55 protein-coding genes (1 of these 55 only partly in view) are annotated in these 55,692 nt (G+C 70.7%); 22 read left to right on the forward strand and 33 right to left on the reverse strand.

The window, feature by feature from the left end:
• Positions 1–39 precede the first annotated feature (39 nt).
• The 3 genes from ABZS97_RS17635 to ABZS97_RS17645 all read right to left on the reverse strand — a co-directional run bounded on the left by ABZS97_RS17635 (position 40) and on the right by ABZS97_RS17645 (position 5,104).
• Positions 40–1,617, reverse strand: coding sequence for a carboxylesterase family protein (locus ABZS97_RS17635; RefSeq protein WP_356138705.1), 1,578 nt, complete (start codon positions 1,615–1,617; stop codon positions 40–42).
• Positions 1,614–4,091: a glycoside hydrolase family 3 C-terminal domain-containing protein gene (locus ABZS97_RS17640; RefSeq protein ID WP_356138707.1), complete on the reverse strand. Its 2,478-nt coding sequence runs from the start codon at positions 4,089–4,091 to the stop codon at positions 1,614–1,616. Before ABZS97_RS17640 ends, ABZS97_RS17635 begins: the two co-directional genes overlap by 4 nt.
• Before the next feature lie 575 nt (positions 4,092–4,666).
• Positions 4,667–5,104: a DUF4442 domain-containing protein gene (locus tag ABZS97_RS17645; protein ID WP_356138827.1), complete on the reverse strand. Its 438-nt coding sequence runs from the start codon at positions 5,102–5,104 to the stop codon at positions 4,667–4,669.
• A gap of 86 nt (positions 5,105–5,190) precedes the next feature.
• On the opposite strand from ABZS97_RS17645, the gene ABZS97_RS17650 reads away from it, so the two are divergent.
• The 3 genes from ABZS97_RS17650 to ABZS97_RS17660 all read left to right on the forward strand — a co-directional run bounded on the left by ABZS97_RS17650 (position 5,191) and on the right by ABZS97_RS17660 (position 8,755).
• On the forward strand, positions 5,191–6,171 hold the full coding sequence (locus tag ABZS97_RS17650) for a hypothetical protein (protein WP_356138709.1): 981 nt from the start codon (positions 5,191–5,193) through the stop codon (positions 6,169–6,171).
• Positions 6,172–6,236: 65 nt separating this feature from the next.
• Complete coding sequence (locus ABZS97_RS17655) at positions 6,237–7,277, forward strand: hypothetical protein (RefSeq protein ID WP_356138711.1); 1,041 nt, start codon at positions 6,237–6,239, stop codon at positions 7,275–7,277.
• Positions 7,278–7,417: 140 nt separating this feature from the next.
• Entirely contained in the window at positions 7,418–8,755 is a 1,338-nt protein-coding gene (locus ABZS97_RS17660) for an MFS transporter (RefSeq protein ID WP_356138713.1), read from the forward strand.
• On the opposite strand, the gene ABZS97_RS17665 is transcribed toward ABZS97_RS17660, so the two are convergent.
• The 3 genes from ABZS97_RS17665 to ABZS97_RS17675 all read right to left on the reverse strand — a co-directional run bounded on the left by ABZS97_RS17665 (position 8,717) and on the right by ABZS97_RS17675 (position 11,977).
• On the reverse strand, positions 8,717–9,562 hold the full coding sequence (locus ABZS97_RS17665) for a fused MFS/spermidine synthase (protein WP_356138715.1): 846 nt from the start codon (positions 9,560–9,562) through the stop codon (positions 8,717–8,719). The genes ABZS97_RS17660 and ABZS97_RS17665 overlap by 39 nt on opposite strands.
• A 121-nt stretch (positions 9,563–9,683) precedes the next feature.
• Positions 9,684–10,862 carry an elongation factor Tu gene (gene tuf, locus ABZS97_RS17670; protein WP_356138717.1) on the reverse strand — a complete coding sequence of 393 codons (1,179 nt, stop codon included), beginning with the start codon at positions 10,860–10,862 and terminating at the stop codon, positions 9,684–9,686.
• Positions 10,863–11,242: 380 nt separating this feature from the next.
• Positions 11,243–11,977 carry a DNA alkylation repair protein gene (locus tag ABZS97_RS17675; RefSeq protein ID WP_356138719.1) on the reverse strand — a complete coding sequence of 245 codons (735 nt, stop codon included), beginning with the start codon at positions 11,975–11,977 and terminating at the stop codon, positions 11,243–11,245.
• A gap of 49 nt (positions 11,978–12,026) precedes the next feature.
• On the opposite strand from ABZS97_RS17675, the gene ABZS97_RS17680 reads away from it, so the two are divergent.
• On the forward strand, positions 12,027–12,824 hold the full coding sequence (locus ABZS97_RS17680; RefSeq protein WP_356138721.1) for a VTT domain-containing protein: 798 nt from the start codon (positions 12,027–12,029) through the stop codon (positions 12,822–12,824).
• A 3-nt stretch (positions 12,825–12,827) separates the two neighbouring features.
• On the opposite strand, the gene ABZS97_RS17685 is transcribed toward ABZS97_RS17680, so the two are convergent.
• Positions 12,828–13,997 carry a thiolase family protein gene (locus ABZS97_RS17685; RefSeq protein ID WP_356138724.1) on the reverse strand — a complete coding sequence of 390 codons (1,170 nt, stop codon included), beginning with the start codon at positions 13,995–13,997 and terminating at the stop codon, positions 12,828–12,830.
• A gap of 122 nt (positions 13,998–14,119) precedes the next feature.
• Between ABZS97_RS17685 and ABZS97_RS17690 the strand changes: the two genes are divergently transcribed.
• Positions 14,120–14,581, forward strand: coding sequence for a helix-turn-helix domain-containing protein (locus ABZS97_RS17690; RefSeq protein ID WP_356138726.1), 462 nt, complete (start codon positions 14,120–14,122; stop codon positions 14,579–14,581).
• A 46-nt stretch (positions 14,582–14,627) separates the two neighbouring features.
• On the opposite strand, the gene ABZS97_RS17695 is transcribed toward ABZS97_RS17690, so the two are convergent.
• The 3 genes from ABZS97_RS17695 to ABZS97_RS17705 are packed head-to-tail and all read right to left on the reverse strand — an operon-like array spanning position 14,628 to position 17,610.
• A complete protein-coding gene (locus tag ABZS97_RS17695; RefSeq protein WP_356138728.1) occupies positions 14,628–15,392 on the reverse strand; it encodes a cupin in 765 nt (254 codons plus the stop codon).
• On the reverse strand, positions 15,389–16,324 hold the full coding sequence (locus tag ABZS97_RS17700) for a PmoA family protein (RefSeq protein WP_356138730.1): 936 nt from the start codon (positions 16,322–16,324) through the stop codon (positions 15,389–15,391). Before ABZS97_RS17700 ends, ABZS97_RS17695 begins: the two co-directional genes overlap by 4 nt.
• A complete protein-coding gene (locus ABZS97_RS17705; protein WP_356138732.1) occupies positions 16,321–17,610 on the reverse strand; it encodes a Gfo/Idh/MocA family oxidoreductase in 1,290 nt (429 codons plus the stop codon). Before ABZS97_RS17705 ends, ABZS97_RS17700 begins: the two co-directional genes overlap by 4 nt.
• Before the next feature lie 375 nt (positions 17,611–17,985).
• On the opposite strand from ABZS97_RS17705, the gene ABZS97_RS17710 reads away from it, so the two are divergent.
• Positions 17,986–18,861, forward strand: coding sequence for an undecaprenyl-diphosphate phosphatase (locus ABZS97_RS17710; RefSeq protein ID WP_356138735.1), 876 nt, complete (start codon positions 17,986–17,988; stop codon positions 18,859–18,861).
• Here the strand turns inward: ABZS97_RS17710 and ABZS97_RS17715 are convergent.
• Entirely contained in the window at positions 18,858–19,484 is a 627-nt protein-coding gene (locus ABZS97_RS17715) for a carboxymuconolactone decarboxylase family protein (protein ID WP_356138737.1), read from the reverse strand. The two genes, ABZS97_RS17710 and ABZS97_RS17715, sit on opposite strands and share 4 nt — an antisense overlap.
• A 454-nt stretch (positions 19,485–19,938) precedes the next feature.
• Here ABZS97_RS17715 and ABZS97_RS17720 point away from each other — a divergent pair, with 454 nt between their 5' ends.
• Complete coding sequence (locus ABZS97_RS17720) at positions 19,939–20,118, forward strand: hypothetical protein (protein WP_356138740.1); 180 nt, start codon at positions 19,939–19,941, stop codon at positions 20,116–20,118.
• A 133-nt stretch (positions 20,119–20,251) separates the two neighbouring features.
• Here ABZS97_RS17720 and ABZS97_RS17725 read toward each other — a convergent pair whose 3' ends face one another.
• Positions 20,252–21,385 carry a hypothetical protein gene (locus tag ABZS97_RS17725; protein ID WP_356138742.1) on the reverse strand — a complete coding sequence of 378 codons (1,134 nt, stop codon included), beginning with the start codon at positions 21,383–21,385 and terminating at the stop codon, positions 20,252–20,254.
• Positions 21,386–21,569: 184 nt separating this feature from the next.
• Between ABZS97_RS17725 and ABZS97_RS17730 the strand changes: the two genes are divergently transcribed.
• Both ABZS97_RS17730 and lnt read left to right on the forward strand, forming a co-directional pair.
• Positions 21,570–22,055: a nuclear transport factor 2 family protein gene (locus ABZS97_RS17730; RefSeq protein ID WP_356138744.1), complete on the forward strand. Its 486-nt coding sequence runs from the start codon at positions 21,570–21,572 to the stop codon at positions 22,053–22,055.
• A gap of 70 nt (positions 22,056–22,125) precedes the next feature.
• Positions 22,126–23,715 carry an apolipoprotein N-acyltransferase gene (gene lnt, locus ABZS97_RS17735; RefSeq protein WP_356138746.1) on the forward strand — a complete coding sequence of 530 codons (1,590 nt, stop codon included), beginning with the start codon at positions 22,126–22,128 and terminating at the stop codon, positions 23,713–23,715.
• Here the strand turns inward: lnt and ABZS97_RS17740 are convergent.
• A complete protein-coding gene (locus ABZS97_RS17740) occupies positions 23,633–24,544 on the reverse strand; it encodes a Gfo/Idh/MocA family oxidoreductase (protein WP_356138749.1) in 912 nt (303 codons plus the stop codon). The two genes, lnt and ABZS97_RS17740, sit on opposite strands and share 83 nt — an antisense overlap.
• A gap of 212 nt (positions 24,545–24,756) precedes the next feature.
• Between ABZS97_RS17740 and ABZS97_RS17745 the strand changes: the two genes are divergently transcribed.
• Positions 24,757–25,269 (forward strand): DinB family protein, encoded by a 513-nt coding sequence (locus ABZS97_RS17745; protein ID WP_356138751.1) that lies wholly within the window; start codon positions 24,757–24,759, stop codon positions 25,267–25,269.
• 762 nt (positions 25,270–26,031) lie between these two features.
• Here ABZS97_RS17745 and ABZS97_RS17750 read toward each other — a convergent pair.
• From ABZS97_RS17750 to ABZS97_RS17805, 12 genes are all read right to left on the reverse strand, one after another.
• Positions 26,032–26,583, reverse strand: a complete 552-nt coding sequence (locus ABZS97_RS17750) for a hypothetical protein (protein WP_356138829.1) — start codon at positions 26,581–26,583, stop codon at positions 26,032–26,034.
• 122 nt (positions 26,584–26,705) lie between these two features.
• On the reverse strand, positions 26,706–27,389 hold the full coding sequence (gene ung / locus ABZS97_RS17755; protein WP_356138753.1) for a uracil-DNA glycosylase: 684 nt from the start codon (positions 27,387–27,389) through the stop codon (positions 26,706–26,708).
• A gap of 89 nt (positions 27,390–27,478) precedes the next feature.
• Positions 27,479–29,059, reverse strand: coding sequence for an ABC transporter substrate-binding protein (locus tag ABZS97_RS17760; RefSeq protein ID WP_356138755.1), 1,581 nt, complete (start codon positions 29,057–29,059; stop codon positions 27,479–27,481).
• 247 nt (positions 29,060–29,306) lie between these two features.
• On the reverse strand, positions 29,307–30,068 hold the full coding sequence (locus tag ABZS97_RS17765; protein ID WP_356138757.1) for an SDR family oxidoreductase: 762 nt from the start codon (positions 30,066–30,068) through the stop codon (positions 29,307–29,309).
• A 17-nt stretch (positions 30,069–30,085) separates the two neighbouring features.
• A complete protein-coding gene (gene fabG / locus ABZS97_RS17770; RefSeq protein ID WP_356138759.1) occupies positions 30,086–30,847 on the reverse strand; it encodes a 3-oxoacyl-ACP reductase FabG in 762 nt (253 codons plus the stop codon).
• Positions 30,848–30,995: 148 nt separating this feature from the next.
• Entirely contained in the window at positions 30,996–31,379 is a 384-nt protein-coding gene (locus tag ABZS97_RS17775; RefSeq protein ID WP_356138761.1) for a DUF3037 domain-containing protein, read from the reverse strand.
• The gene (locus ABZS97_RS17780; RefSeq protein ID WP_356138764.1) at positions 31,376–32,149 is read right to left on the reverse strand and encodes a HipA family kinase; all 774 of its coding nucleotides are present in this window, start codon (positions 32,147–32,149) and stop codon (positions 31,376–31,378) included. Before ABZS97_RS17780 ends, ABZS97_RS17775 begins: the two co-directional genes overlap by 4 nt.
• 309 nt (positions 32,150–32,458) lie before the next feature.
• Positions 32,459–32,941: a hypothetical protein gene (locus ABZS97_RS17785; RefSeq protein WP_356138766.1), complete on the reverse strand. Its 483-nt coding sequence runs from the start codon at positions 32,939–32,941 to the stop codon at positions 32,459–32,461.
• A gap of 199 nt (positions 32,942–33,140) precedes the next feature.
• Complete coding sequence (locus ABZS97_RS17790) at positions 33,141–33,782, reverse strand: class I SAM-dependent methyltransferase (RefSeq protein WP_356138768.1); 642 nt, start codon at positions 33,780–33,782, stop codon at positions 33,141–33,143.
• A 105-nt stretch (positions 33,783–33,887) separates the two neighbouring features.
• Entirely contained in the window at positions 33,888–35,045 is a 1,158-nt protein-coding gene (locus ABZS97_RS17795) for a hypothetical protein (protein ID WP_356138770.1), read from the reverse strand.
• Between the two features lie 95 nt (positions 35,046–35,140).
• Positions 35,141–35,308: a hypothetical protein gene (locus tag ABZS97_RS17800; protein ID WP_356138772.1), complete on the reverse strand. Its 168-nt coding sequence runs from the start codon at positions 35,306–35,308 to the stop codon at positions 35,141–35,143.
• 224 nt (positions 35,309–35,532) lie between these two features.
• The gene (locus ABZS97_RS17805) at positions 35,533–36,783 is read right to left on the reverse strand and encodes an MFS transporter (RefSeq protein ID WP_356138775.1); all 1,251 of its coding nucleotides are present in this window, start codon (positions 36,781–36,783) and stop codon (positions 35,533–35,535) included.
• A gap of 59 nt (positions 36,784–36,842) precedes the next feature.
• On the opposite strand from ABZS97_RS17805, the gene ABZS97_RS17810 reads away from it, so the two are divergent.
• Entirely contained in the window at positions 36,843–37,880 is a 1,038-nt protein-coding gene (locus ABZS97_RS17810) for a DUF5937 family protein (protein WP_356138777.1), read from the forward strand.
• 164 nt (positions 37,881–38,044) lie between these two features.
• Positions 38,045–38,470 (forward strand): Rieske (2Fe-2S) protein, encoded by a 426-nt coding sequence (locus ABZS97_RS17815; RefSeq protein ID WP_356138779.1) that lies wholly within the window; start codon positions 38,045–38,047, stop codon positions 38,468–38,470.
• A gap of 12 nt (positions 38,471–38,482) precedes the next feature.
• Here the strand turns inward: ABZS97_RS17815 and ABZS97_RS17820 are convergent, their stop codons facing one another.
• Positions 38,483–39,136 carry a cysteine hydrolase gene (locus ABZS97_RS17820; protein WP_356138782.1) on the reverse strand — a complete coding sequence of 218 codons (654 nt, stop codon included), beginning with the start codon at positions 39,134–39,136 and terminating at the stop codon, positions 38,483–38,485.
• Between the two features lie 204 nt (positions 39,137–39,340).
• Here ABZS97_RS17820 and ABZS97_RS17825 point away from each other — a divergent pair, with 204 nt between their 5' ends.
• Positions 39,341–39,808: a pyridoxamine 5'-phosphate oxidase family protein gene (locus ABZS97_RS17825; protein WP_356138784.1), complete on the forward strand. Its 468-nt coding sequence runs from the start codon at positions 39,341–39,343 to the stop codon at positions 39,806–39,808.
• 133 nt (positions 39,809–39,941) lie between these two features.
• Here the strand turns inward: ABZS97_RS17825 and ABZS97_RS17830 are convergent, their stop codons facing one another.
• Positions 39,942–40,844 (reverse strand): LysR family transcriptional regulator, encoded by a 903-nt coding sequence (locus ABZS97_RS17830; RefSeq protein ID WP_356138786.1) that lies wholly within the window; start codon positions 40,842–40,844, stop codon positions 39,942–39,944.
• A gap of 75 nt (positions 40,845–40,919) precedes the next feature.
• Between ABZS97_RS17830 and ABZS97_RS17835 the strand changes: the two genes are divergently transcribed.
• A complete protein-coding gene (locus ABZS97_RS17835; protein WP_356138788.1) occupies positions 40,920–41,948 on the forward strand; it encodes a DMT family transporter in 1,029 nt (342 codons plus the stop codon).
• A gap of 1 nt (position 41,949) precedes the next feature.
• Here the strand turns inward: ABZS97_RS17835 and ABZS97_RS17840 are convergent, their stop codons facing one another.
• Positions 41,950–43,281 (reverse strand): aminotransferase class I/II-fold pyridoxal phosphate-dependent enzyme, encoded by a 1,332-nt coding sequence (locus ABZS97_RS17840; protein WP_356138790.1) that lies wholly within the window; start codon positions 43,279–43,281, stop codon positions 41,950–41,952.
• A gap of 35 nt (positions 43,282–43,316) precedes the next feature.
• On the opposite strand from ABZS97_RS17840, the gene ABZS97_RS17845 reads away from it, so the two are divergent.
• A complete protein-coding gene (locus ABZS97_RS17845) occupies positions 43,317–44,006 on the forward strand; it encodes a pyridoxamine 5'-phosphate oxidase family protein (RefSeq protein ID WP_356138792.1) in 690 nt (229 codons plus the stop codon).
• Positions 44,006–44,653 (forward strand): FMN-binding negative transcriptional regulator, encoded by a 648-nt coding sequence (locus ABZS97_RS17850; protein ID WP_356138794.1) that lies wholly within the window; start codon positions 44,006–44,008, stop codon positions 44,651–44,653. The genes ABZS97_RS17845 and ABZS97_RS17850 overlap by 1 nt, the downstream gene beginning before the upstream one ends.
• A 39-nt stretch (positions 44,654–44,692) precedes the next feature.
• Here the strand turns inward: ABZS97_RS17850 and ABZS97_RS17855 are convergent, their stop codons facing one another.
• From ABZS97_RS17855 to ABZS97_RS17865, 3 genes are all read right to left on the reverse strand, one after another.
• The gene (locus tag ABZS97_RS17855; RefSeq protein WP_356138796.1) at positions 44,693–45,751 is read right to left on the reverse strand and encodes an EamA family transporter; all 1,059 of its coding nucleotides are present in this window, start codon (positions 45,749–45,751) and stop codon (positions 44,693–44,695) included.
• Positions 45,752–45,956: 205 nt separating this feature from the next.
• Complete coding sequence (locus ABZS97_RS17860; protein WP_356138798.1) at positions 45,957–46,982, reverse strand: EamA family transporter; 1,026 nt, start codon at positions 46,980–46,982, stop codon at positions 45,957–45,959.
• Between the two features lie 151 nt (positions 46,983–47,133).
• Positions 47,134–47,703 carry a Clp protease N-terminal domain-containing protein gene (locus ABZS97_RS17865; protein ID WP_356138800.1) on the reverse strand — a complete coding sequence of 190 codons (570 nt, stop codon included), beginning with the start codon at positions 47,701–47,703 and terminating at the stop codon, positions 47,134–47,136.
• 196 nt (positions 47,704–47,899) lie between these two features.
• Between ABZS97_RS17865 and ABZS97_RS17870 the strand changes: the two genes are divergently transcribed.
• A complete protein-coding gene (locus ABZS97_RS17870) occupies positions 47,900–48,088 on the forward strand; it encodes a hypothetical protein (protein WP_356138802.1) in 189 nt (62 codons plus the stop codon).
• A 140-nt stretch (positions 48,089–48,228) separates the two neighbouring features.
• Positions 48,229–48,657: an SRPBCC family protein gene (locus ABZS97_RS17875; protein WP_356138804.1), complete on the forward strand. Its 429-nt coding sequence runs from the start codon at positions 48,229–48,231 to the stop codon at positions 48,655–48,657.
• Positions 48,658–48,744: 87 nt separating this feature from the next.
• Here the strand turns inward: ABZS97_RS17875 and ABZS97_RS17880 are convergent, their stop codons facing one another.
• Entirely contained in the window at positions 48,745–49,392 is a 648-nt protein-coding gene (locus tag ABZS97_RS17880; RefSeq protein WP_356138806.1) for a PadR family transcriptional regulator, read from the reverse strand.
• A 318-nt stretch (positions 49,393–49,710) separates the two neighbouring features.
• On the opposite strand from ABZS97_RS17880, the gene ABZS97_RS17885 reads away from it, so the two are divergent.
• The 3 genes from ABZS97_RS17885 (at position 49,711) to ABZS97_RS17895 (ending at position 53,664) form a co-directional block, all read left to right on the forward strand.
• On the forward strand, positions 49,711–50,607 hold the full coding sequence (locus ABZS97_RS17885) for an aminoglycoside phosphotransferase family protein (protein ID WP_356138808.1): 897 nt from the start codon (positions 49,711–49,713) through the stop codon (positions 50,605–50,607).
• Positions 50,608–50,731: 124 nt separating this feature from the next.
• Positions 50,732–52,741: a hypothetical protein gene (locus ABZS97_RS17890; RefSeq protein ID WP_356138810.1), complete on the forward strand. Its 2,010-nt coding sequence runs from the start codon at positions 50,732–50,734 to the stop codon at positions 52,739–52,741.
• A gap of 113 nt (positions 52,742–52,854) precedes the next feature.
• The gene (locus ABZS97_RS17895) at positions 52,855–53,664 is read left to right on the forward strand and encodes a PhzF family phenazine biosynthesis protein (RefSeq protein ID WP_356138812.1); all 810 of its coding nucleotides are present in this window, start codon (positions 52,855–52,857) and stop codon (positions 53,662–53,664) included.
• Positions 53,665–53,724: 60 nt separating this feature from the next.
• Here the strand turns inward: ABZS97_RS17895 and ABZS97_RS17900 are convergent, their stop codons facing one another.
• Positions 53,725–54,525, reverse strand: coding sequence for a type II CAAX endopeptidase family protein (locus ABZS97_RS17900; protein WP_356138814.1), 801 nt, complete (start codon positions 54,523–54,525; stop codon positions 53,725–53,727).
• 185 nt (positions 54,526–54,710) lie between these two features.
• Here ABZS97_RS17900 and ABZS97_RS17905 point away from each other — a divergent pair, with 185 nt between their 5' ends.
• A protein-coding gene (locus tag ABZS97_RS17905) for a substrate-binding and VWA domain-containing protein (RefSeq protein ID WP_356138817.1) crosses the window boundary here: on the forward strand, positions 54,711–55,692 show its 5' portion. The gene runs 779 nt beyond the window's last position; the window shows 982 of its 1,761 coding nt (coding positions 1–982); it begins with the start codon at positions 54,711–54,713; its stop codon lies off the right edge, out of view.

Genomic DNA, 55,692 nt, shown 5'->3' on the forward strand with positions numbered 1-55,692 from the left:
TGCGCTCCCCCCTGGGCGCACGCCGGGCAGCCTACCCGCTCAGCTCCGCGGAGCGGAGTCCCAGAGGTCGCACCGGTGCTCGTGGTGGACAGAGGTGCTCACGGTGTTCCCGCCCGCGGAGGCGGTCTTCAGGGAGAGGACGCGCCCGGGCCGGTCCGGCATGGCGGGCTGGCCGTCGGCGCGCGGAGCGCCGCCGCGGACGAAGCTGCCCCAGTACTGCACCAGCTGCCGCGACAGCACCCGCTGCTCCGCGTCCAGCGGGGTGGCGAGCCCGAAGTGCTTGAAGAGGTACTGCACCTCGTTGACATGGGTCGCGCCGAAATCGAAGTCCGTGTGCAGGTTGCGCAGGGACGCGAAGGGCGGCGAGGTGCGGTCGGCGAACTCGTACGAGTAGACCGGGCCGCGGTGGGCGAGCACGCCGTCGAGGCGCAGTGCCGTGCACGCCATGAGGTAGTCGCCGAACGCCGTGCCGTACGCGATGGTCGGGGACGGGTAGGCGGACAGCGGGTAGCGCCGTAGCACCCGCTCGCCGAGGTCTGCGCCGAAGACGGCCTTGAGCACGGACGGATAGCGGTCGGCCGGGAGCGGCGCACCTGCCCCGTCGAACGCGCTGAACGCGAACAGCCGGCCCTCGTCCTCGTTCGCCCCGTTCAGTACGGGGACGTGCGCGGCGGCCCCTGCGGCGTACGCCTCGGACGGCTGCCGGGGCAGGAAGGTGCCGCCGACGACCGGTCCCCAGTCGAAGTCGGACTGGGCCGCGAGGATCTCCGCGGACGACTTGCCGCGCAGGCACGCCGGGGCGGTTTTCCGGTCGGGGCAGCCCGCCTTCCGCGCGAAGTCCGCACCGTCGGCGACGGCCTGGGCGTGCTCGCGTGCGGCGCAGTCCCCGTAGGCGCCGCTCTCGATGATTCCGGCGCGGTACAGGCCCTTCGAGGTCGGCGAGGCCATCTGGGTGCAGACCGAACGGCCGCCCGCGGACTCGCCGGCGATGGTCACGCGGCCCGGATCGCCGCCGAAGCGGCCGATGTTGGTGCGCACCCAGCGCAGCGCGGCCTGCTGGTCGAGCATGCCGAAGTTGCCGGAGACGCCGTCGCGTGTCTCGTCGTCGAGTCCGTCGGTGGCGAGGAACCCCATCGCGCCGAGGCGGTAGTTGACGGTGACGACGACCGCGCCGGTCTGCCGCGCGAAGGTGTCGGGCACGACGTCCTCGCCCGCGCCCGCGGTGAGGCCCCCGCCGTGCAGCCAGACCATCACCGGACGGCTACCGGCGCCCGGGGGGGCGTACACATTGAGGTCGAGGCAGTCCTCGGTGTGACTGGGCTGCTCGTAGCCGGGGTCCCAACTCGACGTCTGTACGCAGCGGTTGCCGAAGTCCTGTGCGGTGCGCACTCCTTGCCACGGTTCGACGGGGCGGGGGTTCCTCCAGCGCAGGTTCCCGACGGGCGGCTGCGCGTACGGGATGCCGAGGAACTGCCGCCCCTCGGTGGTGCTTTCGCCGCGCACGAGGCCCGCGCCGGTGCGTACGACGGGGTCGCTGTGCTTCGCGGCCTGTGCGGGCACGGGGGCGGCGAGGACGGTGGCGAGGGCTATGAGTGCGATGGCGAGTCGGCGGATCACGCGAACACCTCCGCGTTCGTGCGAAGCCGCAGATCGCGCGAGGAGGCCCCGATCCACACGGTGCGCCGCCCGGTGCCGAGCACCCAGCGGTGCCGTTTGACGTCCCAGGACGAGAGGGTGCTCTGCTCCACGCGCACGGTGATCCGGCGCCGCTCCCCCGCCCGCAGGGAAAGCCTCTCGTAGCCTCCCAAGACCCGTACAGGCTGGTCGAGTCGGAGATCCGGCGACGGGCCGACATAGACCTGCGCCACCTCGATGCCCTCGCGTCTCCCGGTGTTGCGGACGCTGAAGGACACGTCGAGGCCGCCCTTGTGCCGGCGCACCCGCAGGTCGTCGTAGGAGAAGGAGGTGTACGAGAGTCCGTGGCCGAAGGGGAACAGCGGGCGCACACCTTCGGCGTCGTACCAGCGGTATCCGGCGTGGATGCCCTCCGAGTACTGCTCGGTGCCGTCGACGCCGGGGTAGCGGCGGGGATCACCGGCGACGGGGTGGTGCGCGTCGTCGGCCGCGAAGGACTGGGTGAGCCGCCCGCCCGGGTCGCAGTCGCCGAACAGGACGGCGGCGGTGGCGGCCGCGCCCTCCTGGCCCGGGTAGTACATCTGGAGCACGGCGGCCGTGCGGTGCAGCCACGGCATCGAGATCGACGACGAGGTGTTGAGGACGACGGTGGTGCGGGGGTTGGCCGCCGTCACCGCCTCGATCAGCGGGGCCTGGTGACCGGGGAGCGCGATCGTCGTGCGGTCGAGACCCTCGGTGGCGTCCTCGTAGGCGAACAGGACGACACTGTGGGCGGCGCGCGCGGCCTTCACCGCCTGGGCGACGTCCTGTGCGCGGGTCGCACCGGTGATGCGGCGCAGCCGGAACAGCTGTCCGCCGTCGCCGCCCTTCGCGGTGATCTGCAGCGTGTGGGCACCCTTGGCGAGGTCGAGCACCTTGCGGCGCACGGCCAGTCCGTCGGGGGCCGCGGAGACGAGGCCGCCGGAGAAGTACTCGCCGTATCCGGGCAGTACGGGGAAGAGGTCCTCGCCGTCGAGGAGCACCTTGGGGCGTTCGCCCGAGTAATGGATGACAAGGGTCCACTCGTCGGCGTCCTCGGCCGTGAGCGTCCCGTCGTACGTCCAGGTCCTGCCCGCGCCGACGTCCTGGCCCTCGGTCGGGAAGGCGGGGCTCAGCGCACCCGCGGGGATCGTCTTGCCGAAGAGGTCCTCGCCGAGGGCGTAGGAGACGTGCGCGCCGTGTCCCGCGCGGGAGGTGAGGGCGTCGAGCGGGCTGTCGGCATGGTCGGGCACGACGTGGGCGCTGCCGCCGCCGCTGACGAACGGGAGGGCGCCGGTGGGGCCGACGACGGCGATGCTGCGGGCGGCGGCTCCGGTCAGGGGCAGCGCGTGGTGCTCGTTGCGCAGCAGGGTGGCGCCCGCCTTCGCGACCTCCAGGGCCACGGCCGCGCCCGCCTTCGGGTCGCGCTCCGGGCGGGGCGGGACGCTGCCGTCGAGGAGGCCGAAGCGGTCCATCACCGCGAGGATGCGGCGCACGGCACGGTCGACGTACCTCACCGGAACGCTGCCGTCCTGGACGGCCTTCTTCAGCGCGGCGTCAAAGTGGATCCCGCCCGGCATCTCCATGTCGAGCCCCGCGGTGATCGCCGCGACCGTGCTGTGGGCGGCGAACCAGTCGGTCATCACCCAGCCCTCGAAGCCCCACTCCTCCCGCAGGATGCCGGTGAGCAGCTTCTCGTTCTCGCAGGCGAAGGTGCCGTTGACCTTGTTGTACGCGCCCATGACCGCGCCGGTACGGGCGGCGACGGCCGCGGCGAAGCCACGCAGTTCGACCTCGTGCATCGTCCGCTCGTCGACCCGCACGTCGATGGACATGCGGTCCTTCTCCTGGTTGTTCATGGCGAAGTGCTTGACGGTGGCGATGAGCCCCTCGCCCTGGATGCCCTTGATCTCGGCGGCGACCAGGTCGGAGGCGAGCAGCGGGTCCTCGCTGAACGTCTCGAAGTTGCGGCCGCCGTACGGGGTGCGGATGAGGTTGACCATCGGGGAGAGGAGGACGTCCTGGCCCAGGGCGCGGCCCTCGCGGCCGATGACCCGGCCGTAGCGGCGGGCGAGGCCCGGGTCGAACGCGGAGGCGAGCAGGACAGGGGCGGGCAGCGCGGTGGCGTGCCGGGTGACGCGGACGCCGGCCGGTCCGTCGGCGAGGCGGAGCGGGGGAATGGAAAGACGGGGCACGCCGGGCACGTATCCGGCCTGACCGAGTGAGTCGGGGTCGGTGGCGCCGTGCAGCAGGGAGATCTTCTCGTCGAGGGTGAGTTTGCTGACCAAACCCTCTACACGTGGACCCATGGAGGGGTTCTGTCTGTCGAGGGCTGCCGCGTGCGCGGGGGGCGTGAGGCCGGAGGTGGCCGCCGCGGCGACCGCGATCGCGCCGCCCAGCAGACGCAGGGCCGATCGCCGGGACACAGTGTCGGACATGAGCCGTCACTCCTTCGGTGCGCGGGCACGTCGTTGTGGGACCGCATGTACACGTGCCAACGGCAGCCGCGTTCGGCCCTTGAACGCACTATGCGCCAGAGCCGACTTGACGAGCCATCAGGCACCACGGGTACGGCGCGAAAACTATGACCACTGGTGACTCGTGTCAATGAAGTGAACAGAAAACAGTGCGGGGGCGACAAGACCCGAAGGGGTGCGGTGGGTTGCCGTGGACGCCGAAGGGCGCGGCAGGCAGGCGTCGCCGGCGGAGGCGAGGCGGCGATCAGCGGTCGCTGCAGCGGCGCGCACAGGGCCGCCACGGGAAGGCCGTGGGCAGGAGAGGGAGGACAGGCGCCTCAACGGCTGCCTCGTACGACGACCGCTGGGAACAGTCGCTCGCGCCGCGTCCAGCAGCACGACGACCTCAACCGCACACCGGTCGGTGGGGCGCCCCGCGCCGACCCGGGAAGGTCCGGCAGCACGGCGCCGACACAACGCCGCGCACCCCGGGCTCGGGCTCGGGGTGCGGCGTTCGAGGGCAGGGCTCGGGCTCGGGGCCAAGGCCCGGGCGGGGCTCAGCCGTTCGGGCGGAGTGTCCAGACGACGGTCATCTCGCCGGTCACGGCGCCGTCCGCGCGCTGAATGGCGATGGCCACGGGGAACTCGGGGCGCAGGCCGGCGTCGAGTTCGGCGACGACCTCGGTGGCCGGGCGGCCGAGCGTCGCGGTGGCCGTCACGGGGCCCATCGCGAGCTTCTTGTAGGCGATCTCGGCGCTGACGGCGAGCGGTACGGCACGCGAGAGCTGGTCACCGAACGCGGCGAGGACGATGGCACCACTGGCCGACTCGCCCAGCGTGAACATCGCTCCGGCGTGCGGGCCGCCGACGTGGTTGTGGAACTCACCCTGGTCGGGCAGCGCCACCACGGCCTTCTCCGGGCTGGTCTCCACGAACTCGAGGTTCAGGGTCCGGGCCATGGGAACCGTGGCGGCAAGCATCTCGCCGATCGACATCTGGTCTGCGCTCATGCGTCGAATGTTACCCACGAGTAGCAATTTTTGACCAGCGCCGGTACGTGATCGTCGTATCGTTGCGCCCCATGTGGCCAGGAGAGCAGCCGCCCGGGGGCGAGCAGAACGCGCAGCATCCGCAGAACGCCGGAGTCGGCGGTCAGCCGAATCCCTATCAGCAGCCGGGATACCAGCAGCAGAATCCATATGCCCAGCAGCAACCGCCCGCGCCGTGGAACGCCCCGACCGTGACGGCGGGCGCACCTGTTCCCCCGCCGGGCGACGGCGGACGCCGGACGAAGATCGTCGCGATCACCGCGGCCGCGGCCGTCGTGATCGCCGCGGGCGTGACCGGCTACGCGGTGCTCGGCGGCGGGAAGGACGACGGGGCCGATCCCGGGCCGACCAAGTCCGCGTCCCAGCAGTCGAGTCCGACCAGCAATCCGCGCCGGTCCGGCGGCGACGTGAAGCCGACGATCGCGGGCTGGAAGACCGTTCTGAACCCCGATCGCGGTATCGCTTTCGACGTACCCGCCGAGTGGGCGCTGAGGTCGACCGGCTGGGTCACGTACGTGTCGAAGGAGGACGACCCGCAGGACAAGCCGCTGATCGCGATGAAGGCCCCCGCCATCCTCAAGGAGAAGTGGTGCGGCTCCGACGAGGACAAGAACGGCAGCACCGACTACACGGAGCTCGCCGACGCCGGCACCCGGGGCAACGACGGAGCGAAGAGCCCCGAGGACGCCGCCCGCGAGGACGCGCGGACCTGGGTCTACGGCGCGTACACCCAGCCCGACAAGAAACTGGTCAAGTCCGCTGCGGTGAAGTCGTACACGACGAATTCCGGCATCAAGGGCGCTTTGGCCACCGCCTCGTCGTCCGGTGTGAAGAAACAGCAAAAGTGTGACAGCGACGGGAAGGCCACCACCTTCGCCTTCAAGAACCCCTCGGGCGACATCGTGTCGTGGTCGTTCGTCGGTGCCAAGGGCGTATCCGAGGAGGTACCGGACACGACCGTGCAGAAGATCCTCGGCACCATACGTCTGTACGACGTTCCGTCAGACTCCTGACCGGTACATGTCTGACGAGGTCCAGTGACCGAAACGTGTCACACGCGGCACTACTCTTACTGCCCATGTGGCCAGGACAGCAGCCGCCCGGGGGCGAGCAGAACCCGCAGGACCAGAATCCCTACCAGCAGCCGGGGTACCAGCAGCCGAACCCGTACCAGCAGCCCGGGTACCAACAGCCGGGTTACCAGCAGCCCAACACGTATGGGCAGCAGCCACAGTGGGGAGCCCCGGGGGAGCCGCTCGGGGCGCCCCAGGCGCCCGGTGGCGGCACCGGTGGGGGCGGCGGCGGGAACAAGACGAAGATCACCGCGATCGTCGCGGCCTCGGCCGTGGTGATCGCGGCCGGCGTCACCGGCTATCTCGTCCTGGGCGGCGACAAGGACAAGGAGGCGGGCGGTGACCCGTCCAAATCCGCCAAGCCGTCGGTCTCCACGTCCGCGAGTCCCAGCTCCAGCGGTGACGACAACCCGCGCGGCAGCGACGAGGAGGAGAAGCCGACGATCGCCGGCTGGAAGGTCGTCGTGAATCCCAAGTGGGGTACGGCGTTCGACGTTCCGGCGGACTGGGAGGTGCTGTCGTCCGGCACGTTCATCGGCTTCGACGACAAGAACAAGGACGACACCTCCACGATCATCGGCATGTCCGCGCCCGCCTTCCTCAAGGAGGAGTGGTGCACGTCCGACGAGGACAAGGACGGCCACAAGGAGAGCTCGGCGCTGGCCGCCGCGGGCTCCAAGGGGCAGAGCGGCGCCAAGAACACCAGCGACATCGCGCGCAACGACTCGGCGTGGTGGGTCTTCGGCGGGTACACGGACCAGAAGAACGCCTCGAAGAAGCTGCTCACCATCGGCAAGCCGAAGGCGTACACGACGGCCTCGGGCGTCGAGGGCAGCGTCGCGACGACGTACTCCTCGGGTGTCCCCAAGAAGGGCAAGTGCGACTCCGACGGCAAGGCGACCACGTTCGCCTTCAAGAACTCCGACGGTGACTTCGTGTCCTGGACGTTCTACGGGGCCAAGGGCGTCAGCGAGGAAGTGCCGGACGCCACGGTCAAGAAGATCCTCAGCACGGTCCGTCTGCACGGTGACCCCGAGGAGTCCTGAACCGCGCGCCGAGAACTCCCGGGTGCGGCCGGTGCGGTCCGGCCGGGGGCCCCGGCGGCGTTCGGACGGGCCGCGGGAGCCCTTCCTGAATTCGTAGAAAGCGTTTGGCAAGTCGGGCGGTCGGCGGCGATAGTCACCCGGTGACTCCAGCCGCCGCCTCCGACCGACCCTCCCGCCGCCCGTCCTGGGCGGGCCGCAACTACACCCTGCTCACCGCCGCCGCGATCGCCACGAACCTGGGCAGCCAGGGCGCGCTGATCGCCTCGGCGTTCGCCGTGCTCGACGCGGGCGGCGACGGAGGGGACGTCGGCCTGGTGGCGGCGGCGCGGACGCTGCCCCTGGTGCTGTTCCTGCTGATCGGCGGCGCCGTCGCGGACCGCCTGCCGCGCCATCGGGTGATGGTCGCGGCCAACACCCTCAACTGCCTCTCGCAGGCATCCTTCGCGGCCCTCGTCATCAGCGGGGAGGCGCAGCTGTGGCAGATGATGCTGCTCAGCGGCCTCGGCGGCACCGGCCAGGCGTTCTTCAACCCGGCGGCCGAGGGCATGCTGATGTCCTCCGTCGAGGGCGAGCAGGCAAGCCGCGCCTTCGCACTGTTCCGGATGGCGACCCAGGGCGCCGGCCTCGGCGGAGCGGCCCTGGGCGGCGCGCTGGTGGCCGTGATCGGCCCCGGCTGGGTGCTCGCCGTCGACGCGGCAGCGTTCGCCCTCGCCGCGTCCCTGCGGTCCTTCCTCGACGTCAGTCACATACCGCCGCGCGCCCCGGGCGGCGGTCTGCTCGCCGATCTCCGCGACGGCTGGCAGGAGTTCATCGGGCGGACGTGGCTGTGGTCGATCGTCGCGCAGTTCGCCGTCGTGGTGGCGGTCGTCGGCGCCGCCGAATCGGTCTACGGCCCCCTCGTCGCCCGCGACAGTCTCGGCGGCCCGGGCCCTTGGGGTCTGGCCCTCGGTGCGTTCGGTGTCGGAACCGTCGGCGGCGCCCTGCTGATGATGCGCTGGAAACCGCGCCGCCTGCTGCTCGCCGGCACCCTGTGCGTCTTCCCGCTCGCCCTCCCGGCCGCCGCGCTCGCCGTGCCCGTACCGGTCGGCGCGCTGTACGCCGTGATGTTCCTCAGCGGCCTGGCGATCGAGGTGTTCGGCGTTTCATGGATGACGGCGCTGCATCAGGAGATCCCCGAGGACATGCTCTCGCGCGTCTCGGCGTACGACTGGTTCGGCTCGATCGCGATGACGCCGCTGGCGCTGGCGCTGGCGGGCCCGGCGGAGGAGGCCTTCGGGCGTACCGTTTCGCTGTGGGGCTGCGCCACGCTGGTCGTGGTGGTCACGGCGGCGGTGCTGTGCGTGCCGGACGTACGGAACCTGACGCGTCGGACCAGAGCCGTGACCAAGCGGACTCCGCTGCCTGAGGTCGAGGGCGGGCCGGCCGCCGACAAGCGCGGGTCAGCCGATGGTGAAGGAGCCGTCGGGGGGCTCGGGTGAGGGGACCGCGTTCTCGTCGTGCACGGGTGTGGCAGCGCCCATGAACTCCCGCAGTGCGGCGCCGTGTTCGACGCGCGCGGGAAAGGCGTCGGAGGCGGTGCGGCGAGCCAGGACAGCCGTGTCGAGGGGGCGGTGGGAGGCCAGCAGCACCGCGTTGCCGAAGCGACGCCCGCGCAGTACACCCGGTTCGGCGATGACGGCCAGCTCCTCGAACACCGTGGAGAACGTGGCGAGTTGGGAGCGCAGGAAGGCGAAGGGCGCGGCGTCGGCGAGGTTGGCCAGGTAGACGCCGTCGGGGCGCAGGACCCGTTCGGCGGCGGCCGCGTACGCCACGGTGGTCAGGTGCGCGGGGACGCGCGAGCCGCCGAAGACGTCCGCGATCAGGATGTCGGCCGAGTCCGCGGGGGCGGCTTCCAGCCAGGTGCGGGCGTCCGCGGGATGCAGCGTGATCCCCGCGTCGTCCGGCACGGGAAGGTGCTCGGCGACGAGGGCGAGCAGCCCGCGGTCGGCTTCGACGACGTCCTGCCGCGAGCCGGGCCGGGTCGCCGCGACATAGCGGGGCAGCGTCAGCGCGCCCCCGCCGAGATGCAGCACATCCAGGGCGCGGCCCGGCTCCCCGACCGTGTCCAGGACATGCCCCAGCCGCCGCGCGTACTCGAACTCCAGATGCGTCGGCGCGTCCAGGTCGACGTACGACTGCGGCGCTCCGTCGACCGTCAGCAGCCACGCGCGCTTGCGGTCCACGTCCGGCATCAGCTTGGCGGTCCCGTGATCCACGGCCCGTGTCACGGGTATCGGCTCGTCCACCCATCCATTGTGGGGGAACGGCGGGGCACCGGTCGCCCGGCACCGAGTGCGGGGGACCGCGTGAACGGCCACAGCCGCCCCGCGATCCCCCGCACTCCTCAGTCCCCGCTCCTCGGAACCGTCAGCCGACGGCCGTGACCGTCCCCGCGCCGACGGTGCGCCCGCCCTCGCGGATGGCGAAACCGAGGCCGGCCTCCAACGGCACGTCGCGGCCGAGCTCCACCGTCATCGTGACGGTGTCGCCGGGGCGGGCAACGGCCGTCTCACCGAGGTCGACATCGCCCACCACGTCCGCCGTGCGGATGTAGAACTGCGGCCGGTACCCGGTGGAGACCGGTGTCGTACGGCCGCCCTCACGGGTCGACAGGACGTACACCTGCGCCGAGAAGCGCCGACTGGGTACGACGCTGTCGGGTGCCGCGACGACGTGTCCGCGCCGCACCGCGTCGCGGGGCACGCCCCGCAGCAGCAGCGCCACGTTGTCGCCGGCCTGCGCCTCGTCCATCGGCTTGCCGAAGGTCTCCAGGCCGGTGACGACCGTGTCGACACCCGCGCCGAGCACTTCGACCCGGTCGCCGACCCGGATCGTGCCGCGCTCGACGGCACCCGTGACCACCGTCCCGCGGCCGGTGATCGTGAGCACGTTCTCGACCGGCAACAGGAACGGCGCGTCCAGATACCGCTCGGGCATCGGTACGTACGTGTCCACCGCGTCCAGCAGCGCGTCGATCGCCGCGGTCCAACGGGCGTCGCCCTCCAGGGCCTTGAGCCCGGAGACCCGGACGACCGGTACGGAGTCGCCCCCGTACCCGTGCGCGGTGAGCAGTTCGCGGACCTCCAGCTCGACGAGGTCGCTGAGCTCCTCGTCGCCCGCGTCGGCCTTGTTGAGGGCGACGACGATGTGGTCGACGCCCACCTGGCGGGCGAGCAGCACGTGCTCGGCGGTCTGCGGCATGATCCCGTCCAGCGCGGACACGACGAGGATGGCCCCGTCGAGCTGGGCCGCGCCGGTGACCATGTTCTTGACGTAGTCGGCGTGGCCCGGCATGTCCACGTGCGCGTAGTGCCGGGTGTCTGTCTCGTACTCGACGTGCGCGATGTTGATGGTGATGCCGCGGGCGCTCTCCTCCGGCGCACGGTCGATGCGGTCGAACGGTACGTATCGGGTGCTGCCGCCGGAGCCCCGCTCGGCGAGGACCTTGGTGATGGCGGCGGTCAGGGTGGTCTTCCCGTGGTCGACGTGACCCATGGTGCCGATGTTCAGGTGTGGTTTGGTGCGCACGTAAGCCGTCTTGGGCATGGCTGTACCTCGAAGCCTCTTCAGTGTCAGCGGAACTGTGACTGAGTGATGGCCCCGGCGCGAAGCGGCCGGGACGGGGACCCCAAGGACTTGCCGACCCTCCCCCTGCGGGGTCCGCCGGACGATCCGGGAAGGGTCAGCTTCGGGCGCCGTCGACGGCGGCCGCGATGATCGGGACGGCAGCCTTCGGCGCATCCGCGACTGCGGATGCTGCGAGGAGGAAGGCGTACCGGAACATGACGCGATCATCGCCGACGGATCTGCCCACGTCGAATGGTTTTTCGCGCCGCTGAGCGGGTGTTTCGGGTGGTGCGCCAGGGGCTGGTGTTGTGATGAGTGAGGGTTGACGCGTGGAGTGTCAGGGATCGGCGCGTGAAGCGTCAGGGCCCGATGTTCTTGAGCGCCTCACGCACCGACAGCGGCGAGAGGCGTCCCCGCTGCTGCGCGACGAAGCCGCGTACCGCGTCCGGATCCGTCTTGGCGTACTCGCGCAGACACCAGCCGATCGCCTTGCGGATGAAGAAGTCGGGGTGCCCGGAGCGGCACAGGCAGTAGGCGAAGAGCCGCTCCGTGTCCGTCGCGTCCTTGTAGCGGAGCTGGTGGAGCAGGGCGGTGCGGGCCACCCACAGGTCGTCGTCCTCGATCCACGCGTCCATGTCGGCCTTCAGCGCGGGATCGGCGGTCACCAGGCCTCCCACTACGTGGCAGGCGAGCAGATCGACGGTGTCCCACCAGGAGACCGTGGAGACGAGATGGCGTGCCACCGGCAGAAAACCGGACGACAGCCGCTTCACATGGCGGCGCAGGTAGTCCACGGCGAAGTACTGGTACTCGCGCTCCGGCAGCTGCCAGCAGCGCAGCGCGAGCGCCGTGCAGTCCGCCTCGCCGGGGCGGGGTGTGCCGTCCACGACGACGCGTGACAGGGCACGGCGCTCGGGCGTGGTCAGACCGAGGAAGGGCGCGATGTCCTTCATGTACGCCTGCATCGACGCGGCCCGCCGCGGATCGGCAGCGGCGGCGTAGGTGGCGGTGAGCCGCTCCAGCACGGTGTCGGCGAGTGCGCTGTCCGGCATCTCGAACCGCACACCCGACGTACCCGAAGCTGTGACGCCCATGAGACGAACCATACGGCGCCCACACACATTGGTCGGTTAGTGTCACCGGATGCTCGATGCCACCACCCGCTCTGGGGGCACCGCCACGACCGTCCCCACGGCCGCCACCACGCAGCTCGCCATCTCCGCGGAACTCGACCTCGCTGCGGAGTTCGCCGTCGCCACGCGCACGGGCCTGACCGCCCGCTGCACCAGAGTCCTGCTGTCTCCGTGGTCGAGACTGTCGCTGCTCGTGGTGCTGCTCGCGGCGGCCGCGTCGGGCGTGCTGCTGTTCCATCCGCAGCGTGTGCTCTCCGACGGCTGGCCACCGCAGCTCGGCGGAGGCGCGGCGGCCGCGGTGTTCGCGGTGGCGTACGGGCTGTGCACGGTCGCGTTCGTGCCCCGGCCGCTTCTCAACCTCGCCGCGGGCGCCCTGTTCGGCTCCCAGCTGGGCCTCGGAACCGCCCTCGCGGGCACGGTGCTCGGGGCGGGCGTCGCCTTCGGGCTCGGCCGCATCCTCGGGCAGGACGCGCTGCGCCCGCTGCTGCGCGGCCGCTGGCTGAAGGCCGCGGACGGGCAGCTCAGCCGCCACGGCTTCCGCTCGATGATGGTGGCCCGCCTCTTCCCGGGTGTGCCCTTCTGGGCAGCCAACTACTGCGCGGCCGTCTCCCGCATGGGCTGGCTGCCGTTCCTCCTGGCCACGGCCCTGGGGTCGATCCCGAACACGGCCGCGTACGCCGTCGCCGGCGCCCGGGCCTCGGCACCGACGTCACCGGCCTTCCTGATCGCGATGGGCTTCATCGCGCTGCCGGCCCTGATCGGGGCGGTGGTGGCCTGGCGGAAGCGCCACCACCTGCGCGGCCACTGACTGCTACACCGCTTCCAGCACCATCGCGTTGGCGAGTCCGCCCGCCTCGCACATCGTCTGCAGGGCGTAGCGGGCGCCGCGTGCGCGCATCGCGTGGACGAGGGTGGTGGTCAGCCGGGTGCCGCTCGCGCCGAGCGGGTGGCCGAGGGCTATGGCGCCGCCGTGCACGTTGACCTTGGCCAGGTCGGCGCCGGTCTCCTGCTGCCAGGACAGGACGACGCTGGAGAACGCCTCGTTCACCTCGAAGAGGTCGATGTCGTCGATGGTGAGGCCCGCCTTGCGGAGCACCTTGTCGGTGGCGGGGATGACGCCGGTCAGCATGAGCACGGGGTCGGATCCGGTGACGGCGAAGCTGTGCAGCCGGGCGATCGGGCGCAGGCCCAGGCGGTCCGCGGTCTCGCTCGACATGATGAGTACGGCTGAGGCGCCGTCGTTGATCGGGCTCGCGTTGCCCGCCGTGACGGACCAGTCGATCTGCGGGAAGCGCTCGCCGAAGGCCGGGTCGTAGTAGGCGGGCTTGAGGCCGGCGAGTATCTCGGTGGTGCTGGCGGGCCGGACGCACTCGTCGCGTGTCACGCCCTCCAGGGGGGCGACCTCGGCGTCGAACAGCCCGTTGTTCCAGGCCGCGGCCGCCTTCTGGTGCGAGCTGACCGCGAAGGCGTCCATCCGCTCGCGGGAGATGCCCCACTTGGCGGCGATGAGCTCGGCGCTGACGCCCTGCGGTACCAGGCCCTCCGGGTAGCGCTCGGCGACGCCGGGTCCGAACGGGTCCTTGCCCGCGGGCACGTTCGACCACATCGGTACGCGGCTCATCGACTCCACACCGCAGGCCACGACGATGTCGTACGCGCCGGACTGGACGCCCTGCGCCGCGAAGTGCACGGCCTGTTGGGAGGAGCCGCACTGGCGGTCCACCGTGGTCGCGGGCACCGTGTCGGGGAAGCCCGCGGACAGCACGGCGTAGCGGGTGGTGTTCATGGCCTGCTCGCCGACCTGGTCGACCGTGCCGCCGATGACGTCGTCGATGAGGGCCGGGTCGATCCCGGAGCGCTCGACGAGGCTGCGCAGGGTGTGGGCGAGGAGTTCGACGGGGTGGACATGGGCGAGGGTGCCGTTCGGCTTGCCCTTGCCGATGGGAGTGCGTACGGCTTCGACGATCACAGCGTCACGCATGGGATGCCTCTCAGGTCCGTGCAGGTCCGTTCCGGCTATCAAGTTTGGATTCCAAACCCGCTAAGTGACCCGACAGTAACATGGTGAGTTGGAAGAGCCAACCCACCCCCTAGACTGATGTCATGAAGGACGCCCGCCCCTGCTCCATCGCCGCGACGCTCGCCCTCGTCGGCGAGAAGTACTCCCTGCTCGTCCTGCGCGAGGTGACGCTCGGCGCCACCCGCTTCGACCAGCTCGTACGCAACATCGGCGCCCCGCGCGACGTACTGACCGCCCGCCTGAAACGGCTCGTCGAGGCCGGCATCCTGGAAAAGGTCGAGTACAGCGAGCGCCCCACTCGCTACGAGTACCGGCCCACCCCGGCAGGCCTGGAGCTGGAGCCGGTGCTGCTCACACTGATGGCATGGGGCGACCGGCATCTCCAGGAGGGGGACTTCCGGCCGATGGTCCTGGAGCACACCTGCGGGCACGAGCTGGTCCCCCAGGTCGTCTGCCCCGAATGCGGCCAGAAGGTCGAACACCACGACCTGACCGCCCACCCGCAGTCCCCGGGCTGGACAGCTACGGGGCCGGCGGCGGCGTAGGGGGGTCGGTCAGGAGACCGGCACCCACGTCGCAGCGGTGGCACGTCTACGGATGGAACGTCCCCTGGTAGACGTCCAGTCGGCCGCACATCCCGAACCGGCCGTGCGTGGACGGCTGTTCGGCCCGTACGACGGCGTCCGCGAGGTGGGAGGTGTCGCCTCGCTCCAGACGGTCGAGCTGCTCGCCCGTGGCCGCGGCGGCGGCCTCGGCGCCGTGGTGCCACCGCTCGCGCCAGGCTCCGAGCCGGGGCCGCACCAGCGCGGCCGCGGCCCGGTGGAAGGCGGCGAGCGGCTCGGGACCCTCGGCCTCGCGCAGCGCGCGGTAACCCTCCAGGGCGAGGTCGCGCCGGGCTCGCGCGAGCCGCTCCTGCTCCGCCTCGGGTGCGTCGGCCGGGATGACGGTGGCGGCCGCGTAGGTCTCCGGGTCGGTCAGGTACGGCGGCGGCAGCGTGAGCACGGCGTCGCCCGCCTCGGGGAGCCCGTTGTTCTGCATGAGGACCGTGATGCGCAGGTCGTCCTCGTTGACCAGCCGGTGGATGGTGCCGGGCGTGAACCAGGCGACCGTGCCGGGCGCGAGCGGCGTGACCTCGTAGCCGGAGGCGGTCAGCGTCTGCACCGCCCCGCGCCCGCCGGTGACGACGTACGCCTCCGAACAGGTCAGGTGCATATGGGGAGTTCCCCCGCACGCACCGTCCGCGGCGGGCCAGTCGTACACGCACAGGTGCGACACGGCGACGGCGCCCGGCAGCCCGGCGAAACCGCGGGGTGCCTCGGGGCCGCCCTGCGCGGCCGCCCCGGCGTGCCGGCTCACCACGGATGCGCCTCCAGGTACTTGGCGACGTCCTCGCGCTCCCAGGCGCCCTCCGCCACGACCACGCGGTAGCGGCGGGTGAGCGTGTCGCCGGGTGCGAGTTCCAGTTCGTCGAAGAAGGCGAGCGAGGGGGCGACGGCGGCGAACGGTTCGTTGCGCACGAACCAGTGGGCCGGGTGGGCGCCCGCCGCCCCGGTGTGGTCGTTCTCGGGGGCGTGCGCGAAGACGAGCGTGGCGTGCCCGTCGGCGCCGTCGTGCTCTGCCGAGTAGGCGAGCCACGGCGCCTGCTGCCCCATCAGCTCCGGGCCCTCGGACTCGGGACCGATGACCCGGCCGTCCCGGAAGCCGCGCGGGCCGCGCCAGAACAGGCCCGTGTAGCCGGCCATCTCCCGGCCCGCCGTCGTCGGGCTGCCGAAGCGCAGGGGCTCGTCACGCCTGTTGGTGACCGCGGAGGTCCACGTCAGCGCCCAGGAGCCCGACTCCGGATCCACGTCGTGCACCTCGATGCGGCGCTCCTCCTCGGCCCAGAGATCACCGTTGTACGGATGCCAGGTGAGGCGTTCGGCGATGACGGCGCGGCCGTCGGCCGCTTCCACCTCGTCGAAAGCGATGTGCGCCATCGACCCGACACGCTCTGGGAGTTCGAGATATCCCTTTCCGTGAACGTATGTGTTGCCGCCCCACAGGTTCTGGCCGGAGAGGTGCGAGACCGTCATCTGCAGGCCCTTGTGCCAACGGTGGTCGTTGGGCCGGTAGTCCGTGACCACGTTGTCCGAGAGCGTCCGCAGCGGATGCAGATACGGCTTCGGGGCCTCCCAAGCGGCTTCCGGGCGGTACACGTAGCTCAGCAGCTCGACGCCGGTGGTGACATCGCTGATCGTGATGCGCTCGCCGTGGGTGTGAACGATGCGCAGACCGTCGCGACCGGTCATGCCGGCACCTCCTCCCCACTCACGGACACGGAGGGTCCGGTGGCCTCGGACGTCACGGGCGCCCAGCCCGGCGCACCTCCGTGCAGGGCGTCGTAGTACGAGTCCCCGGGACCGATGTCCCCGGCCCGCACGGTCGTGTCCGTGAACGCCGACTTGTAGAGGGCGGTGATGAGCTCCAGGCTGGTGCGGCCGTCGGCGCCACTGCTGCGCGGCCGCTCACCGACTCGCATGCTCGCGACCAGCTCCCGCAGCTGCGCGAGGTGCGAGCTCGGCACATCCGCGCCGAAGTCGCGCCAGGCCGCCACGTCCGCCTCCGGCACTCCCGGCGCCGGGGTGATGCGCCAGTGCTCGTTGCTGTGTCCGTAGAGGTGGGTCAGCTCGACGGTGGCGCGTTCGCAGTCGATGCGGATGCGGCTCACCTCGTCCGGGCTCAGGACGCTGTTGACGACGGTGCCCAGGGCGCCGTTCGCGAAGCGGACCAGGGCCGTCGAGACATCCTCCGTCTCCACGTCGTGCACCAGACGCCCGGCCATGGCCCGCACCTCGCTCCACGGCCCCAGCAGATCGAGCAGCAGGTCCATCTGGTGGATGCCGTGCCCCATCGCGGGCCCGCCGCCCTCGGTCTCCCAGCGGCCGCGCCAGGGCACGGCGTAATAGGCGGTGTCGCGGTACCAGGTGGTCTGACAGTGCACGACGAGCGGGCGGCCCATGGCCCCCTCGGCGATCAGGCGCTTCACGTGCCGGGCGCCGGAGCCGAAGCGGTGCTGGAAGACGATCGACGCGTACGGACCGCCGTCCAGGCCCTCCTCGGCCTCGATGGCGTCGAAGTCCGCGAGCGTCGGCACGGGCGGCTTCTCGCACCACACCCAGGCGCCGGCGCGCAGCGCGGCGACGGTCTGCGCGCGGTGCAGGGTCGGCGGCGTGCAGATGGTGACCAGGTCCGGGCGCTGCTCTTCGAGCATGCGGTCCAGGTCGGTGTACGCGTGCGGGATGCCCGCGTCCGCGCAGAGCGCCTTCACCGCGTCGCCGTCGATGTCGACCGCGGCGACGATCTCCGTCTCGCCCTCGTCGGCGAGCGCGGCGAGCGCGGGCAGGTGCGAGCCGCGCGCGATGGCGCCCGCGCCGATGATGGCAGCCCGGATGCGGCGGCCCTCGAACGGCGCCGCGGGACGGCCGCCCGCCGCGGCCTCGGGGACGTTCGCCGAAGTCGCGGGTCCGTTGGCGGCGGTCTCCGGGCGGGTCGCGGCGGCCTTCTCGGTGCCGGGTGCGTTGCGGGGTGTGCTCATGGACGTGATCAACGCTCCATCGGACGTGAGGACGTGACGTCAGACGTCGGCCAACGCGTGATGACTCCGGGGACCCCGGCGACAGCAAGCGCTTTCTCTTCTGCAGCAACGTATGCGTCGCTCCGGCGCTGGTCAACACCATGGCCGCGCCGGCTGCGCGTCGCCGGGCCCGCCTGCCCCGTGTCCGCCTGCCAAACCCCTGTGGCGGGGCTGTCACAGCAGGGCGCTACGCTGCCCACAACACACTTGATCACCGCGCGCGCGGTCCGCCGCGCCCGCCCGCACGTATCCGTCGCCTGCGTCGGCGTCCTCAGCCACCCCCTTCGCCGCTTTCCGTCGCCCCTTCCACGATCAGCACTTGGATCCCGTAACTTCATGTCTTGGTTTGAATCCCTCATCCTCGGACTCGTCCAGGGGCTGACCGAGTTCCTTCCCGTCTCCTCCAGTGCGCATCTGCGGCTGACCGCGGCGTTCGCGGGCTGGAAGGACCCGGGTGCGGCGTTCACGGCGATCACGCAGCTCGGCACGGAGGCCGCGGTGCTGATCTACTTCCGCAAGGACGTCGGGCGGATTCTCGCGGCGTGGTCCCGCTCACTCACGAACAAGGCGATGCGGAGCGATCACGACGCCCAGATGGGCTGGCTGGTGATCGTCGGCTCGATTCCGATCGGTCTGCTCGGGGTGACGCTCAAGGACCAGATCGAGGGCCCGTTCCGCGATCTGCGGATCACCGCGACGATGCTGATCGTCATGGGCGTGGTCATCGGCATCGCCGACCGGCTCGCGGCCCGCGACGAGACCGGCGGCAGACACCGCGCGGCCAAGCAGCGCAAGACACTTGAGGACCTCAACACCAAGGACGGCCTGCTCTACGGCATCTGCCAGGCGATGGCGTTGATCCCGGGCGTCTCGCGGTCCGGCGCCACGATCAGCGGCGGCCTGTTCATGGGCTACTCCCGCGAGGCGGCGGCCCGTTACTCCTTCCTCCTCGCCATGCCGGCCGTACTCGCCTCGGGCGCCTTCGAGTTGAAGGACGCCGCGGAGGAGGGCCACATCTCCTGGGGCCCGACCGTCTTCGCCACGATCATCGCGTTCGCGGTCGGTTACGCGGTCATCGCGTGGTTCATGAAGTTCATCTCGCACAAGAGCTTCATGCCGTTCGTCTGGTACCGGATCGCCCTCGGCATCGTGATCATCGCGCTGGTGATGACGGGCGCGCTGAGCCCGCACGCCGCGGAGTCGGCGGGCTAACGCCCGTCCGGGGCCCCCAGGCCGCCTGGCAGCCCCTTCCTGTCCGGAGAGTCAGGCCCGTCCAGGGCCTCCGGAAAGGGGGCCGCCCAGGGTTCCTGCTCGACCCGCACCCCGTTCGCGACGTATGCGATGGTGCGGTACCACCCCGCGAGGACCAGCAGTTCCAGGGCCTCGCGCTCGTCGAGATGAGCACGCAGGCCGTGCCACGCCGAGTCGCTCAGGTGCGACGTGGCGTGGAGTTCGTCCACGGCGTGGAGCAGGGCTGTCTGCCGAGGGGACCAGGCCGGGTCCTCGGGGCCGCCGGTCGCGGTGAGAGCGACCTGTTCCGGGGTGAGTCCGGCCGGTTCGGCGTACGTCGCGATGTGCACGCCCCACTCGTAGGCGCAGCCGCAGAGTGCGGTGACGCGGGCGATCACGAGTTCCCGGTCGGCATCGCCGAGCCGCCCGTGGACCAGGAGTCCCGCACCGAGTGCCCGCATGCGCGCGGCGAGTTCGGGGTGGCGTTCGAGGACCTTGAACAGCATCAGGGGTTCGCGGGTGACGCCCGGTGGCATCCAGCGGTGCAGCGCGCGGTCGGTCTCCGGCTCGTAGGGCGGCGTGACGCCGTCAATGCGCTGGTTCATGGCCGCGTTACCGGCTTCGCGCTGCTTCACAGCCGCACTACCGGCTTCGTTGATTTCATCGGTTTCATCGGCTCCATGACTGCACCCTTGCGCTTCTGAAATCGAAGCGCAAGGGTGCGGCTTGGACGACTTCGGTCGGCCTGAACAACTTCCGCGGAGAGGTACGCACTTGTCCACGACGCCCGTCCCGGCTGCGGCGCCCTCCGGGACGCCCGTACCCGCGGCGGGCCCCGATCGGCTTCCGGGACCGCTGCTGACGTGGCCCCACGCCTGGGCGGACCGGGAGTGAGGCACTGCGTCAAGTGCTCGCGATTCCGCCCGAACAGCCCGTCCAAGTCCTCGCTGATCCAGCCAAGTTGACCGCCCCGGCACCCGCCCGGCCGTGACCAACCACATACGTCATGAGTAGCCGACTGGTAGCGCAGTGTCAGTCCTTGCCCCTAGGCTTGTCGGCATGTCCCCCGATTCCATCTCCCCTGGTTCCGTGCGTTCCTCCGCCGCGTTAAACGAGCAGATCCGCGCGCTGTGGATACGCACCAGCGGCTCCTTGTCGGCTCAGGAGCGCGCGGAGTACGAACTGCTGGTCGTGGAATGGGCCGCGGCGATCCGCGGTGAGGTCGTCGAGGCGGCCTGAGACGGAAGGCTCCGGCGCGCACCACTGCACGGGGCCTGAGGAGTCCAGGCCTTGAGGGCGTGAGGACACACCGCCCCCGGCGACCCGAACAGGGCCTGGCGAGGTCGCTGCTGCCGAGGAAGCTGCGGCCTGATCAGTGAGCGGCGAGCGCTTTGTCTATGCGCCGCAACGTTCCCTCGTGCGTGACCCACCTGCTCAGGCTCTCCAGCTCCGTCCGTGCCGCCCGGTCCCCGATCCGAGCCAGGGCAACGATGCCCGCCTCGGCCACTTCGGGCGAGCGGGGAGCGTCTCCTGACCGATGGTCCAAGGAGGTCTCGACGAGGCCGACGAGGGCGAGGACGGTGTCCGGTTGAGGCGGAAGGAAAGAGAGCATCCAGGCAAGCCCACGCAGAACATGGGCGTTGTAGGGGTCGAAGCGCGCGTTCACATCGAACGCGAGGTGCGGATGGCCGACAAGCGGGATCGTCCGATCCAGGCAAGCCAGCTCGAACCACTCCAGCACAGCTCGCCGTACCGCCTCCGGGCCGGCGGCGTCCAGCAGAGCCAGTGCGGTCTGTCTCCACTTCGCCGACGGTGCGGTGGCGGTCACCGGGGCGGCATGGGCCAGCAACCGCTGCCACGGCTCTCCCCCAGCGGTCACTTCCTTGAGCGCCTGGTCGGCCCACGGCTCCCCGGGATTGAGCACCGGACCAGGGCACTTGGCCAGCAGATTCCGCATTCCGGGTTCCGTGCCGTTCGCGGCCGCATGGGTGCGCCGGACACCTGGCAGGGTCGCCGCAGCGTTTGTCCGCCGGAAGGCGGCCAGGATCGCGGGATCGGGAGTACGCCCGGCTGCGAGTTCCGCATCGGCCAGTTCCCAGATCCGGTGGGACGACCAGATGACGTACTGGTCGCTCAACCTGAACAGCCGTTCCTGACGTTCGGCGGCAAGCAGGTCCCCATCCAGGCCGGAGGCAACTCCGGAAGCGATCGTGAGCAGTTCGGTATGGAGGTAGTCGACGTCCCGCCTGAATTCCTCGGCCGTCCCCTCGTTCTCCACATGGGCGTACCAACGCGCCCAGATGCCCGCGAGCTCCAGCCGGTCATCGTCGGGCAGCCCCCGCAACGCCTCCATGTTCTCGACCCCTACGCCCGTCATGGAACCGTTGTTGCAGGCGGCCCGCATGACGGCGCGGGACAGCTCCTGCAGATCACCGCGCCCGGCGAGGTCGTGGTACAGGGCGGCCTGTTCCACCAGCAAGTGAGTGTTCCGCATCCATCTGCTCATGACCGGCAGCGTAGAAGAGGCCACTGACATCAAACGTGCCCGGTCGGCTGAGGGACCGAGGGGAAACCGGTGGGGGGATTGATCGTTCGCCGGTGTCAACATGTGGCGCGGGAAGCGGCCGGGGCTGCCGAATATCACTGCACACCCCCTTGGCGTGGCACGTTCCGTGGCCAACACTGTGCCGATGACGCAGCGTGTGGAGCTTGCGACGGTGATGGACCGGCTTGCCGTCGACGAACTCGTCACCGAGTACGCGGTGGCGGTGGACGACGGTGACTGGGAGGCCTACCGAGGGCTGTTCACGCCGGACGGGCGTGCGGACTACCGCTCGGCCGGCGGCATCGAAGGAGACGCCACAGACGTTTCGGGGTGGCTCGCGCAGAGCATGCAGTTGTTTCCCATGCGCCAGCATCTGATCGTGAACCGGCGCGTGCGGTTCGGGATTCTGGACCAGGACACCGGTGACACGGCCCGCGTCCGGGCCGACTACGTCAATCCGATGCGGTTCGCGGGGCACGACGGGGGGTCCACCACACCCGACTTCGTGTGCGGCGGCCGCTACACGTTCGGGCTGCTGCGCACGGACGACGGCTGGCGGTTGCGCGCCGTGGTCGTCGAGGAGAAGTGGCGCCTCGCCCCGCAGCACCGCCCGGAGCCCGCCCCCTCCTGAAGCAGGCCCCCTGTCGGAGATCGTCTCCGACGCGCACACTGAAGGCACCCATGGGGTAGGGAGGCGCCGTATGAAGATGCCCAGCAGTTGGCTCGCCTCCCCGTGGCGGCGCGGAACGCTCGCCGCACTGGCCGGAGCCCTGCCCGTATTCGCCTTTCCTGCCCCGTCCTTGTGGTGGTTCGCGTACGTCGCCCTGGTCCCGTGGATCCTGCTCGTCCGCTCGGCGCCCACGGGCAAGCGAGCCGCGTACGACGGATGGCTCGGCGGACTCGGGTTCATGCTGGCCGTGCACCACTGGCTGCTGCCGAGCCTGCATGTCTTCACGGTGCTGATCGCGGCGCTGCTCGGCGCGCTGTGGGCTCCGTGGGGCTGGCTCGTGCGCCGGTTCCTCGCAGGCGTGCCGTCGGGCGGGCAGGTCACCGCCGCGCTCGTGGTCGTGCCCTCGGGCTGGCTGATGGTCGAACTCGTCCGGTCCTGGCAGGGGTTGGGCGGGCCATGGGGTCTGCTCGGGTCCAGCCAGTGGCAGGTGGAGCCCGCGCTGCGGCTGGCCTCGGTCGGCGGGGTGTGGCTGCTCAGCTTCCTGGTGGTCGCTGTCAACGTCGCGCTCGCCGTACTCGTGTCGGTGCGGGAGTCCCGTATCCCCGCCGTGGCCATTCCCGCCGTCGCCGGGCTGGTCGCCACGGCCGCCGCGACGTCGGCGGCCTGGGTGTGGGCGCCGCGCCCCGAGGCGGACGGCAGGGTGCGGATCGCCGTCGTGCAACCCGGTGTCGTCGACGGCATGGACAGCGGTGACAAGCGGTTCGCGCGTGAGGAGCAGCTAACCCGTGCGCTGGCCGGCCAGGACGTGGACCTGATCGTGTGGGGCGAGAGCAGCATCGGCGTCGACCTCGCCGACCGCCCCGACCTGGCGAGTAGGATTTCCAAACTCTCTCGTGAACTGAACGCCGACATCCTCGTGAACGTGGACGCCCGACGCTCCGACCGGCCCGGCATCTACAAGAGTTCGGTCCTGGTGGGACCCCAGGGCCCGACCGGCGACCGCTACGACAAGATGCGACTGGTCCCCTTCGGCGAGTACATCCCCGCGCGTTCCCTGCTGGGCTGGGCCACCTCGGTCGGCAAGGCGGCGGGCGAGGACCGCAGGCGCGGTAGCGAGCAAGTGGTGATGGACGTCGGGCACGGGCTGCGGGTGGGCCCGATGGTGTGCTTCGAGTCGGCGTTCCCCGACATGAGCCGGCATCTGGCCGAGGACGGCGCCGAGGTGCTCCTCGCGCAGTCGTCGACGTCGTCGTTCCAGCAGAGCTGGGCTCCCAAGCAGCACGCGTCACTGGCGGCGCTGCGGGCCGCCGAGACCGGCCGCTCGATGGTGCACGCGACACTGACCGGCGTCTCCGCCGTCTACGGTCCCAGCGGCGAGCGGGTCGGCTCCTGGCTCGGCACGGGTGCGAGCACCTCGGCGGTGTACGACGTGCCGCTGGCGCGGGGCGTCACGCCGTACGTCCGGTTCGGCGACTGGCCGGTGCACGCGGCGCTGCTGGTGCTGGCCGCCCTGTGCGCCACGGAGGGCGCTCGCACGCTCAGGCTGCGGCGGACCGCTCCTGGATCGTCCGTACCACCCGCTCGCACAGTTCGTGAGTCGCCAGCGCGTCCCGGGCGCTGAGCACCTTGCCCGCGCGGACGGCGTCGAGGAAGGCGAGCACCACCTGCTCGATGCCGCGCTGCCGGGCCACCGGCACCCAGTCCCCGCGCCGCCGTACGGTCGGCTGCCCCTTGTGGTCGACGACCTCGGCGAGATTGAGCACCTGGCGCTTGGTGTCCTGCCCGGAGACCTCAAGGATCTCCTCCGCGGAGCCGCTGAGCCGGTTCATCACACCGAGCGCGGTGAAGCCGTCGCCGGCGAGCTGCAGGACGACATGGTGCAGCAGCCCGTCCTCGACCCGGGCCCGCACGGTCACGTCGTCGACCGGACCCGGCGCCAGGAACCGCAGCGTGTCCACGACGTGGATGAAGTCGTCGAGGATCATCGAGCGGGTCTCCTCGGGCAGCCCGATGCGGTTCTTCTGCATCAGGATCAGCTCACGCGGGTGGTCGGCGCACTGCGCGTACGCGGGTGCGTAGCGTCGGTTGAAGCCGACGGCGAGACTGACGTTGCGCTCCTCCGCGAGCCGCACCAGGCGCTCGGAGTCGGCGAGTTCGTACGCGAGCGGCTTGTCGACGTACGTCGGTACGCCCGATTCCAGGAGCCGCGTCACGATCTCGGGGTGCACGGCGGTCGGCGCGTGCACGAACGCCGCGTCGAGGCCCTGGGCGAGCAGCCGGTCGAGGTCCGTGTGGCGCTGCGCGTCCGGGAGGTGGAGCGTGTCGGCGACCCGGGCGAGTGTTCCCGGCGTACGCGTCTGGAGGTGCAGCTCCACCCCGGGCTGCACGCCGAGGACCGGCAGGTAGGCCTTCTGCGCGATGTCGCCGAGTCCGATGCAGCCGACCTTCACAGGGGTCTCCTCAGGGGGTGCTCGCCGGGTTCCAGGGCCCCGGCTACCGGGTGCGGGCCTGGTTCTCGGCCTCCCCCGGAAGCATACGGCGACCGGGGCGACCCCCAGCCGGCGATGTCGTCGAAGCCGCGCAGGAAGGGCGCGGGGTTCCACGGACCCCGCCCCACAGAAAACACCGCGCCCGCTCCCCCGCGATCCGTAAAGATGTGGCCATGACCATCGATCGCACCGAACCCTCCACAGACGCCGACGAGCGCACCATGCTGGAGGGCTGGCTCGACTACCACCGCGGGACCCTCGCGACGAAGTGCGCGGGCCTGGACGACGCCCAGCTCAGAACCGCATCCGTGCCGCCCTCCGAGTTGTCCCTGCTCGGTCTCGTACGGCACATGGCGGAGGTGGAGCGAGGCTGGTTCCGCAAGGTTCTCGTGGACGACGACCCCGGGCCGATCTATTTCAGTGACGAGGACCCGGACGGCGAGTTCCACCTCACCGAGGCGGACACCTGGGACGAGGCGCACGCGACCTGGCAGAGCGAGATAGAGATCGCCCGGCACAACGCGGCGCGGTTCGCCCTGGACGACTTCTCCAAGGGCACGAGCAAGTCCACCGGCACCCCCTTCAACCTGCGCTGGATCTACACCCACATGATCGAGGAGTACGCGCGTCACAACGGTCACGCCGACCTGATCCGGGAGCGCATCGACGGCGCCACCGGCGACTAGGGGGATTCTGACGGATCTTCGCGGCGTCGAGACGCCCGGCACGCCGAGAGCACGCACCGAACGCCGCTCCTTCTTCCGCGCTGATCCGTCAGAGGTCCCCTAGGGCCTGTCCGGCGTCACACCGGACGCGCCGACGCCCACCGGAGGAGCGGAAGGATCACCCGTGCGGGGCATCCTCCGCTTGTCCGCTCCCCCAAAGCGGTGCGGACCCAGCAGAGTTGCGCGGGTGCATCGAACGAGGACCACCGCAACGCTCCTGGTCACCGTGGCTGTCACGGCCCTCTCCGGCTGTGTGACCGTCCAGCGACCGCCCGTCCCCGGCCCGGCGGCCGCGCCGTCGCGGCCGTCGGCGCCCCGCCCTGACGGCAAGGCAGGGCCGCAGAGAACAGAGCCGCAGATCGTGCAGGCACCGGCCCGGGAGGCACTGGAGCTCATCGGGCCGTCCAGGAAGCCGTCACCGGACACGCGAGCGACGCGACCGTCGGCCGGCCCCGCACCCGAAGAGGCGACGGGGACCACTCCACGTCGCCGGCACACCCTCCCCCAGCCGAAGGAGCGACGGGAGCCGCACCGTCCCGCCCCGCGCACCGTCACCCCGGCCGCGCCCAAGGGCGTACCGATGAACCAGCAGGATGTGTGTGCCCTCGGCCGAAAGTACGGCGGCTGGAAGGCGGACAGCCCGCAGGCGGTCATCTGCAGGCAAACGTACGGCCGTTGACGAACGGGCCGGACCCGTACACCTGATTTCGAGGACGGACGACGCTACGGCCGCTGTCGCGGCGGCCCGAGCGTCTCCCCTCCGGGACCGTCGAAGGGCCGTGACTCCTCCGCCGACATGCCGTCTCCCGCGAGCTGCAGCTCCAGGCGGCCGATCGCCGCTCGCACGCCGTCCCCGTAGGGATCGTCACCGAGGGCGCCGTCGGCTCCGCGGGCCCGGCGCAGATGGCTGCGGGCGGCCTCGCCACGGCCGAGCTTCACATAGTCCGCGGCGAGATTCAGATGCAACGACGGGTAGAACGCGTGCACCGCGAGGGAGCGGTGATGCGCGGCGACCCGACCGTCGCTGATCTCGTCGGCGGCCGACAACGCCCTCAGGTCCCAGGCGAGTTCGTCGCAGGGGTCGTCCTGGGTGTCCGCCATGTAGTGGGCGAGCGTGCAGCGGTGCAGGGGGTCTCCGTCCTCCCCGATCTCCGCCCACAGGTCCAGGAAGCGGCCCCGAGCCTCCTCGCGGTCGCCGCCGTGGTGCAACATGACGACCTGTCCGATCCGGGTCATCATGGCGTCCGGTGCCGCCTGCTCCTGTTGCTCCGCCACCGCGTCCTCCAGGCTCGTCACTGTCCCTCAGACGCTAACGGCAGCCGCTGACAATCACGCTCAGGCGGCTCCGTACGCCACTGGGCCAGGCCGGTGACGGTCCCGGCCCGGTGGCATGCCGGTCAGCCCAGGTTCGGGACGGTCCAGTCGATGGGGTCGTGGCCCTGCTTCGCGACCGCCTCGTTGATCTGTGTGAAGGGGCGCGAGCCGAAGAACTTCTTCGCGGACAGCGGCGAGGGGTGCGCGCCCTTGACGACGATGTGCCGCTCCTCGTCGATCAGCGGCAGCTTCTTCTGCGCGTAGTTGCCCCACAGGACGAAGACCGCCGGGTCGGGACGGTCGGCCACCGCGCGGATCACCGCGTCCGTGAAACGCTCCCAGCCCTTGGCCTTGTGCGAGTTGGCCTCGCCGCCGCGCACCGTGAGCACCGCGTTGAGCAGCAGGACTCCCTGCTGGGCCCACGGCATCAGGTAGCCGTTGTCGGGAACGGGGGTGCCCAGCTCCGCGTTCATCTCCTTGTAGATGTTGCGCAGCGACGGGGGGATCTTCACGCCGGGCCGGACGGAGAAGCAGAGGCCGTGCCCCTGGCCCTCGCCGTGATAGGGGTCCTGACCGAGGATCAGCACCTTCACCCGCTCGTACGGCGTCGCGTCGAGCGCGGCGAAGACCTCTTCCCGCGGAGGGTGGACGGGACCCTTCGCACGCTCCTCCTCGACGAACTCGGTGAGTTCCTTGAAGTAGGGCTGCTGCAGCTGCTCGCCCAGGACGCCTTGCCAGGACTCGGGCAGCATGGCGGTGTCGGTCACGTCAACTTCCTCCGTTGTGCGATCACTTCCAGGCAACAGAACCTACAGGCGACCACTGACAATCGGATCCGACCCCCGGGCTGCCGGGGCTACCAGCTGGTCTTGCGGTCCAGCTCCCACATCATCATGATCGTCGACGGGTCGAGGGCCTGCTCGGCTCCGGCGATCTCCTCGCTGACGGCGACGTACTGCTTGCCCTGCCACAGCGGCAGCAGCCGGGCGTCGTCGACGAGGATCTGCTGGGCCTCCTGGAACTCCTTGACCACGGCGCCCCGGTCGCTCTGGCGCCGCGACTCGGGCAGCAGGGTGTTGGTGATCTGCGGGGCCGGGTAGGGCGTCCCGAGTGCGTTCTGATCACCCACGAAGGGTGCGATGAAGTTGTCGGCATCCGGGAAGTCGGGGAACCAGCCGCGTCCGAACACCTGGTACTCGCCCTTGCGGTACCCCGCTTCGTACGTCTTCCAGGGGCGGCTCTTGAGAGTGACCTTGAACAGGCCGGAGTCCTCGAGCTGCTGCTTCAGTTCCTCGAACTCCGGGCGGGTCTCGGAGCCGTACCGGTCGGTCGTGTACCAGAGCGTGAGGGGGACGTGGCCGGTGATGCCGGCTTCCAGGAGGAGCTTGCGGGCCTTGGAGGAACTGGGTTCGCCGAAGTCGTCGAAGTAGGCGGTGCTGTGCCCCGCCAGTCCCGCCGGGACCATGGAGTACAGCGGGTCGACGGTGTCCTTGTAGACCTTGTGCGCGATGGCCGGCCGGTCGATGATCTGCGCGATCGCCTTGCGGACCGCGGGCTTCTTCGCCCACGGGTCCTTCGGGTTGAACACCAGATAGCTGATCTCGATGCCCGCGTTCTCGACGAGTTCGAGACCCTCCTGCGACGCGTGTGCCTGGAGCGAGACGACGTCCGAGGCGGCGAGACCGCGGTAGGTGACGTCGATCTTCTTGTCCTTGAGCGCCTTGACCATCGGGGCCGAGCTCTGGAAGTAGCGGATGGTGACCGCGTCATTCCTGCGCTGGGCGAAGCCCTTGTAGTGGTCGTTGGTGACGAGTTCGGCCTGCTTGCCGTCCTCGTAGGACTTCAGGCTGTACGGCCCGGACCCGAAGACCTTGCCGTCCTTGCGCAGGGAGTCGGCGGGATAGTCGTCGGGGTCGACGATCGACATGGCGGGCGTCGCGAGGACGAACGGGAAGGTCGCGTCGGACTTGTTGAGATGGAAGACGAGCTCACGGTCGCCCAGTGCCTGGACCCGGTCGAGGCTTCCCAGCAGGCCCGCAGGGCCGCCCTTCACGTTGATCTTCCTGATGCGGTCGATGGAGTACTTGACGGACCTCGCGTCGAGCGTGTCACCGTCGGAGAACTTCATGTCCGAGCGCAGGATGCAGCGGTAGGTGCGGTTCGCGGTGTCCGTGAACTTGCAGCTCTCGGCCGCGTCGGGCTGGGGCGTCGTCGCACCGGAGGGGTAGCTCAGCAGCGTCTGGTAGATGTTGCGGAACAACTCCCAGGAGCCGTCCCAGGAGGCGGCCGGATCCAGTGTGCTGGGGGCACTGGTCGTGCCCACGACGATCGGTCCCTTGTCGTCGGACGATCCCGAGGAGAGCACACCACATCCGGCCACCAGGGATATGGACGTGATCGCCGCCAGTTGCCGCAGACATTGGTTCCGGTTGAACACGCGCTCGCTCCTCGATCTGCCATACCAAGGGTCGGCAGACCATACCGCAGTGCCACGCCGGGTGAACCCCTTCCCAACGCGGGCACTTGATCAGCGCGCATATGACGACGTTGTCAGAGACCTGTGCGGTTGTTGTATGTCGAGCAGCACCTGTTGTACATCGGCACGGGCGCGCTTCTCGTCCGGCGCGCCCGCACCGACGTTCCCGCCGAGGTCAGCGGCCTCGGCGTCACTGTTCCCGCGGAGGTCAGCCGACCCCGGCGTTGAGGAAGATGCCACCGTCCACCACGAGCGTCTGGCCGGTGACCCAGTCCGACTGCTGCGAGGTGAGGAATGCGGCGGCGCCGCCGATGTCGGCGGGCACGCCGAGCCGGCCGAGCGGGTAGGCCGCGGCGGCCTCCTCCTCGCGTCCCTCGTAGAGGGCCTGCGCGAACTTGGTCTTCACGACGGCGGGGGCGATCGCGTTGACCCGCACCTTCGGCGCGAACTCGTGCGCCAGCTGCACGGTCAGGTTGATCATCGCGGCCTTGCTCATGCCGTACGCGCCGATGAACGGCGAGGGGGCCACGCCCGCCACGGAGGCGATGTTGACGATCGCGCCGCCGTTCTCGCTCTGCCAGGCCTTCCAGGTCAGCTGGGCGAAGCCGAGCGCCGAGATCACGTTCGTCTCGTAGACCTTGCGCGCCACGCCCAGGTCGAGGTCGGCCATCGGGCCGAACACCGGGTTCGTGCCGGCGTTGTTGACCAAGTAGTCGACGCGGCCGAAGGCCTCCATGGTGCGCTCGACGGCGGCGGCCTGGTGAGCCTCGTCGTGGGCCTTGCCCGCGACGCCGATGACGCGCTCGGCGCCGAGCGCCTCGACGGCCTCCTTGAGGGCGTCCTCGTTGCGTCCGGTGATGCAGACGCGGTCGCCGCGGGCGATCAGGGCCTCCGCGACGCCGTAGCCGATGCCGCGGCTGGCGCCCGTGATGAGGGCGACCTTGCCGGAGAGTTCGGGAAGTGCAGTCATGTCGGTGTCCCCCGGCCCTAGTTGAGCGGTCCGCCGGCCACGTACAGCACCTGGCCCGAGACGAAGCCCGCGTCGTCGCCGGTGAAGAAGGCGATGGCGTTCGCGATGTCGTCGGGGAAGCCCACGCGCTGCACGGGGATCTGGGTCGCCGCGGCGGCCTGGAACTCCTCGAAGCCCATGCCGACCCGGGCGGCGGTGGCGGCGGTCATGTCGGTGACGATGAAGCCGGGTGCGACGGCGTTGGCGGTGACGCCGAACTTGCCGAGCTCGATCGCGAGGGTCTTGGTGAGGCCCTGCAGGCCCGCCTTCGCGGTGGAGTAGTTGGCCTGGCCGCGGTTGCCGAGCGCCGAGGACGACGACAGGTTCACGATCCGGCCGAACTTCGCGTCGACCATGTGCTTCTGGATGGCCTTGGCCATCAGGAAGGCGCCGCGCAGGTGCACGTTCATGACCGTGTCCCAGTCGGACGCGCTCATCTTGAACAGCAGGTTGTCGCGGAGCACACCCGCGTTGTTCACCAGGATCGTCGGCGCCCCGAGCTCCTCGGCGATGCGCGCGACGGCGGCCTCGACCTGGGCCTCGTCGGAGACGTCGCAGCCCACCGCGAGGGCCTTGCCGCCCGCCGCGGTGATCTTCTCCACGGTGTCCTTGCACGCGGCCTCGTCGAGGTCGATCACCGCGACGGCGCGGCCCTCGGCTGCCAGTCGTACGGCGGTCGCGGCGCCGATGCCGCGCGCGGCGCCGGTGACTACGGCGACGCGCTGCTCAGTGGTGGACATTGCTGGTTCTCCTCGCCCTTGGGAAAAGCCCTGCCTACGGCTCCCACGGTACGCCCGTCCGGTGAGCGACCGCTTAGTACCTTCAGTGGAGGTGACGCTAGAAGCCCTGGCACTCGGTGTCAACGGCCCGCGGCGCCGGTGTGATCCATTACCTGACCAGCAGGTCGAGCAGCCGCTCCAGCTCGGCCCGCGGATCGGCGGTGAGCCCGGTGTGCACCGGCCCCGGCTGCACGACCGTCGACCGGGGCGCGATCAACCAGCGGAAACGCCGGCCGGCGTCGTCGCGCGCCGCCTGTCCGGCTACCTCGCCTCCGGCGCAGACGCTCTCGACGGCACCGAGTGCGGCCCGGACGCCCGCGACGTCCGCCTCCGGGTCGAGGGCCCGCAGCTTGGTCTCGTCCAGATGGGTGCGGACCATGACGAAGGACCGGGCGCGGCAGTACACGAGCACGCCCGCGTTGAAGTACTCGCCGCGCTCGACCCGCGGCACCACCCGCAGCAGCGCGTACTCGAAGACGTCCCGCTCGCTCACTTCTCCCCCTTGACCGGTACGTCGACCTTCACGCGCGCGTGGATGTCGGCAGCCCGGGCGAGCAACGGCTCCGCGTAGGCGCGGCGGAGTTCGTCGGTCGACTCGAAGCCGGGCTCGTCCGCCAGCCACTCCTCCGGGATCTGGGCGGTCACCTCGGCGAGCAGGTCCTCCGTGACCAGCGGTGCCAGCTCGGCCGCGGCCGCGGCGACGTCCGGTGCGAAGGGCGCGAGCGCGTGGTCGGAGGCGTCGTACGGCTTGGCGGCGGAGGTCCGTGCGCCGGGCCAGTTGTGGTGCCAGATCATGGTGGCGCCGTGGTCGATGAGCCACAGGTCGCCGCGCCACATCAGCAGGTTGGGGTTGCGCCAGGAGCGGTCGACGTTGTTGACCAGTGCGTCGAACCAGACGATCCGGCCGGCCTCCTCGGGGCTCACCGTGAAGGCGAGGGGGTCGAAGCCGAGCGCGCGGGAGAGGAAGTCCATGCCGAGGTTGGTGCCACCGCTGGACTTGAGCAGCTCCTGCACCTCCTGGTCGGGTTCGCCGAGGCCCAGCACCGGGTCGAGGCCGATCGTCACCAGCCCGGGCACGCGCAGGCCCAGCCTGCGGGCGAGCTCACCGCAGACGACCTCCGCGACGAGCGTCTTGCGGCCCTGCCCAGCGCCGGTGAACTTCATGACGTACATGCCGAGATCGTCGGCCTCGACGAGCCCCGGCAGCGAGCCGCCCTCACGCAGCGGCGTGATGTATCTGGTGGCGGCGACCTGTCTCAGCATTCTCCAAGGCCCCATCGTTCATTTGCCTTACGTTCCACGGCACATCCAACGCGATGCAATCCGGAGAAACGTCCGCGATCAGCCCTGAGGGGAATCCGGGGAGTTTCGAGGGGCACAGTCGCCTCCGTACCTCACCAGCAGCCCGTCAACGGCGGTGCGCCCCTTGCTTCCGGCCTCCGGCATGAAGTGAGCATAGTAACCAAGCGTGACAGCAGGGGAGGCACGCCCGAGCGACCGCGCCACACGATTGTCCTGAGCTCGCTCCGGATCTCGATACGTGTCTGGTCCAAGGTCTCTTGATTGCCCTGATCAATGCGTATCGAGCGATAGTTGCGACGTTGACTCCGGTACCGGCAGACGACGGCCGTAGTACGTCATCACAAGATGCTGCACACCCAACGTGACACCCAGGCCGAGCCACAGAGCGTTTCCGTTGAACGGCTCATCAAACGCGGCTTCCGCGACGGCGCCCAGGCCCAGCTTGACGGCGATGGTGGCGAGCCACAGCAGCAGCGTCTCCCGACCGCCCTTGCGGTACAGCCGCCCGTCCCCTTCCCGCCATATCGGCATGGTGCGACCGCGTAGGACGCCGGCCAGGACCGAAACGATCAGCCCGGCGACGAGGAACGCGATTCCGGCCGAGGTCATGCGACTCGGACCCGGTGGAACGCAGCCGCGCACGATGAGGAGGGCGACCCACACATAGGTCAGTGACCGGACCGGCCGCGCGGAGAACTGACTCCACATGATCACGGCAGTGATGCCGATGATTAGCAGCAGACTGTGTGTCACTGATCTGCGGTCCTTCCGGTCAGGCAGGCGAGCGTGGATGACAGGGCGGCACGCGCCGTTCCTATACTCCACGATCACGGGTCTGCACCGGGAGGGGTGCCGCCGACCGGGCTTCTCGCCGGGGCAGTTGGCGCGGATGTCCTGACCGCCCGACATCACCAACAGAGTTGCGGCATTGCCTCCAGCAGGATCCAGATGTTCAGGTCGGAGGGGCAGTGCGGGGCCGGGCACTGACCCAGGACCTGTTCGGGTTCAGGAAGCTGCCGATCTCCAGGTCCGCCAGCGCCAGTTCGTGTTCGAGGGAGTCGTCGTCCACAGGCCTGGTGATGACCGATTGCGACCAATGCGAGCCGTCGATCTCGTAGTCGAGGGTGAAGGCCAGTAGCCCGGACGACGCCTGGCTCAGGTCGCGCATGGTGATCGTGCACCCGGGCGCGACCTCCCGTTTGAACGGCGGCTCGTCGACGTAGCTCCGCTCCGGCGGGTCCCGCTGGATAAGAACCTGTCCCTGGTCCTTCACATGGGCCCGGCAGATTCTGAGAAATGCCCGGGCCAGCTCGATATCCGGGTTCTCGATCAGATGCGACATCAGGAGAACCACGTCGAATCGGCGACCGAGCGCCAGGTCTTGGATCCGGGATTCGACAGTTTCGGCACCTTTGATGTACGCCAGCATTGCGGGCGATTCGTCGACCGCGACCACTTCGTGACCCATTTCCAGCAGAGGATGGGTTATCCTCCCCGCGCCCGCACCCAGCTCGAGGATGCCGGCGCCCGCCGGAATCGAATCGTGGATCAGGGTCGGGCTCGAGCCGGCCGACAAGCGGGCGTAGAACTCCACCGGAGAGCCGTCGGGTGAGAGGGGAATTCCAGTCTGCGTCACTTTTCCTGCCGCCTAGGGCTCGTCCTGTAACTGCCGGCCACAAAGATCATTTACGGGACAGGTTCAGGTAAGGCACTGGATGTTGTTGTGCGGTGAGAAGAGGCCGCAGCAGTCGCCGTCCAGATCCTCGTCGAACACGCCTTCTTCGATGGCCGGGTGCTCGCCGGTCAGATCCTTGAAGTCCTGACTTCTCAGCGGTGGCCGGCCGGCGATCTCGATCACGCAGTCGGACGTGATGAAGTCGACATGCACGTCGCAGGAGTGGACGAGACCTCGCGCCTGATTGCTCTGCCCGAAGCCGATGTGCACGCTCGGGAACCGCTCGTTGAGATGCGAGTTCAGGGAAATGAACCGCTCGATGCCGATGTTGGTGCCGAATCCCAGTTCGCCGACCCGGTCGGCGTTCGGCAGCCGCAGGCAGCGTTCGATCAATTTCTTGACCTGGGGACTGTCGCACTGGTAGTCCACCATGATGCCGTTTTCGATCTCGAACACGGCGGGGTGTTCCTGAAGTCGTGCGTCGAGCGTGGTGTACGCGGTCGAATTGAACGCACCGTCCGCGACGAGCGTGCCGCTTATCTGCGCGGGGTAGGTCGCCACCTCGCCTGCGGGCAGGAGCACGAAGGCTCCCTCCCGGTGGAGCCCGCGATTGCTCACCCAGCGGTAGCGCGCGGGATCCAGCACGACATCCAGCTCGGATCCGGAGGACGTTCTGACCTTGAACTGCTCGGCGGACCTGAGATTGTGCAGGAGTCCGGCGTTGATGTTGTTCAAGGTGGCGGGCGACGTCGTCACCGCCTGCTTGAAGAACTCCGCACCGGTCATCACCGTCCGGAAAACTTCGGTCCTCTTTCCGGAGAACGGCTCCAGTGCGTCGCGAATCGCGTCCGACGGCGCGACAATGTCGTATTCGATACAGAGCACGAGAAGCCGGTCGGTGATCTGGTCCAGGCCGAATTTCGCGCTGCTGAGCGACTGCTTGATCGCGGCGGCGGACAGGCCTTCGAGATCCATGAGCATTGCGGGAATGCCGCGAATGTCCAGCTCGGCCGCGACCCAGGCGGCGGGTTCACGTGCGCTGCGCGCGTACAGCAGGAGCACTCGATCCTGATCATTGAGATGCATGTACTGATCGAGCATCAGCGAGACGCCGCGCCAGACCTGGTTGTCAGGCCCGCCATGGGCGCGGGAAACATCTTCGGTCAAACCGCTGTTTTCCATAGTATGAGGCATTCCTAGGAAATAGACTCCAGCGCAATACGTAGTAACGGTGCGCGCGAAGGTTTTTCACTCTTCGCGCGCACCGTCGACTCAGGTCAGTCTTCGGTCTCCCACGCGGAGGTGAAGTTGACCGCTTCGCTGTCGCTTCCCGAAAGAATGTCCACCGGAGCTGCCGTAGCGACTGGCCTCTCCTGGGTCAGCATGGCGTTCAGCGTTGTTGCCACTTGCGCATTGCGCGCGGCTTCCAAGGTTTCGGTGGTCATCGAAACATCGCCTCCCAGCTGGTTTACTGAACGTGCGAATTCAACAACTGACCAGACGTCAGTCAGCCGAGGGGATCTTCCCCTGTGTCGGATCGCAGTGATGGGTCCGATCGCTGCGATTGATCCCCTGGTGCCTCAATGTAGGTTCTGCCAAGGGGCGGCCGCCAACGATTCGAAGACCGTGGAAGGGTGACCGGCCGCGCAACTCCGGTCGGTCCCACAGTTCATCCGCTGCGGCGTACGCCGGGATCAGGATGCGGGGTCCGGCGAAGCGCGGGCACGAGCACGAGCAGGACGGCGAGTGTCCCGGCGCCGGCGAGGACGAACGTGGCGCGTGCGCCGACCAGGTTCACCGACAGGCCACCGGCGAGATAGGCGAAGCCCGCGCCCAGTTGGGCGGCGGTGCCCAGGGTGCCGAACACGCGGCCGAGCATCGGGCGGGGCACGACGTTCTGGATGACGGTGTCGTAGCCGATGTTCTCCCCGGCGTTCCCCGTGCCGGCGAGCAGCTGTGCCACCAGCACGACGGCGAGGGCGGGAGCCAAGCCCGTAAGGACCGTGCCGGCGCCACTCGCGGCGATGGCGACGACCAGCAGAGCCACTGGTGAACGCCCGCGGGCCAGCCGTGTGCACGCGACCGACGCCAGCAGCATGCCCAAACCGAACGCGCTGGCGGCGAGGCCGTACCCGGCCGGGCCGCCGCCCAGCTGATCGCCGGCGAGGAACACCAGCGCCACGTTGTCCACGCCGGCGAAGGCGACGATGACGAACAGGGTGAGGATCAGGGTCCTGACCTGCCGGTCCGCCGCGACATAGCGAAGACCCGCGGCCGCTTCGGCCCAGACTCCGGTGACCGCGGCGGGATCACGAGTCGGCTCCAGCACCGGAAGTCCGGTGAGCAGCAGTGCTGAGACGGCGAAGGTAGCGGCGTCGACTGCCAGCGCGGTGTGAATGCCTCCGGGCCCGGCCGCCAGCAGTCCACCGAGGCCGGGACCGACGGCGAGTTGCAGGGTGCGGGCGAACCCGAACAGGGCGTTGGCCGGGGCACGATCAGGGGCGTCGACCAGCACCGGCACGAGACTGCGCCCGGCCGGGTTGCGGATGGTGGCCAGCGCCCCGGCGAGCACGACGAGCGGGATCAGGATCATCAGCGGCGGCAGGGTGACGGCGATCAAGCCGATGACGAGCGCCGAGGCAAGCTCGCAGCGCATCATCAGCCGACGGGTCGGGATGCGGTCGGCGAGCACTCCGGCCAGGGGGCCGGCAAGTCTCGGCAGCGCGTTCGCGAGCAGCAGCAGGCTCACCCCGATAGGCCCGTCCTGCCGGGCGGCGAGGACCACGAGCACCGTGGTGGTGATCCCGTCGCCGACGAACGACACCGCCCGCGAAGCACACAGTGCCCGGAAAGCCGGGTTTCCCCGCAGCAGCCGGGTTCGCGGCGGAGGCGCCATCGGTGTCGGCGAAGGTTCGACCATGACCGTCAGGGTGCCGTCCTCGGAGGCGGCAGGGCATGGATTCGGCGCACACCGAATCCATGCCTGTCATCGTTGGCGGTATGACGCTGGTGCTGAGGTTCGGGTCGGGTGACGCGGCGCGGTGCCGGTTCGCGGTGTCACCGTTGCAGGAAACGATGTCCGCGCTGCTGGTGCTGAACGCGCCAAGCCGTCACGCCTGGTACCTGCCATGGCTGCGCGGCATCCAGGACGTCGTCGCCGAGCTCGACCTGGGACTGCTCGGCATCGCGGTGCCGGTGCGCGGGCATGGGCCGGATTTCCTGTGGCCGAGCCCGACCGGCCCGCTCACCACCATCGAGGACGACCTCGCCCGGGTCCAGGCCACCGATCCGGACGTCGTAGCCACGGAGCTCACCGAGCACGCCCGCCGCCTCGACCCCCGGAGCGTGCCCGCGCACCTGTACAGCGCCCTCACCGGGGACCCCGTGGAAGCCCGGGACAAGCTGGTCGCGCGCCAGCGCGAGGCCTGGCGGATCCTGATCGCACCGCTGTGGGACCGCATCCGCGGCCTGCTCGACGCGGACATCACCACGCGCGCCCGGCAGCTGGCCGACGGCGGTCTGGAGGGGCTGTTCGCCAACCTGCACCGGCGGGCCAAGTGGGAGAGCGACTCCTTGCACCTGACCGGTCTCCGCCGCGGGAGTCTCGACCTACGCGGCCGCGGCCTGATCCTCGTCCCGACCGCCTTCGGCTGGCCGAACCTGGGCCTCGGACCCACCAGCGACACTTCCGCCGCACCCCCGGCCCTCGTCTACCCGATGCTCGGCGCCGCGCGACTGTGGGACCCGCCTGCGGGATCACCGGCCATCGCGCGGCTGCTGGGCGCCGGGCGTGCGGCCGTGCTGGCGCAGACGCTCATCCCCAGCACGACCAGCAGCCTCGCCCGCCGGGTGGACCTGGCCCCGGCAACCGTTTCCCAGCACCTCACCGTTCTCCGCGACGCCGGCCTTGTCACCGCTGAACGGCGCGGCCGCGAAGTGTTCTACCAGCAGACGCCGCTCGCGGCCGCGCTGACCTCGGGTACGCACCTGAGTTCGCCTCCAGCCGACCCCCGTTGACCTACGGGTGGACACCCTTCATGACATACGTCCCGAGATCGCAGGACGCGGCTGATCGGCGCCGGATCTCGTTCCGGTGAAGATCTCGCAGCCCTCTGAACAACGGCTGCCGTAGGCCCGTACTCCCTTGCAGATCATCAACGTCCGCGGAAGGAAACGTCGGCATGACCAGCGAATCGCTTCAGCCCGCCTCGGGACCGGCCCGCCGTACCGTCATCGCGGCGGCCGGAGCGGCGGGGATCGCCGTCGCGCTGAGCGCGTGCGGTTCGGAGGACGCCTCGTCCGACTCCGCGGGAGCCGCGGGCACGGTCCTCGCGAAGACCTCGGACATCCCGGAGGGCGGTGGCAAGATCTTCAAGGACCAGGGCGTGGTGGTCACGCAGCCCGCCGCCGGCACCTTCAAGGCGTTCTCGTCCAAGTGCACCCATCAGGGCTGCGCGGTGACGGGCATCACCAACGGCGTCATCACCTGCCCGTGCCACCACAGCGAGTTCTCCATCGCCGACGGCAGCGTGAAGAAGAGCCCGGCGACCCAGCCGCTCGCCGCCGCCGACATCACCGTGGACGGCGACTCGATCAAACTCGCCTGACCGAGCGGGAGTTCAAGCCCGCTGCGCAGCCCGGCGCGGCCGTCCGAAGCAGGCCAGCACGTCGTCGGTCGTGGTGATCGTGGCGACCAGGGCGAGCGTGTTGCGGATCATCGCGGGGGTGTAGTCGGAGGGCACCCCCGCGATGGCGTCCGCGGGAACGACGGCGGCGTAGCCGCGGTTCACGGCGTCGAACACCGTGTTGGGCACGGCCACGTTGGCCGAGACGCCGGTCACGACGAGGGTGCGGCAGCCAAGGTTGCGCAGCAGCGGATCGACGTCGGTGCCCGTGATCGGCGACAGCCCGTGCAGGCGCCGTACGACGAAGTCCTCCTCCGCGACCTCGACGGGTGCGGCGATGCGTACGGCGGTGGTCCCGGACAACTGCTGCACCGGCAGCCGTTCGGCCGCGCGGAACAGCCGGGCGTTGCGGTTGGCGCCCCGCCCGTCCGGGCGCCGCTCCGCGACGGCATGGATCACCTGCACCCCGCTTCTGTGCGCGGCGTCCACGAGCCGGGCGACGTTGGCGAGCATCCCCGACGCGCGTGCCTCCTTGGCGAGTTCGGGGAGCGCGCTGTCCGGGCCGACGACGCCCTGCTGGCACTCGACGGTGAGCAGCACTGTCGTCGCGGGGTCGAGGAGTTCACTGAGCTGTTCGTACGGCGGCATGGCTTCCCCCGGTCGCGGGCGGGCTGGGCGAGCTTGCGGAGCGGGCGAGAGTAGCCGCCATTGCGTGCGGACGGAAGACGCCCCATGCTGTTCTGACGAAGCGTCAGAGGATCTTCTCGGGTGCGCTGCCGGTGCAGCCGTTCAAGCGTGGCTCCCAACGAGCCCGGAAGGAACCGGAGAAGAGCCGCAGAAGAGGGGGACCGTATGGCCGTCACTCAGCGTCGGGGCCGCAGGATCATGATGACCCCGGGTGAACTGGACGAGTTCCTGACCAGCCAGCGCACCTGCCGCGTCGCGACCGTCTCGGCGGACGGCGCCCCGCACGCCAGCACCCTCTGGTTCGCCTGGGACGGCACCTCGCTGTGGCTGTACTCGATCACCCGTAGCAGGCGCTGGGCCGATCTGCGCCGCGATCCGCGCGTCGCCGTCGTCGTCGACACCGGCGAGGAGTACGGCGAACTGCGCGGCGCCGAGCTGTCCGGCAGCGTCGAGTTCATCGGCGAAGCCCCCCGCACGGGCGAGCCCTGCCCCGAACTCACCGCCGTGGAAGCGCTGTTCGCCCAGAAGAACTTCGGCCTCACCGAGATGCCGCACGACGGCCGCCACGCCTGGATGCGCCTGACCCCGAAATCCATCGCCTCCTGGGACTTCCGGAAGATGGCTTCGTCGTAGCACGGCGATCGATGGCGCAGGGTGAGGTGGGGCGGGTCGGGACGATACGGGGCTCGCCCTCGCGGGTCGGGACGATACGGGGCTCGCCCTCGCGGGCCGGGACGATACGCGGCTCGCCCTCGCGGGCCGCGCCTCAGGCGACGGCCTCTCCCGCCGTGCGCAGCGCCTGGACGGCCGCCCGGATCGACGGGCGGCGGTCGGCGTCCGCTCGCCACACGACGTAGACGTGCCGACGGACGCGCTGGCGCAGCGGCACGGTGACGACTCCGCCGGGCATCGGGTGGCGGCCGAGCAGCGGCGCGATGCACACACCGAGACCCGCGGCGACCAACGCCAGCTGGGTGTGCGTCTCGGCGGCGCGGTGCCCGATGCACGGCTCGACGCCCTTGGAGCGGAGCGTGAAGATGAGCCACTCGTGGCAGAACTCGCCCTCACCCCAGGTGATCCACTCGTCGTCCGCGAACTCCCCGAGGTCCACCTCGGCACGGTCCGCCAACCGGTGGCCGACCGACATCGCCACGTCCGCCGGGTCGTCGAGGATCGCTGCCTTCACCAGGCCGTCGGGCAGCGGCATCGGCTTGTTGTACCAGTCGAGCACGACCGCCAGGTCGAGGTCGCCCCGCACCACCCCGGCGACCCCGGCCTCCGGCTCCAGCTCGCTTGAGCGCACCCGCAGCGCGGGATGACCTGCGCGCAGTGCGGCGAGCGCGGCGGGGAGCAGCCCCCGTGCGGCCGTGGGGAACGCGGACAGGCGCAGTTCACCCACCACCTGCCCGCGCTGGGCCTCCAGGTCGGACTGCGCCAGCTCGACCTGGGACAGGATGCGTGCGGCATGCTCGGCGAGCAGCCGTCCGGCGTCGGTGAGGCGCACTCCCCTGCCGTTCTTGGCGAGAAGTTGCTGCCCCACCTCGCGCTCCAGCTTGGACATCTGCTGCGAGACGGCCGACGTCGTCACGTGCAGCCCCTCGGCCGCACCGCTCACGGAGCCGTGCCGGGCAAGGGCATCGAGGGTGCGCAGCCGCTCCAGGTTCAACATGTAAGCAATGCTACGAGATGTGGCGCGAGAAATCTCGCTTGTGCTACGAGATTCTTCTCCCCCATCGTGGGTTCCATGAGCACCGCCGCCGAGCACCGAGCCGCACGTGAACGCGACACCGACCCTGATATCGCCCCCGGCACCGAACCCGATACCGGATCGACCGCCGCCCCCGCGGCGGCCACGGACACAGCCACCGCCCGCGTCGCGCAGCCCGGCCCTCGCCGCCGCGCCCTGGACTGGCGGATCCGCTTCGGCGCCCTCTCGCTGATCTGGGGCTTCAGCTTCCTGCTCATCAAGGTCGGCACGGACGGCTTTGCCCCCTTCCAAGTCACCCTCGGCCGACTGTTGTTCGGGACCGCGGTGCTCGCGGCGGCGATGGCCGTGAAGCGGGAGCGGCTCCCGCGCGGCGCGCGCACCTGGGGGCACCTCGCGGTGGCGGCCTTCCTCCTCAACGCGCTGCCGTTCTCGCTCTTCGCCTACTCCGAGCTGACGATTCCGTCGACGCTCGCGGGCATCTGCAACGCGACCTCGCCGCTGTGGGGCATGGCCCTGTCGCTCGTCGCCCTCTCCGAGGACCGGCCCACCCGGCTCCGCGTCGCCGGCCTCGGCCTCGGTTTCCTGGGTGTCCTCACGGTCCTCGGCGCCTGGCAGGGCTTCAGCGGCCTGGACGCCACGGGCACGGCGATGGCCCTGCTGGCCTCGCTGAGCTATCCGATCGGCTGGATCTACGTCCGCCGCACCCTGGCCGATTCCGGCCACTCCCACCTGTCGATGACCGGCGCACAACTGCTCCTGGCGACCGTCCAACTGGCCTTTGTGACACCGCTGTTCACCACGTTGCCGAGCCATCTCCCGCTCGTCCCGCTGCTGGCCACAGCGGCCCTGGGCGCCCTCGGCACAGGGCTCGCCGTGCTTGTGCAGTACGGCCTGGTCGCCGAGGTCGGCCCTACGACGGCCCAGATGGTCACGTACTTCATCCCGGTCATCGCCGCCGCCGCGGGCGTCGCGATCCTCGGCGAGTCGCTGGCCTGGTCGACGCCGGTCGGCGCGGTGATCGTGCTGGCGGGCGCCGCGCTCACGCAGATCAGGGCGCGGCGGTGACTCACACGTAACGCCGGCCGGGCGCCGGGGCGACGGCGGAGGCGACCGCGTCCGCCACCCGCGCGATGTCCTCCGGCGCCAGGGCGGAGACGGTGATCCGGATACCGGGCGGCGCGTTCATCCGGAACCGGGCGCCGGGCGCGACAGCCCACCCGGCGTGCAGCAGCCGGGCGACCGCCCCGGTCTCGTCCGGCACGGGAATCCACACGTTCATCCCACTGCGCCCGTACGCCTCGACACCGCGCTCGGCGAGGGCGTCGATGAGCCCGGCGCGGCGCCGCCCGTACGAGGCGGCCACCGCCGGTACGTCCACGGCACGGTCGGCCCACAGCCGTACGACGGCCCGTTGCACCAGCCGGCTCACCCAGCCGGCGCCCACCTGCTGCCGGCCCCTCACCCGGTCGACGGTGACGCTGTCCCCGGTGAGGACGGCGAGCCGCAGGTCGGGGCCGTAGGCCTTGGCGGCCGAGCGGACCAGGGCCCAGTGCCGCGTCGTACCGGCGAGCGGGTGCAGCGGCAGGTCGACGATGTGGTGTCCGTGGTCGTCCTCGATGAGCAGCGTCTGCGGGTGCTGTCCGAGCACCGCACGCAGGGCACGTGCGCGTGCGGCGCTCACCGCGGCGCCCGTCGGGTTCTGCGCGCGGTCCGTGACGATCAGGGCGCGCGCCCCGTTCTCCAGGGCGCGCCGGACGTCGTCGGGGATCGGCCCTTCGTCGTCGACGCCCACGGCGGCCGTGCGCAGTCCGAGCGCCGGCACCAGGTCGAGCAGGCCTCCCCAGCCGGGGTCCTCGACGGCGACCGTGTCCCCGGGTTTGAGGTGGGCGGCGAGAACGCGCTCCAGGGCGTCGAGCGAGCCGGACGTGACGACGACGGGTCCGTCCGGGACACCGTCCGCGTCGAGATCGGCGCGCGCCAGCCGCGCCAACTCCGGTTCGACGGCGGCCTCTCCGTAGAGCACGGGGTCGCGGTCCGAGAGGGCGGCGGCCGCGGCGAACGCCCCGGCGAGGGCGGGCAGCAGGGCGCGGTCGGGGTTGCCGTCGGCGAGGTTGCGCACCCCGGGCGGCACCTCGACGCGGATGTACTCCCGCCCGGTCGTCGCGGGCTTCGACCGCACACGGCTGCCCCGGCGGCCCGCCGTCTCGATGACTCCGCGTTCGCGCAGCGTGCGGTAGGCGGCGGCGACGGTATTCGGATTCACCCCGAGTTCGAGCGCCAACTCCCGCATCGGTGGCAGCGGTTGACCGGGCCGCAGCTCTCCCGACCCCACCGCGCGCTCCACGCTCGCGGCAATCTCTGCTGCGCGCCTGCCTTCGATCCGATACTCTCCTAGCACAAACAGGATTATGCACTAGTGCAATGGAGAGCGCAATGACGGTGACGAGCCCCCAGCCCGGGACGCCCCAGCCCGCCGCCTACACCCCGACCGACCGCACCGTCCCCACGCGCTCCCGCGAGCGCGCCGCCTACGACCACGAGATGGTGCACTCGATACTCGACGAGGGCTACGTCTGCCATCTCGGCTTCGTCCGCGACGGCGCCCCGGTCGTGCTCCCCACCCTCTACGGCCGGGTCGGCGACCGCCTCTACCTGCACGGTTCGACGGGCTCGCGCCCGCTGCGGATGACCGGCCAGGCCGACCCGGGACTCGCGGTCTGCGTCACCGTCACGCACGTGGACGGCTTGGTCCTGGCCCGGTCGGCCTTCCACCACTCGATCAACTACCGCTCCGTGGTGGTGCACGGCATCGCCCGCCAGGTGACGGACCCGGACGAGAAGCGGGAAGCCCTGGACGCGCTGGTCGACCACGTCGTCCCCGGCCGCTCCCTCGACTCGCGGCCCGCCGACGCCAAGGAACTCGCCGCCACCGCCGTGATCCGCCTCGACCTGGAAGAGGTCTCCGCGAAGATCCGCACCGGCGGCCCCAACGACGAGCCCGAGGACCTGGACCTCCCGTACTGGACCGGCGTCCTCCCGCTGGCCAAGGGATACGGCACACCGATCCCCGCCGCCGACCTGGCCCCCGGCATCGAACTCCCCGACTACCTCACGACTCTGTGATGCTGATCCACCCCTGGGACGCGCCCCACGACGCACACGAGTGGCAACAGTGGCTCGCCGCCCACGACTTCGGGCAACTTGCCGTCAACGGCCTGCCCGGCGAGCCCCCGCACGTCCAGCCCCTGCACTTCGTGTACGAGGCCGGAGACGGCCCGCACGGCCGCGTGATCACCCACCTCGCGCGCCCCAACCCGCTGTGGCCCGCCCTGGAGGCGAACCCGGTCGTACTGCTGAGCGTGGTGGACGACTACGTCTATGTACCCGGCCCCTGGCAGGCCGCCCCGGACACCCCGCCGGAGCACGGAACGCCCACGAGCTTCTACGCGGCCGTCCAACTCCGCTGCACCGCCCACCTCGTGGACGATCCGGCGGAGAAGGCCGACCTGCTCAACCGCCAGGTCGGCCACTTCCAGCCGGAGGGCGGCTCCGCACGCGTCGCGGTCGGTGAGGCACCGTACGGGCGCATGCTCTCCGGCATCCGCGGCCTGCGCCTCGAAGTGACCGACGTACGGGCGAAGTTCAAGTTCGGCGGCAAGCGGACGGAAGAGGTGCAGGACCGGATCGCGGCCGCGCTCACCACGCGGAGCGGTCCTGGTGACGCGACAGCGCGGGAACACCTGGTGCGCAGGCGGGGCGCCGGGGCGTAGGGCGCGGGGCCTTCTCGGGCCCGCACCCTCGCCCTCGGTTCAGGAGAGCGCGACCTCCTGGGGCGCAGCCTCCGCGCGGGCGGCTTGCTCGGGCGCGGCCTCCTCGGCGGCTGTTTCCTCAGAAGCCGCTTCCTCGGAGGCCGCCTGCGCGGCGGGCGCGCTTCGTGCCTCCGCCGCCGCGAGTCCCGCGACCGATCCCAGCATCAGCAGGGTGCCCACGAGGGTCGCCGCGGTCAGCCGCTCGCCGAGCAGCCCCACGGCCAGTACGGCGGCGCTGACCGGCTCCAGCAGCATGATCACGGAGACGGTCGCGGAGCGGACCACGGCGGCGCCCGCGAAGTACAGGGCGTAGGCCAGGGCCGTGGGAACGGCAGCGATGTACGCCAACAGGCCCAGGACATGGGCAGGTTGGGCGGTGTGCGGGACGAGCCCCTCGGTCAGGCCGAGCGGCAGCAGACAGACCGTGGTCACGGCGAACGCCCACACCGTCGTGCCGGACGCGTCGGCGGAGCCGTCCCGTCCCCACCAGCGCGTGAGCAGGGTCATCACCGAGTACCCGGCGGCGGACACGACGGCGAGCGCGAGGCCCCAGGGCCGTACCGCCGCTCCCCCGCTGCCGAGCACCAGCACCACAAGCCCGGCCAGCGCCCCGGCGACGGCGGCGATCCCGCCGCGGCCGAGCCGCTCTCCCATGGTGAGCCGCGCCCCCAGCGCGATGAGGACGGGACCGGCGCCGAGCGTGACGACGGTCGCCACGGCCAGCCCGGTCGACTCGACGGCGGCGAAGTACGCCGTCTGGAAGACGGCGAGGGCGATTCCGGTGACCGTGACCCGCAGCACCTTGCGGCCCAGCGGCTCACGGACGACAGGCCGCCCCCGGCGGCGCAGCAGGTGCACGGCGAGCAGCAGGACGAGCCCGCCCGCGCAGCGCCAGAAGGACAGGGCGACGGGTCCCAGGTCGCTGGTCCGGTAGACCAGCGACGCGGCCGCGCCCGCGGTGCCCCAGGCGGCACCGGCGACGGTCAGATAGAGGAGGCCTCGCCCGACGGGCAGGCCGGAAGCAGCGCCGGAGACGGCGCTGGATGCAGCATTCGACACGTGTTCTCTCCGCAGGATGCAGAAGTTCGGGAAAGGACCACGTCGCAGCCGGTGCGCGGGGCACGGGCGTACGGAAAGGTCCTCGGACTTCTTCTGCGGGCAGCACCGTTCCGCCCGGCTCTCAAGCCGGGCAAAGGTTCCGGAGGGCCCGCCTCAGGCGGCCGGAGGCGGAAGAACGAGTGCGTCCGAATGCATGATCAGCAGCCTAGGCGGCGCCGGTGGGGGAGGACAACTCACTTTCGGCGCCCTCGGCACCCGCACGGTCCGCTCCCCTGGCCACCGGCCCGTCCGAGGGCTGCACGGGCGCCGACGACTGCGCGATGAACGCACCGGCCAGCACCACCGCCCCGCCGACGATCTGCGGTGCCGAGAGGTGTTCGCCGAGCAGCACCCAGGCGAGCACGGTCGCGATGACCGCTTCGAGACAGGCCACGACGCCCGCGACCTGCGGCGAGAGCCTGCGTACGGAGAGCACCCCGGTGCCGTACGCGGCGACGGTCGCGATCAGCACGATCCAGCTCAGCAGCAGGCCGGCGGCGACGGACGTGCCGTTCATCTCGGCGCTGCCCCCGAGCACGGACCAGTCCATGGTCCAGGGCCGTGCGACGGCAGTCAGCAGGAGTGTGCCGACGATCAGGCCGTACGCGATGACGCCCAGCGGGTCCGGTGCCTCCTGCCCGGGCTTGCCGCCCGGGTCGGACAGAACGAAGTAGCCGACCTGGCAGCAGGCCGCGCCGAGCGCGAGCAGCAGTCCGACGACGTCGAAGCTCAGCCCCGACCACACCTCGACGACACAGGCGAGTCCGGCCACCGCGAGGACGACGCCGAGTGCCGCGGCGCGCGTCACGGGCCTGCGCTGCACGAACCGCACCCAGCCGAGCACGAGCGCGGGGGCGAAGTACTCGACGAGCAGCGCGACCCCGACGGGGATCCGGGAGATCGAGGCGAAGTAGCAGGCCTGGACGCCGGCCACACCGAGCAGTCCGAACCCGGCGAGCAGCGCCGGGCGCCGCCGTACGAGTGCCCGATGGCGCACGGCCAGCGGCAGCATCACCAGCGCGGCGCCGGCGACACGCAGCCACACCACGTGGAGCGGGTCGAGGCCCGCTTCGATCAGCGGCTTCGCCGCGACACCCGATCCGCCGAAGGCGATCGCCGACACGACGGCGAGCCCCAGCCCGACGCCCTTGCCGCGGTTGCCCCGACTGCCCTGAAACGTATGCACCGGCACATGATGACAGGCGATGACATGACCGTCACCCCCAATGGCACCTGTCTCAACGCATGGACTTCGACGGATCGCCGAAGGGACCGTCGGCGCAACGGCCTGGAGACTGCGGGTGAAGCCATGGGCAGGACGGGCGCGAAGCGACGACGGGCTGTCAGCAGGCGGCTTCGCCGTCCGCGATCCGCTCCTCGAAGGGGACGCCGCTCTCGATGCGCAGCAGCAGCGCCGCGGCGTCCACGCCCGCGCGCCCGAGGACCTCGACGGCGCGCGATCGGCCGTCCGCCACGACGGCGGCGAGCAGGTCGAGACCGCAGGCCCGCTCCTCCCCGCGCCGCCCGGCTCGGGCGCACGCGTCCCCCATCGCTCCGGCGGCCGCCGGGGACCAGCCCGCCACCTCGGCCACCACCGGCACGGCGCCGGAGTCCTCGACGGAGCCCTGCCAGCGCAGCCCGTAGCCGATGCTGCGCTGGACCAGGTAGCCGAGCAGTCGGGCGATCTGCGGCCCGCTGTCGAAGGCGGCGCGCACCTCGGGGTCGGACTCCAGCAGCGAATGCAGCAGATGGGCGGTGTCGATCTGCCGGTCCCCGTCCCTCAGCGCCCTCCTGCGCGCCCCGGCGACCACCGAGGCCAGCTCGGCGGTGAGTCCGGCGGCGAGCTCGGCATCGAGTTCCGCGCGGTGGGAGCCGCTGTCGGCGGCCGACTGCTGGGGGGTACGGGGGTGCACAACCTCCACCCCATCAACGTCCACGCACCCGGTCATCCCCGACGGGGAGCATTTCCGCGTCCCACACAGGTTGGGCAAGAGGGGCCGCCCCTCCTCCTTACGGATGACATCGCGCCGTTCTCCGTCTCGGGGCGCGCGCCGCCTTGCGTCGCGCCCCGCACGCAACCGTGGCACTCCGGTGTTCGTCAAATCCTGTATGGAGAGCAGGTGTTGGATGGTCGCCCTGCCTGCGGTCGACGGCAGGCACTACGTGTATCGGGTGTACGCACCCGAGGACGCGCTCCTCGCCGACCTGTTCTGGGACGCGTGGCACTGCCACGACGAAGGGCCCTTCCCGCGCGCCTGGGACGTGTTCGACGCGGCGGAGATACGACAGGTGGGCTGAGCACCCTGCCGCGCCCAGGGCCGGGGCCACCTCCACAATTTCTGACGGTTCATCAGTATTGAATGTTCCAGACCCTCCGGCTACGTTCCGCGACACCGTAGCTGCGCCGGGCGCAGCGCCCGACACGAAGAGGTGGTCGCATGGCCGAAGTCAGCGCGGAGGCACGCATCGAGGCCCCTGCCGAGAAGATCTGGGCGCAGCTCACGGACTTCTCCTCGTACGGAGAGTGGAACTCGACGCACACCAGCTTCCCGAAGGGTGGCCCCACGACGCTCGAAGTCGGTGGCACCTTCGAGGAGAACATGAAGCTCATGGGCTTTCCGGCCGAGGTGAACTGGACCATCGAGGAGCTGGAAACCGCCCGGACCCTCGCCATCCGCGGCAAGGGCCCGATGGCGGTGGTCGTCGCCACGCGCTACACACTCGTCCCGGACGGCGACGCCACCACGGTGCGCATCGACGGGGAGTTCACCGGCGCCGCCGTCTCCCTGATGGCGGGCAAGCTGAAGGACTCGGCGACGGCCGCCCTGAACGAGTCACTGCGGAAGCTGGGCGGACTGGTGGCCTGAACCCCGAGCGGGAGCCGGGCCGGGTAGAGGGAAAGGCGCCCCGCGGAAACACTTCCACGGGGCGCCGGCGCGTACCACAGCACGGCCTCAGTCCTCGTCGGCGAGGATCAGGTACAGCTTCTTGCGGGCTTCGTTGATGACCGTCAGCGCCTTGGCGCGCTGATCCTTGCTGCCGGTCTTCCAGACCTGACCGAAGGCCTCCATGAGACCGAAGCCGGCCTGCCGGATCTCGGTCAGCGCCTCCCAGTCGACCCCGCGCCCGGCCTCTTCCCACGGCGCGTCGGCGCCCTCGTCGGCTGCCGCGCGGCCGGACTCGGTGAGCGAGAACAGCTTCTTGCCGCCCTCGCTCTCACTGGTGATGAGGCCCTCGTCCTCCAGCAGCTGAAGGGTGGGGTACACCGAACCCGGGCTGGGCTTCCACGCCCCGCCGCTGCGCTCGGCGATCTCCTGGATCATCTCGTAGCCGTGCATGGGCCGGTCCTTGAGCAGGGCCAGGATCGACGCGCGTACGTCGCCGCGCCTCGCCCTCCCCCGCGGTCCGCCCCTGCCGCCACGCCCGCCCCAGGGGCCCGGGCCGAAGCCACCGGGACCACCGAAGCCGGGGCCACCGGGACCACCCGGCCCGAAGGGCCCGAAGGCCCCACGCCGCCCCTCGAAGCCGCCCCGACCCCGATGGCCGGGTCCGCCGTGGTGCCCGTGTCCGTGCTCGTATCCGAATTCCTGTCCGGAACGCATCGCAATCACTCCATTCCATCGTTGATCGGTCGCGATGCGTCAACGATATATCGGAATAGTTCGTCTGGCAACCCGTCGCCGGTGGACATGTCCTGTCTCGCCCGGCTGAGGGGGCAGCGGACAGAAGCCGGACACAGTCCTTGCCATGCCGCCCTGGCGCTGGAAATCCGATGGCTCTCGACCGTCGAATCCGCCAAGGTGCCGGAGTGAGCACTGAAGTGAGTCCCCGGAATCGCAGGACGTCGCAGCGGCCCTCGCACCAGGTGATCCGGTCCGAAGCCGCGTTCCGAGTCGGACCAGTGGAAGAGCGTGCGAGCGATGACCATGCACGATGACCAAGTGGACGTGACCGCCGAGACCGTTGCGGCTTTGGTCCGGGAACAGTTCCCTCAGTGGAGCGGCAAGGCGATCCGACTCCTGCCCTCGACCGGGACGGTCAACGCCATCTTCCGCATCGGGAACGACCTCTCGGCGCGTTTCCCCCTGCGTCCGGCCGATGCCGCCGAGGCGCTGGCGTCTCTGAAACAGGAAGCGCAGGCGAGCGCGGAGCTGGCGCAGGTGTCCCGGTTCCCCGTCCCGGAACCCGTCGCCCTGGGAAATCCCGGAGCGGGTTACCCCATGCCCTGGTCGGTCCAGACATGGCTGCCGGGAACGGTCGCCTCGGATGCCGACCCGAGTGGGTCGGACACTTTTGCCGAGGATCTCGCGGCGTTCATCGCAGACCTGCGGGAGGCCGAGACGCAGGGGCGGCTCTTCGACGGCGAAGGTCGTGGCGGAGTTCTCGCTCACCACGACGATTGGATGGCGAAGTGCTTCGAAGAGAGCAAGGGGCTGCTTGACGTGCCCCGGCTGCGCCAGGTCTGGAGCCACCTTCGGGAGTTGCCACGCACGGGTGCCGACGTGATGAGCCATCGTGACCTGATCCCCGGCAATGTACTGGTCGCGGGAGACCGGCTCAGCGGCGTACTCGACACCGGCGGCTTCGGCCCGGCCGACCGCGCGCTGGATCTGGTCAGTGCCTGGCACCTTTTGCAGCCAGGTCCGCGGGCAGTGCTCCGGCAGGCACTGGACTGCGACGATCTGGAGTGGGAGCGCGGCAAGGCATGGGCGTTCGAACAGGCGATGGGTCTTGTCTGGTACTACGTCGAGAGCAATCCGACGATGAGCAGAATGGGGCGCCGGACACTCGACCGCATTCTGGAGTCGATGGAGTGATGTCGCCCCGGTGATGGGCCGTGCTGAAAGACGATCGCTTGCCGCCCCCACCGACAGCAGCACAGAGTAAATGTCCGCCGGGCAGCGGACCACACCGTCGATACAGGTCAGAAGTGGGAGTGGCGTGGCGGCGATATCGCTGAAGGCCCTGGAGGACGTGCCCTGGGACCGGCTCGAGTCGGCGCTGCCTCAGCACCCGGTGACGGGAGTGCCCCGCGCGCTGCGGCGGCTCGCGCTGGCGGGCGGCGCCGCGACGGACGAGGACTGCGGCCCGCTCTTCTCCTGCCTCGCCGCGGGGAACGGCCGGGTGACCTCGGCGGCGACCGCCGCGCTGCCGTTCGTCCTGGCGCTCGCCGCCGATCCGGGCATGGCGGTGCGGGTCACGCTCGTGGACCTGCTGCACTGCATGGTCCGCACGGCGGCAACGGCCGAACCGCACCTGGTGGACAAGGGGTGGGCCACCGCCTGGGAACACCACCGGCCCGCCATCCTGGCACTGCTCGCGGACCCGGACCCCGAGGTACGGCGGTCGGCCCTGTCCCTCGCGGGCGATGCGGCCCCGCTGCTGGAGCGCCGGCGGGCCGAGACCGATCCGACGTTGCGCGTATCAGTGCTGCTCGCGCTGGGCGAGGCCGCTGCCGCCGGCGGGGCAGGCGATGTCGAGGAGACGCGGGCGGTGCTGGCCGACCTGATGCGGGAGGGCGAACCCGTCATGAAGGTCGCGGCCGTGCACGCCTGGGCGAGCCTCGCCCCGGAGGTACCGGTCCAGCACGCCGACCTCCTGCTGGAGACCCTCTCCGACCCCTCCCTGCGGCCGAGGTTCGAGGAGGTCTGGTACGTGCCGGGCGTCGACGATCCCTTCAACCGCGACGACGTCGCCCGCTGGACGGCCGGCCTGTTCGACCACACCCCCGATACGGCCATCTCGTTCCTGGTCCGCCTGGCCGGACGAGCCCACCGGCCCGAGGACACGGGGCTGCGCCGGACCGTGCTGGACGAGGCATGGCGGCTGCTGGTCGTCCGGCCGTCCGCGGCGCCCGCGCTGCTGACGGTCGCGGGTGACCTCCTCACCGACCCGGACGACGAGGTACGCCTCAAGGCTGCGAACCTCCTCGCGGTGCTCGGCCCCCGGGCGGCCGCGTACGCCGACGGGCTCGCCGAGCTGGTCGACGACCCGGGCGAGTACCTGATGACAGAGGGCAGCGTGGGCGACTTCGCACGCTGGGCGCTGGCCCGGATCGGCGACCCGCGCGCCCTCCCGGGGCTCGTCGAGCGGCTCTACGAGCCCTACCGGGAGCAGTACTCGCGCAGCTACTGCGCGGGCGACCCCCGGCTTCCCGACATCGACGACATCCTGGTTCCGCTGCGGGCGCACGCCGACGTCCTGCTGCTGGCACTGCGCAACGTGATGCGGCACCACGACGCGCACCACGGCGCCCCCGGGCCGCTGACGGGCGCCTTCCTCCGAGTTCTGGAGGCATGGGGGCCCGCGTCGCTGCCCGCGCTGCCGGAGGTGATGTCCCTGTTGAACGAGCCGCGCGACTCATGGCTGGTCGCCGACGTCGTGGCAGCGATGGGACCGGCGGCCGCATCCGCCGCGCCCGCCCTGCGCAACTGCACCACCCCCGACCGGCCGGAACTCCGCACGAAGTTGGCATGGACCGTCTGGCGGATCGGTGAGGACGACGGCGGATCGGCCCTGCGGTCGGTCGGCGACGCGGTGCTGCACGCCCAGGACCCGAACCACGGACCGCTCCACCTGCTGGCCGACTTCGGCCCCGCGGCAGCGCCGTACGGCGACCGGGTGCGGCACATCATGGAGCACACCGTGGGCGGGCGCAGACTGCAGGCGGCGATCACGCTGTGGTCGATCACCGGTGAACCGCAGCCGAGCCTGGCGGTCCTGGAGGAGTTCGTCCTGCCGGCGGCCGACGGCGGCGACGACTACACAAGCTTCGGCGAGGCACTTCGGGCCTTGCCACGGATCGGCACGGCCACCCCGGCACTGCGTGCCGCCCTGCGGACGGTCCAGAGGCTCGACCATCGCCTGACGCCGTACCGCGACTACCGCGCCTTCCTCGACGACGAGAGTCTCAGGGGCACGATCGCGGAGGTCCTCGCGATGCCGGCGTGACCGCGTGGAGAGGTCTCCACGAGTCGGCGTTCGGTGCGGGAGACCGTCGAAACGGTCCAGATCCCCGGAATTGGCCTTGTCCCGCGGCCCTCCGCGACGGCTAACGTCGCCCCATGCGGATACGAATCGTCGACGCCTTCACCGATCGCCCCTTCTCCGGCAACCCCGCCGGTGTCCTGCTGCTCGATGCCTTCCCGGGCGACGCCTGGATGCAGAACGTGGCCCGCGAGGTCAACCACGCCGAGACGGCGTTCGCCCACCGACTGCCCGAGGGCGGCGAGGCGGACTGGGCGCTGCGCTGGTTCACGCCCGCCACCGAGGTCGCGATGTGCGGTCACGCGACGCTGGCGACCGCGCACGTCCTGCACACCACGGGCGCGCACAAGGGACCCGTACGGTTCGCCACCCGCAGCGGCGTCCTCGTCGCGACGCCCGACGAGGACGGCACTTTCACGCTGGACTTCCCGACCGCACCGCTCACGCCGGTCGACATCCCGGACGGCGTCGCGCAGGCGCTGGGCGCCGAGCCCCTCACGGCGTTCGACACCGGTCCGAACGTCGGCGACCTGCTGGTCGAACTCGCCGACGAGAAGACGGTCCTCGGCCTCACCCCCGACCACAAGGCCCTCATGCGGCACTCCGAGCGCGGCATCATCGCGACCGCCCGCGCCGAAGACCCCACCGGGGGCCACGACTTCGTCTCCCGCTGCTTCTTCCCGAACGTCGGCATCGACGAGGACCCGGTCACCGGCAGCGCCCACACCGCGCTCGCGCCCTTCTGGTCCGAGCGCCTCGCCCGCCCGCGCCTCACCGGTCTGCAGGCCTCCCCGCGCTCCGGCCTCGTCCGCACGGCACTGCACGGCGACCGCACCCACCTCACGGGCAACGCGGTCACCACCATCGAGGGCGAACTGCTGGTCTGACGGCACGGCGGGGACGTACGAGAATCCCGTACGCCCCCGCCCGCACCGCGACCGCGGCGCTCAAGCCGTCGGCAGCCACCCCACCTTGCCCGCCAGCAGCGCGTATCCCACGAACGCCCCGATGTCGAGCAGCGAGTGCGCCACCACCAGGGGGCCGACCCGCCCCCAGCGCCGGTACAGGTAGACGAAGACCACGCCCATCACCATGTTGCCGACGAATCCGCCGATGCCCTGGTAGAGGTGGTACGACCCGCGCAGCACGGCGCTCGCGACGAGTGCCGTGCCCGGCGTCCAGCCCAACTGGCCGAGGCGGCGCAGCAGATAGCCGACGACGATGACCTCTTCGAGGACCGCGTTCTGAATCGCGGAGAGGATCAGCACCGGGTGCTTCCACCACACGTCGGGCAGCGCCTCCGGCACCACCGTGAGGTTGAAACCGAGGCCCCGGGCCGCCAGATAGAACGCGATGCCCGTGCTGCCGATCACCGCCGCGATCGCGGCCCCGCGGCCGAGGTCCGGCCACGGGCGCGTGCGGTCGAAACCGATCACACGCAGCCCCTCGCCCTCGCGCAGCAGGAGGTGCGCGACGAGCGCGACCGGCACCAGCGAGGACGCGATACCGAAGAGCTGCCAAGCCAGATCCAGCCAGGGACGGCCCGGCGCGGCCGAGCCGACGAGCGTGGCCGCCTGGTGCTTCAGACCCCCCGGTTTGGTGACCGACCCGACAAAGCTGATCAGCGCGGACACTCCGCTCGCACCGAGCGAAAGCCCCAGAACGAGCAGCGTCTCGTCCCGGAGTATCCGTCGCGTCAGCCCCTCCTTCGGAAAAGATTCGGCCACCGACCCCGCCTCCACCTGCACTCCCGCCTCCAGTTGAGTAATCCCGCCTCATCCCCATCTTCGCCCCGCTAGGGTCTCGAAAGAAGTTACGAAGATCGTGCGCGACAGGCCGTCGGGGGGACGGACGCCGTACGGGGCGTACCTCCCCTTTTCCTGCCTTACGGCTGTTTCACGGCTCAAGGCTCAACAGGGAGGGCACCACCGTCATGGGACGTCACAGCTTGCCCGACGCGTACGGAGCGGGCGCCGCCGACCCCCGACCCCGCGTGCGCCGCCGCAATGTGGCCCTCGCGACGGTGCTCGTGCTCGCAGTCGCCGCGGGCACGGCAGGCGCGGTCCGCGGCGGGCTGTTCTCGTTCGGCTCCTCCTGCCGGGACGACGCGGTGCGCGTCGACGTCGCCGCGTCGCCGGACATGGCTCCCGCTTTGCGTGCCACGGCGGCGTACGCCCGCGCCCACAACATCACCTCCGACGGCCGGTGTCTGGACATCGGCGTCACCGCACGCACGTCGTACGAGGTCGCGGACTCCCTGGCATCGGGCGGGAAGTCCGACGTCCAGGCGTGGGTGCCGGACTCCGACCTGTGGGTGCAGCGTGTCGCCGCGGACAGCAGGTCGACGCAGGTGACTCCGGCGGGCAGCGTGGCGTCCTCTCCCTTGGGCGTGGCCATGGTCCCGGCGGCCGCCGAGTCGCTGGGGTGGCCCGAGAAGACGTACAGCTGGACCGAGTTGACCGGTGCGGCGATGGCGGACGACAAACTGCGGCTCGGCGCCGCCGACCCCTCGCGCAGCGCCACCGGCCTGCTCGCCCTCACTCAGCTGAGCGCCGCCGCGGCGACCAAAAGTGGCGACACCCGCGCGGCGGCCCTCGCGAAGGCGCTCTCGCAGCGCACGTCCGACAGCGACAGCCGGCTCCTGGACACCCTGCCCCGAGACTCCTCCGGCGCCGAGCAGGGCAACCCGAAGCGCAACCGGGCCGTGATCCTCTCGGAGCAGGCGGCGTTCACGCACAACGCCCCGGCCCACGGCGACGGCGGCCTCGACCTCTTCTATCCCAAGGACGGCTCGCCCCGGCTGGACTACCCCTTCGCCCTGGTCGACGAACCGCAGCTGACCACCGACGTGAGCCGCGCCGCCCTCCGGTTCATGACACTGCTGAGCGAACCGGCGGGCCGGCGGATCCTGGAGA

The sequence above is a fragment of the Streptomyces sp. NPDC005485 genome, from assembly GCF_040606085.1.
GTDB lineage: Bacteria > Actinomycetota > Actinomycetes > Streptomycetales > Streptomycetaceae > Streptomyces.

Excerpts from the sequence above, each read along its gene's own strand:
- ABZS97_RS17720 (WP_356138740.1), top strand. The coding sequence starts at position 19,939 with ATGTCCCCCGATTCCATCTCCCCTGGTTCCGTGCGTTCCTCCGCCGCG.
- ABZS97_RS17830 (WP_356138786.1), bottom strand. The coding sequence starts at position 40,844 with ATGTTGAACCTGGAGCGGCTGCGCACCCTCGATGCCCTTGCCCGGCAC.
- ABZS97_RS17765 (WP_356138757.1), bottom strand. The coding sequence starts at position 30,068 with ATGACTGCACTTCCCGAACTCTCCGGCAAGGTCGCCCTCATCACGGGC.
- ABZS97_RS17795 (WP_356138770.1), bottom strand. The coding sequence starts at position 35,045 with ATGGAAAACAGCGGTTTGACCGAAGATGTTTCCCGCGCCCATGGCGGG.
- ABZS97_RS17870 (WP_356138802.1), top strand. The coding sequence starts at position 47,900 with ATGGAGAGCAGGTGTTGGATGGTCGCCCTGCCTGCGGTCGACGGCAGG.
- ABZS97_RS17675 (WP_356138719.1), bottom strand. The coding sequence starts at position 11,977 with ATGGGCGTCACAGCTTCGGGTACGTCGGGTGTGCGGTTCGAGATGCCG.
- ABZS97_RS17800 (WP_356138772.1), bottom strand. The coding sequence starts at position 35,308 with ATGACCACCGAAACCTTGGAAGCCGCGCGCAATGCGCAAGTGGCAACA.
- ABZS97_RS17640 (WP_356138707.1), bottom strand. The coding sequence starts at position 4,091 with ATGTCCGACACTGTGTCCCGGCGATCGGCCCTGCGTCTGCTGGGCGGC.
- ABZS97_RS17895 (WP_356138812.1), top strand. The coding sequence starts at position 52,855 with ATGCGGATACGAATCGTCGACGCCTTCACCGATCGCCCCTTCTCCGGC.
- ABZS97_RS17885 (WP_356138808.1), top strand. The coding sequence starts at position 49,711 with ATGACCATGCACGATGACCAAGTGGACGTGACCGCCGAGACCGTTGCG.
- ABZS97_RS17680 (WP_356138721.1), top strand. The coding sequence starts at position 12,027 with ATGCTCGATGCCACCACCCGCTCTGGGGGCACCGCCACGACCGTCCCC.
- ABZS97_RS17710 (WP_356138735.1), top strand. The coding sequence starts at position 17,986 with ATGTCTTGGTTTGAATCCCTCATCCTCGGACTCGTCCAGGGGCTGACC.
- fabG (WP_356138759.1), bottom strand. The coding sequence starts at position 30,847 with ATGTCCACCACTGAGCAGCGCGTCGCCGTAGTCACCGGCGCCGCGCGC.
- ABZS97_RS17805 (WP_356138775.1), bottom strand. The coding sequence starts at position 36,783 with ATGGTCGAACCTTCGCCGACACCGATGGCGCCTCCGCCGCGAACCCGG.
- lnt (WP_356138746.1), top strand. The coding sequence starts at position 22,126 with ATGAAGATGCCCAGCAGTTGGCTCGCCTCCCCGTGGCGGCGCGGAACG.
- ABZS97_RS17700 (WP_356138730.1), bottom strand. The coding sequence starts at position 16,324 with ATGACCGGTCGCGACGGTCTGCGCATCGTTCACACCCACGGCGAGCGC.
- ABZS97_RS17835 (WP_356138788.1), top strand. The coding sequence starts at position 40,920 with ATGAGCACCGCCGCCGAGCACCGAGCCGCACGTGAACGCGACACCGAC.
- ABZS97_RS17690 (WP_356138726.1), top strand. The coding sequence starts at position 14,120 with ATGAAGGACGCCCGCCCCTGCTCCATCGCCGCGACGCTCGCCCTCGTC.
- ABZS97_RS17845 (WP_356138792.1), top strand. The coding sequence starts at position 43,317 with ATGACGGTGACGAGCCCCCAGCCCGGGACGCCCCAGCCCGCCGCCTAC.
- ABZS97_RS17655 (WP_356138711.1), top strand. The coding sequence starts at position 6,237 with ATGTGGCCAGGACAGCAGCCGCCCGGGGGCGAGCAGAACCCGCAGGAC.
- ABZS97_RS17810 (WP_356138777.1), top strand. The coding sequence starts at position 36,843 with ATGCCTGTCATCGTTGGCGGTATGACGCTGGTGCTGAGGTTCGGGTCG.
- ABZS97_RS17875 (WP_356138804.1), top strand. The coding sequence starts at position 48,229 with ATGGCCGAAGTCAGCGCGGAGGCACGCATCGAGGCCCCTGCCGAGAAG.
- ABZS97_RS17705 (WP_356138732.1), bottom strand. The coding sequence starts at position 17,610 with ATGAGCACACCCCGCAACGCACCCGGCACCGAGAAGGCCGCCGCGACC.
- ABZS97_RS17715 (WP_356138737.1), bottom strand. The coding sequence starts at position 19,484 with ATGAACCAGCGCATTGACGGCGTCACGCCGCCCTACGAGCCGGAGACC.
- ABZS97_RS17745 (WP_356138751.1), top strand. The coding sequence starts at position 24,757 with ATGACCATCGATCGCACCGAACCCTCCACAGACGCCGACGAGCGCACC.
- ABZS97_RS17650 (WP_356138709.1), top strand. The coding sequence starts at position 5,191 with ATGTGGCCAGGAGAGCAGCCGCCCGGGGGCGAGCAGAACGCGCAGCAT.
- ABZS97_RS17725 (WP_356138742.1), bottom strand. The coding sequence starts at position 21,385 with ATGAGCAGATGGATGCGGAACACTCACTTGCTGGTGGAACAGGCCGCC.
- ABZS97_RS17730 (WP_356138744.1), top strand. The coding sequence starts at position 21,570 with ATGACGCAGCGTGTGGAGCTTGCGACGGTGATGGACCGGCTTGCCGTC.
- ABZS97_RS17825 (WP_356138784.1), top strand. The coding sequence starts at position 39,341 with ATGGCCGTCACTCAGCGTCGGGGCCGCAGGATCATGATGACCCCGGGT.
- tuf (WP_356138717.1), bottom strand. The coding sequence starts at position 10,862 with ATGCCCAAGACGGCTTACGTGCGCACCAAACCACACCTGAACATCGGC.
- ABZS97_RS17685 (WP_356138724.1), bottom strand. The coding sequence starts at position 13,997 with ATGCGTGACGCTGTGATCGTCGAAGCCGTACGCACTCCCATCGGCAAG.
- ABZS97_RS17820 (WP_356138782.1), bottom strand. The coding sequence starts at position 39,136 with ATGCCGCCGTACGAACAGCTCAGTGAACTCCTCGACCCCGCGACGACA.
- ABZS97_RS17645 (WP_356138827.1), bottom strand. The coding sequence starts at position 5,104 with ATGTCGATCGGCGAGATGCTTGCCGCCACGGTTCCCATGGCCCGGACC.
- ABZS97_RS17815 (WP_356138779.1), top strand. The coding sequence starts at position 38,045 with ATGACCAGCGAATCGCTTCAGCCCGCCTCGGGACCGGCCCGCCGTACC.
- ABZS97_RS17850 (WP_356138794.1), top strand. The coding sequence starts at position 44,006 with ATGCTGATCCACCCCTGGGACGCGCCCCACGACGCACACGAGTGGCAA.
- ABZS97_RS17880 (WP_356138806.1), bottom strand. The coding sequence starts at position 49,392 with ATGCGTTCCGGACAGGAATTCGGATACGAGCACGGACACGGGCACCAC.
- ABZS97_RS17780 (WP_356138764.1), bottom strand. The coding sequence starts at position 32,149 with ATGCTGAGACAGGTCGCCGCCACCAGATACATCACGCCGCTGCGTGAG.